Source organism: Kitasatospora sp. NPDC088391, assembly GCF_044753345.1.
Classification (GTDB): domain Bacteria; phylum Actinomycetota; class Actinomycetes; order Streptomycetales; family Streptomycetaceae; genus Kitasatospora.
Genome location: NZ_JBIVNB010000005.1, coordinates 337,474 through 393,999 on the forward strand (window position 1 = coordinate 337,474; position 56,526 = coordinate 393,999).

Genomic DNA, 56,526 nt, shown 5'->3' on the forward strand with positions numbered 1-56,526 from the left:
CGGTGCCGTGGGTGAGGTTGGCGAAGTAGCCGATCTTCACGGTGTCGGCGGAGAGCTTGGCGCCGGAGGCGGCGGGCGCGGCCGACGCCTTGTCGGTGCTCTTGGCGCCGTAGGAGCAGGCGGTCAGCAGGCCGGCGGTGGTGGCCACGGCGACGGCGGCCACGGCGGCGCGTCTGATCCGGCCGGCGTTCGGGCGGACGCGGGTATGGGTGTGCTGGGTGCTCGGTGCCATGAGAGGTGTCCCGTTCGAAGAGAAGTGAAGGTTCGTGCCTGACCGGGGCCGGGGCCGGCCGTCGTGCCCGCTGTGGGAAGGCGCGACGGGCCGGGCCCGGTGACAGGGGATCAGTGCCCCTGTCCGCCCCCACATCGCGTCAGGCCGCCCTGGCCGCTGCCGAGGACGCCGCTGCCGATGCGGCCGCCTTCCTTGTCCATGCCCGAGAACGCCTCGCTGGGCATCAGACCCAGTCCTCCTCTGGGGAAGCGTCGGTGGTGCTGACGGTGTCGAACGCCTCGCCCGCCATGCCGGCGGTGAGGGTGGTGCCGTCGGACGGGTCGATCAGGACGAACGAGCCCGTGCGGCGGTTGTCGGTGTAGGGGTCGAGGGCCAGCGGCTCGGCGGTGCGCAGCACCACGTGGCCGATGTCGTTGACGTTCAACCCCTCGGCGCCGGAACGCTGTTCGAGCGTGTCGATGTCGATCCGGTAGCTGATCTCCTTGACGAGCGCGCGCACCGTGCGGGTGGTGTGCTTGAGCAGCACCTTCGCCCCGACGTGCAGCGGACGCTCGTTCAGGTGGCAGACGGTGGCCTCGACGTCCTTGGTGGGGACGGGGGCCGGGGCGCCGGCGATCAGGTCGCCGCGGGAGATGTCGATGTCGTCCGCGAGGCGGACCGTCACCGACTGCGGGGCCCAGGCGAGGTCGGTCGCCGTGCCGAGCGCGTCGATCGCCGCGACGGTGGTGGTGTGGCCCGAGGGCAGCACCGTCACCGGGTCGCCGACCCGCAGCACGCCGGAGGCCAACTGGCCCGCGTAGCCGCGGTAGTCGTGGAACTCCTCGCTCTGCGGGCGGATCACGTACTGGACCGGGAACCGGGCCGGCTCGGCGCTCGGGTCGGTGCCGACCGGCACCGTCTCCAGGTGCTCCAGCAGGGTCGGGCCGCCGTACCAGTCCATGTGGGCCGAGGGCTCGACCACGTTGTCGCCGGCCAGCGCCGAGATCGGCACCGCCACGACGTCCTTGACCCCGAGCGAGGCCGCGTACGCGGTGAACTCGGCGGCGATCGCGGCGAACACCGGCTCCGCGTACTCGACCAGGTCCATCTTGTTGACCGCGAGGACGACGTGCGGGACGCGCAGCAGGGCGGCGACCGCGGCGTGCCGGCGGGTCTGCTCGACCACGCCGTTGCGGGCGTCGACGAGGACCACGGCCAGCTCGGCGGTGGACGCGCCGGTCACCATGTTGCGGGTGTACTGCACGTGCCCCGGGGTGTCGGCGAGGATGAACCGGCGCCGGGCGGTGGCGAAGTAGCGGTACGCCACGTCGATGGTGATGCCCTGCTCGCGCTCGGCCCGCAGGCCGTCGGTGAGCAGCGCCAGGTCGGGGGCCTCCTGGCCGCGCCGGCGGGAGGCGTGCTCGACGGCCTCCAACTGGTCGGCCAGCACCGACTTGGAGTCGTGCAGCAGCCGGCCCACCAGGGTGGACTTGCCGTCGTCGACGGAGCCCGCGGTGGCGAAGCGCAGCAGCGAGGTGGCGGTGCCGGTCTGAGTCGTACCGGCGTGGGTGGTGCTCATTGCTTAGAAGTACCCCTCGCGCTTGCGGTCTTCCATCGCGGCCTCGGACATCTTGTCGTCGGCGCGCGTCGCCCCTCGTTCGGTGAGGCGGGAGGCGGCGATCTCGGTGATCACGGCCTCGATGGTGTCGGCGTCGGAGTCGACCGCGCCGGTGCACGACATGTCGCCGACGGTGCGGTAGCGCACCAGCCGGGTCTCGACCGTCTCGGTGGCCTTCGGGCCGCCCCACTCGCCGGCGGTCAGCCACATGCCGTCGCGCTTGAACACCTCGCGGCGGTGGGCGTAGTAGATCTCGGGGAGCTCGATGCCCTCGCGCTCGATGTACTGCCAGACGTCCAGCTCGGTCCAGTTGGACAGCGGGAACACCCGGACGTGCTCGCCGACCGCGTGCCGGCCGTTGTACAGCGACCACAGCTCGGGGCGCTGGCGGCGCGGGTCCCAGGCGCCGAACTCGTCGCGGAGCGAGAAGACGCGCTCCTTGGCGCGGGCCTTCTCCTCGTCGCGGCGGCCGCCGCCGAACACGGCGTCGAACTTGTTGGACTCGATGCCGTCCAGCAGCGGGACGGTCTGCAGCGGGTTGCGCAGCCCGTCGGCGCGCTCGCGGAGCACGCCGCGGTCGATGAAGTCCTGCACGGAGGCGACGTGCAGCCGCAGGTTGTGCTTCGCGACCGCGCGGTCCCGGTACGCCAGCACCTCGGGGAAGTTGTGCCCGGTGTCGACGTGCAGCAGGGCGAACGGCACCGGCGCGGGCGCGAACGCCTTCAGCGCCAGGTGCAGCATCACGATGGAGTCCTTGCCGCCGGAGAACAGGATCACCGGCCGCTCGAACTCGCCCGCGACCTCGCGGAAGATGTGCACCGACTCCGCTTCGAGGGCGTCCAGGTGGGACAGCGCGAAAGGCGTGTCCTCGGCCCGGATCAGGCGCTGCGTGGTGACGGTCATGCGAGGCCCCTCTCGGTCAGGAAGGCGTGCAGTTCGGCGGCGGACTCGGCCACCGTGCGGCCCTGCGTCTGCAGGCGCAGCTCCGGCTTCTCGGGGGCCTCGTACGGATCGTCGACCCCGGTCAGGCCGGAGATCTCACCGGCCGCCTGCTTGGCGTACAGGCCCTTGACGTCCCGCTCGGAGCAGAGCTCGACCGGGGTGGCGACGTGGATCTCCAGGAACTCGGTGCCGTTGCCGGCGTGCCGCTCGCGGACCGCCGCGCGGGAGTCCGCGAACGGGGCGATCACCGGGGCGAGCACCTTGACGCCGTTGGCGGCGAGCTTCTCGGCGACGAAGCCGATCCGGGTGACGTTGGTGTGCCGGTCCTCGCGGGAGAAGCCGAGGCCCTTGGAGAGGAACTCGCGGATCTCGTCGCCGTCCAGCACCTCGACCCGGTGGCCCTCGGCGCGCAGCCGCTCGGCGAGCGCGAACGCGAGGGTGGTCTTGCCCGCGCTGGGCAGCCCGGTCAGCCACACGGTGGCGCCGCGCTCGCGGCCCGCGGCCAGAGTGTCGGCGGTGGTCACGGTGCTTTCTCCTGACGGTCGGTGACGGTGGTTCGGTGCGGGCGGCGGGTTCAGAGGTGGATGCCGCACTCGGTCTTGCCGGAGCCGGCCCAGCGGCCGGCCCGGCCCTGCTCGCCCTCGCCCGGCTTGGCGGTGCAGGACAGCGGCGAGCAGCCGATCGAGGTGTACCCCTCCCACAGCAGCGGGTTCAACAGCACCCCGTTGGCCTGCACGTAGGCGTCCACGTCGTCCTGGGTCCAGCGGGCGATCGGGGCGATCTTCACCTTGCGGCGCTTGGCGTCCCAGGCCACCACGGGGGTGTTGGCGCGGGACGGCGACTCGTCGCGGCGCAGGCCGGTCGCCCAGGCGTCGTAGCCGCCCAGGCCGCGGTTGAGCGGCTCGACCTTGCGCAGGGCGCAGCACTGGTCCGGGTCGCGGTCGTGCAGCTCCGGCCCGTACCGGGCGTCCTGCTCGGCCACGGTGAGCTTCGGGGTCAGCGTGATCACGTTGACCGGCATGGTCGCGGCGACCGCGTCCCGGGTGCCGATGGTCTCCGGGAAGTGGTAGCCGGTGTCCAGGAAGACCACGTCCACGCCGGGCAGCGCGGTGGAGGCCAGGTGGGCGACCACCGCGTCCTCCATCGAGGACGTCACGCAGAACCGCTTGCCGAAGGTGTCGGCGGCCCAGCGCAGCACTTCCTGCGCGGTGGCCTCCTCCAGCTCGCGGCCGGCGGCGACGGCTATCGCCTCGTAGTCAGTCGCGGTCGTCATGTCCGGTACCCCCGTCGGTCGTGGAGAGCAGTCCGAGGAACTTCAGCTGGAAGCCCCGGCGGCACGCCCGGCACTCCCACGCGCCGTGGCCGCTCTCGGACGGGCGCAGGTCCTCGTCCCCGCAGTACGGGCAGTAGAAGGGCGCGGCGCGCTCGGTCATGACAACTGCTCCTCGGTGGCGCGGACCGTCCACTGGGCGAAGCGCTCGCCGTCCTGGCGGTCGGCCTGGTAGCGGGTCAGCAGGCGCTCGACGTAGTCGGGCAGTTCGGCGCTGGTGACCTTGAGGCCGCGGATCTTGCGGCCGAAGCCGGCGTCCAGGCCGAGCGCGCCGCCCAGGTGGACCTGGAAGCCCTCGACCTGCTCGCCGTCCGCGTCGGTGACCAGCTGGCCCTTGAGGCCGATGTCGGCGGTCTGGATGCGGGCGCAGGCGTTCGGGCAGCCGTTGATGTTGATGCTCAGCGGCTCGTCGAACTCCGGCAGGCGGCGCTCCAGTTCGTCGATCAGGGACTGGCCGCGGCCCTTGGTCTCGACGATCGCCAGCTTGCAGTACTCGATGCCGGTGCAGGCCATCGTGCCGCGGCGGAAGGTGGACGGGGTGACCCGCAGGTCCAGCGCCTCCAGGCCGGCCACCAGCGACTCGACCCGCTCCTCGGCGACGTCGAGCACGATCATCTTCTGCTCGACGGTGGTGGCGAGGCGGCCGGAGCCGTGCTCGGCGGCCAGGTCGGCGATCTGCGAGAGCAGCTTGCCGTTGACCCGGCCGACCCGCGGCGCGAAGCCGACGTAGAAGTTGCCGTCGTTCTGCCGGTGCACGCCGACGTGGTCGCGCCAGCGGTTGCTGGGCTCCTGCGGGCCGGGGCCGTCGACCAGTTCGCGCTTCAGGTACTCGTCCTGCAGGACCTGGCGGAACTTCTCCGGGCCCCAGTCGGCGACCAGGAACTTCAACCGGGCGCGGTTGCGCAGGCGGCGGTAGCCGTAGTCGCGGAAGATGCCGATCACGCCGGCCCAGACGTCCGGGACCTCCTCCAGCGGCACCCAGGCGCCGAGCCGGACGCCCAGCTTCGGGTTGGTGGAGAGGCCGCCGCCGACCCACAGGTCGAAGCCCGGGCCGTGCTCGGGGTGGACCACGCCGACGAAGGCGACGTCGTTGATCTCGTGCACCACGTCGAGCAGCGGCGAGCCGGAGATCGCGGTCTTGAACTTGCGCGGCAGGTTGGAGAATTCCTTGCTGCCGATGTAGCGGCGGTTGATCTCGTCGATCGCCCAGGAGCCGTCGACGATCTCGTCCTCGGCGATGCCCGCGACGGGGGAGCCGATCACCACGCGCGGGCAGTCGCCGCACGCCTCGGTGGTGGACAGGCCGACGGCCTCCAGCTTCTGCCAGATCGCCGGGACGTCCTCGATCCGCACCCAGTGGTACTGGACGTTCTGCCGGTCCGTCAGGTCCGCGGTGCCGCGGGCGTACTGCTCGGAGACCTCGCCGATCGCCTTCAGCTGGGCCGTCGTCAGCTGACCGCCGTCGATGCGCACCCGCATCATGAAGTACTCGTCGTCCAGCTCGTGCGGCTCCAGGACGGCGGTCTTGCCGCCGTCGATGCCCTGCTTGCGCTGGGTGTAGAGGCCCCACCAGCGCATCCGGCCGCGCAGGTCGTTCGGGTCGATCGAGTCGAAGCCGCGGTGCGCGTAGATCGTCTCAATGCGTGTCCGCACGTTGAGACCGTCGTCGTCCTTCTTGAACTGCTCGTTGCCGTTCAGCGGGGTGAAGTGCCCCATGCCCCACTGGCCCTCGCCGCGGTGGCGGGTCACCTTGCGGGCGGCGGGGCGGGCCGCGGGGGCGGCGCCGGCCTGAGGCTCGACCGTTTCGGGAGTGCGGGCCATGGTGTTCAGTCCTTTGAGCGGCTTGGCAGGTGCGAGGGTGGCGGACCCCGGACGCGCTCCGCTCCCACCTGCGGATCTCGGCAGGCGGTGGGAGGGGGTGACGCTGGGCCGGGTGCGTCGTCCGGGCATCCGCGACGGCGGGGATGTGCGGACCGTTCGCCGGTGGTGGCGGCGCGGGGATGGGGCTCAGGTCACCGGACAGATGGCGCTGGACACGCGAAGGAGGTCGACGTGGAGTCGGCCAACTAGGGTGGTTCCGGCGCTAGACATGGCAAGAGATTCGCACGGCGAACGACTCGCGGTCCACTAACGTCCGCATGCTGGACCTCACTGTTCCGCATGATGGGACAGCAGGCGAAGCGGGGCCGGTCCTGGCGGTGCGGCCCTCCGGTTCCGGGCGGCTCCGCCCCGGTCCCGGAGCCCGGGCCGATACCGTAGAGGCGTGCAAGCAGCAGGCAGTGCCCCCCAGCCGCCCGACGGGCCCGGGCCGAACGGCGGCCGGGCCGCCCGCAGACGCGGCGGACGGCGCCGCGCCGCGAAGCGAAACACCTGGTACCACACGCTCTGGGGGCTGTTGAAGGACACCACCAACACCTGCGTCGAGTACCGGGTCACCGGCCTCGCCGCCGAGGCCGCCTTCTTCACCCTGCTGTCCATCCCGCCGCTGCTGCTCTGCCTCGCGGGCACCCTCGGCTACCTCGACGACATCCTCGGAGCGGGCACCATCGACAAGCTCAAGCAGGACATCGTCTCGGCATCCGGGACGGTGCTCTCACCGAGCTCGATCGAGCAGATCGTCCAACCCCTGCTGCACGACGTCTTCGACAACGCCCGGCCCGACCTGATCTCGATCGGCTTCCTGCTCTCGCTCTGGTCCGGATCGCGGGCGCTCTACATCTTCATCGACACCATCACCGTGATGTACGGCCTCGACGGCAAGCGCGGACTGGTCAAGACCCGGCTGATGTCGCTCGGCCTCTACCTGGGCGCCCTGGTGATCGGCTCGCTGGTGCTGCCGCTGCTGCTGGCCGGCCCCGGCCTGGTGATCGGCGCCTTCCAGGGCTCCGCCGGAGTGGTCGACGCGCTCTACTGGCCCGCCGCGATCCTGCTGCTGATCGTCTTCCTCACCACCCTCTACCACGTGGCCGTCCCGGTCTCCACGCCCTGGCGCGAGGACATCCCCGGCGCGCTGGTCGCCCTGCTGGTCCTGGTGGTGTGCAGCGTCGCGCTGCGGCTGTACCTGGTCAGCTCGGTCGAGGGCCACTCCGTCTACGGGCAGCTCGCCGCGCCGGTCGCCGTACTGCTGTGGATCTTCGTGGTGGCGCTGGCCGTGCTGATCGGCGCCGCGATGAACGCCGCGACGGACCGCCGCTGGCCCACCGTCGAGACCGCCGACGCCCGGGCCGAGAACGAGCGCCTCGCCGAGGACGAGGCCGTCCGGCGCGGCCGCGAGGCCGCCGCCCGGCGGGCCGTCGAACGCGCCGAACGGGCCCGCCGGTTCGGCCTCGCCGAGGGCCACGACGAGGACCTCTACGGCGAGTACGGCGAGTACGGCGAGGAGTCGGACGGGGACGACCTGCTGCCGCCCAGCGAATACCCAGAACGGTGGGCCGGCTTCCTGCCGCCCGAGGACGTCCGGCACCGCCTCGGCGGCGTCCGCCGCCGCCCCCCGGGACCGCCCGAGCCGCCCGGCCCCGCCGGGCCCTGACACCCGGACGGCCCGGGCCGTCGCCGTTCCCCGTCCTGCATCCCGTTCTGTGTCCCGGCCGTCCGGCCGGTCGCGGCGGGCCGCCGCCGACAGCAGGGCGTGCACCAGCGAACCGGCCAGCGCCGCCGGATCGGCGGCGGCCGGGAGGCCGACCGGGCGGAGCGTCAGCGCGCCGCCCCGGAACCGGACGCGCACCAGGCCGTCCGGGCCCGCCGCCGCCAGCACCGCGCAGCCCGGATGCCGCCGCCACGCCTCCTCGACCCCGTCCGGGCCGCCGCCGTGCAGCACGTCCGCCAGGTGCCGGACCCGGTCCGGCTCGTCCAGCCGCGCCGCCAGGTGCCGGTCGTACCGGGGCCGGCCGCCGGGCCCGCCCGGCAGCCGGACCGTCACCGTCACCGCCACGGCGCACCCCCGAACAGGGGGGCCGGGCACGGCAGCGGCGGCTCCGCGGCCGGGACGGCCGGCTCGCCCAGCCCCAGCACCCGGTACAGCAGCCGGCGCACCAGGGCCAGGTACCGGCCCGGCTCCGAGGAGATCCGGGCCCCGATCTCCGCGTACGCCTCCGGCCGGTACGCGGCGTCGGCGTACGCGAGCTGGCGGTCCAGCGGGTGCGCCGGGTCCAGCGCCGGGGCGGTCCGGGCCAGCTGCACGCCCGGCGAGCGCGGATTGACCTCCAGGTGCGGGAAGCGGGCCAGCAGGATGCGCGCCCCCGTGAGCGTCGCGTACAGCGTCACCGAGCCGTGGTCGCCGATCACGTGGTCCGCCGCCACCAGCAGCGGCCGCCAGTCCGTCTCCGGGGTCACCAGCGCGACCGACCCGCCGGACACCCCGTCCGCCCACCGGCGGACCTGCCAGCCGCCGTGCCCCGCCGAGACGTTCGGGTGCACCACCAGCGCGGTCCGGAACCGGTCCGCGGGCAGCTCCCGGACCAGCCGCGGCAGCAGCGCGTCCAGCCCGCCGAACACCGAGTCCGGCCCCCAGGTCGAGCAGAGCAGCACCAGCCGCTCCCGCTCGCCCAGGCCCAGCGCCGCCCGGTACTCGGCCCGCCGGGGCAGCGCCGCGACGATCCGGTCGTGGTCGCCGTCGCCCACCACCTCGGCCAGCGGCAGCGCCTCCGGGCAGGTCCGGGCCAGCTCCGCCAGGTCGGAGCGGTGCGCGAGCGCGTACGCCGCCGCGTTCGGGCGGCCGTCCCGGAGCAGGTGGTCGCGGTCGAGGCCGGCGATCCCGCGCTCGGGCCGCCCGCCGTTCGGGGCGGTGCCCAGGCTGCCGTCCGGGCCGCCGTTCGCCCGGGGTGCGTGGTGGCCGGTGATCGAGCCGGCCGGCGGCCGGGTCCGGGCCAGCTTCAGGTGGCCCGCCCCGTGCGACAGGCGCACCAGCGGGCCGCGGACCTGCTCGATCCCCTGCGAACCGGCCGCCAGCACCAGGTCGAACTCGGTGGCCACCGCCTGCTCCCAGGGCACCACCACGCCGCCCAGCCCCGCCAGGAACGCCGCCACCCCCTCGTTGAACGCGTGCGGCGCGACGGTGAACACCACCTGCACCCGCAGGTCCGAGGCCAGCAGCTCGCAGACCTCGCGCAGCCGCTGCCCGTACACCACCGTGTGCACGACCGCCAGCACCCGCTTGCGGCCGGGCAGAGTCGCCCAGGACATCACGCTTCCCCCCTCCTCCCGGCCTCCCACCGGGAACGGCGGGCACCGCGCGCCGCCGTCGTGGTCAGTGATGTCCGCGCGCGGTGGCGGGAGGGCTGGAGAACCCTTGCGCTCCTTGCGGAACCCTTGCGTCCCGATGGCCGCTCAACTCCGTTTTACTGAAGGCGAGTTGGGGTCTTCCTCGGGGCGGCGGAAAAACCGGTGGCGGTCGGGGCGGGCGGGTACTACCGTGGCGTCCGCCGATCGAGGGCGCCCCAGGGCGGGGTGTTCGAGGCGCGTCGCAGAAAAGGAGGTGAGGACCGTGCAGCTCGTCCTTGCCGGTGCAGTCACCAGCAATCGCAAGCCCGTCCAGTCCTGTGTCCACCGGTCTCCGGCCGACCTCCTCCCGGCGTCGCCGACGCGCTGACGCCACCCTCCTCCGGCCGGGGCCGTCCGTCCTTCGAAGGGCCCCCCTTGACCTCCACGCACACCCCTGCCCACCCGCTCTCCGGCCTCGGTTGGACGGACGACCGGGCAGCCGCCTTCACCCCGCTCGCCGAAGCGGGCCTGCTGCCCGGGCGGATCACCCGCATCGACCGCGGCAGCTGCGAAGTCCTGTACGCCGACCCGGAGACGGGCGAGGCCGCCGTGCTGCGCGCCGACACCCGTCCCGTGATGAGCGGCGACACCGTCCAGAACCCGTGCACCGGCGACTGGATCGCCCTGGACCCGCACGCCCGCCCCGTCCCCGCCGTCACGGCGGTGCTGCCCCGCACCACCGCCATCGTCCGCAAGAGCGCCCACAAGCGCTCCGAGGGCCAGGTGCTGGCCGCCAACGTCGACACCGTGCTGATCGCCGTCTCGCTCGCCGCGGATCCCGATCTCGGCCGGGTCGAGCGCTTCCTCGCGCTCGCCTGGGAGTCCGGGGCCGAACCGCTGATCGTCCTGACCAAGTCCGACCTGGTCCACGACGGCGCTTTCGTCCGGGCGGACGTCGAGGCGGTCGCGCCCGGTGTCACCGTCCTGACGGTCAGCGCCGAGACCGGCGAGGGCATCGACGTGCTGCGCGCCCTCGCCACCGGCTCCTGCGCCCTGATCGGCCAGTCCGGCGCCGGCAAGTCCACGCTCACCAACGCGCTGGCCGGCACCGACGCCATGACGGTCCAGCAGGTCCGCTCGGTCGACGAGAAGGGCCGCCACACCACCACCACCCGCGAACTGGTCCCGCTCCCCGGCGGCGGCGCCGTCATCGACACCCCCGGCCTCCGCGGCGTCGGCCTCTTCGGCGGCGAGGGCGTCGACCAGGCGTTCGCCGACATCGCCGCGGTCGCCGCCGACTGCCGGTTCGCCGACTGCTCGCACCGCAGCGAGCCCGGCTGCGCCGTCCGCACCGCCCTCGCCGACGGCACCCTGTCCGAGCGCCGCTGGGAGAGCTACCTGAAGCTCCAGAAGGAGAACGCCTTCATCGCCTCCCGCGCCGACGCCCGCCTGCGCGCCGAACGCTCCCGCCACTGGAAGACCGTCACCAAGTCCGCCCGCCTGGCCCGCTCCGCCCCCAAGCCCTGACACTCCGTCAGGCCCCCGGGAAGACGTACCAACGGCCCGCATCCGACGACCACCGGATGCGGGCCGTCCGGCTACCCCAGGGGGCGGAGGAGCCAGATCCAGATCCAGCCGCAGGTACCGGGCTGCTCGGGGCCGGACGGGCCGGTCGGGCGGTCCTGGCGGGCGGCGGGGTCGGTGCGGTGGGCGAGGGGGCCGGCGTGCATCTTGTCGGTCTTTCGGTTCGAAGGACTTTCTGTTGGGCTCACTGTAGTCCCAACCATGGTCAGCTTCCCCATCAGCAAGAAAAGGCACCAGCGACCCGGGCCGGGTCGCTGGTGCCTGCTGCCGGAATGGCGCGATGATTTCCCCGCCGGGGCGGAGAGGGCGATCCTTCCGTCGAAATCGAAAGCTTTTCCGCCGACGAGTGGCCTCGACCGGTCCGGAGTGGTCTCCGGCGTCCGGTCGACCGGCGGTTATCAGTCGAAGCGGACGGCGCGTGCTCCGGGTCCGCCGGCTGCGGGGAGACCGGAGCCGAGCGTTCCGCCTGCGCTGCTCATCTGCTCCGCGGTCCGGGCCAGGCCGCACCGCGCGGCGGCCTCGTCCTGGGGCGAACCGATGGATCTGGCCACGGCGAGCGCGCCGGCATAAGCCTCGCCGGCGGATTCCGGATCGCCCGAGCGGAGCAGCAGCATTCCTTTGAAGTTCATGGCCTCGGCCTGGCGCTGGAGGATTCCCAGCCGGTGGAAAACCTGCAGGCATTCCTCTGCCACGGCGAGCGCCGGTGCGATTTCCCCGGCGGCCGACATGATTTCCGCCAGGTTCAATCTGATGGCCGCCATGTCTGCGACCGGGACCACTCCCGAACCGTTCTGCAGGGCGAATTCGAGGGAATTCCTGGCCGCCGTGTGGTTTCCGGCCCGCAGGTGGATTCCGCCGATGTTCATGGTGGTGCGGACGGCGGCCGCCCGGTCGCCCCTGGCGCGGAAGTCGGCGAGTGCCTCGGTCAGGTGGTGCAGCGCGGTCTCGTCGTCGCCGAGCATGCCGTGCAGCAGGCCGATGTTGGCCGTGGCCGTGGCGGTCGCCGCGCCGAGTTCGTGGAGGACGGACAGGGCCTCCTCCTGCAGGGCGAGGGCGGCCGGGAGGTCGCCCTGGCGCCAGCGGGCCTGGGCGAGGTGGCCCAGGGATTCGGCGGTGCCCCGGGGGTCGGCGGTGGTGCGGGCGAGGTGGAGGGCGCGGCGGGCGGCGTGTTCGGCGTCGGGGTGGCGGCCGACCTTCGAGCGGACGGCGGAGAGGGCGAGCAGGGCGTGCAGTTCGGGTGCCTCGGCGCCCCGGGCGCGCCAGTGTTCGGCTGCCGCGCGGTGGATGCCGATCGCCTCCGGCCACAGCCCCTCGGCGTCGAGCCGGCCGGCCAGCAGGTGGGCCAGGACGGCGGCGGATTCGGGGTCGCCGTTCGTTCGCAGATCCTTTTCCAGGTCGAGCAGTGTTTCGGTTTCCGCGGCCAGCCAGCTGTGCGCCCGGACCGTGCGGAGGGCCTCCGGCGGGACGGGGGCGGGTTCTTCCGCGAGCTCCGGCGACAATGCCCGCAGGGGCAGCCGGAAACGGTCCGGATGGGCCGCCCGGTCGGTGTGATCAGCCATCCACAGAAGGAAGTTGACGCTGCGTCCGATCGTCCTGAGGTGTTCCCGGCGGGGTTCCTCGTGGGCTTCCCGGTCGGCGGCGTATTCGCGGACCAGTTCGTGGAAGCCGAATCGTTCGATCCCGTGCTCGGCCAGCAGGTTGACCGCCAGTAACTCCTCGATCAGGTGTTCCGCCCGGTCGGGCGGGCAGTCGACGAGCGCGGCGGCGGTCAGCAGGCCGAAGTCGGAGCCGGGGTGCAGGCTCAGCCGCCGGAGGGCGATCTGATGGTCCGCCGACAGGTCGTGGTACGACATCGACAGGGCCGCGTGCAGGCTGTCCGTGCCGTGTCTGAGTTCGCCGAGGCGGTCGTTGCGGGAGAGTCGGTCGGCGAGGTGGGCGAGATCCCACGAGGAGCGGGAGCGGAAGCGGCCGGCGGCGAGGTGGAGGGCCAGCGGGAGATGCGCGCAGCGGCGGGTGACGTCGGCGAGCGGGCCCGGGTCGGCGGCCCGGTCGGGCCCGGCGAGGCGGCTGAACATGGCGGCCGAGGCGGCCGGGGCCAGGGTGTCGAGCGGGACGGTGCTGAGGGCGGGGAGCTCGGCCATCCGGCGGCGGGCGGTGACGAGGACGAAGCTGGTGGGTTCGGCCGGGAGCAGCGGCCCGATCTGGCCGGGGCCCGCGGCGTCGTCCAGGACCACCAGGGCGCGCCGCTGGGAGAGCAGTTCGCGGCAGCGGGCCAGGAGTTCGTCCGGGTCGAGCGGGATCTCGGGGGCGGGGACGCCGAGCAGGCGCAGCAGCGCGGTGGCGGCGGCCTCCGGGCCGGGGTCGGGCCGGGCGGGGGTGTGGGTGGCGAGGCGGAGCAGGAAGGCCCCGTCGGGGAAGTCGGCGCGCAGCCGGTGGGCGGCGGTGAGGGCCAGCGCGGTCTTGCCGCAGCCGGGTTGGCCGCTCAGCGCGACCACCGGGAGGGCGGCCGAGCGGCCGGCGGTCGGCCACTCGCCCCGGCCGGCGGCGATCAGGAGGTCCAACTCGACGTCGCGGCCGACGAGTTCGGGTGGTGGGGGCAGGGTGGAGGGCCGCCGGGCGGGGCCGGGCGCCGGGGGCGGCGCGAGGACGGCGGGCGGGCCGGCGGGCCGGGCGACCAGGTCGGCGGCGCGGTCGCGGCGCAGGATGCCCTCCAGCAGCCGGTTGAGCGGCTCGCCCGGGGCGGTGGCGAGGTCGGCGTACATCCGGCGCTGGAGGCGGCGGTAGGCGTCGACCGCCTCGTCCACCCGGCCGCAGCCGTAGAGCGCGGTCATCAGCTGGGCGGCGACCTGTTCGTTCCACGGGTGCTCGTCGGCGAGTTCGGCGAGGTCGGGGACGAGGTCGGCGAAGCGGCCGAGCCGGAGTTCGATCTCGTGGCGGACCAGGGTGGTGGCGAAGCGGCGGTCCCGCAGCTGGCCGCGGACCTGCTGGGCCCAGAGGCCGGGCAGGCCGGCCAGGGGTTCGCCCCGCCAGGCGCGGGCGGCCCGGTCGAGGGCGGCGAGGGCGCGGCGGTCGTCGCCCGCCTCGGCCAGCGCGCGGGCGTCGACGGCGAGCCGGTGGTAGAGCCGCCAGTCGACCCGGTCGGGTTCGGCGTGCAGGGTGTAGGTGCCGGAGCGGGAGACGAGTTCGGCGGGCCGCCCGCCGGACCCCCCGTCCGTCTCCTGGGCCTCGCGCAGCGCGGTGCGCAGGCGGGAGAGGTGGCCCTGCAGGGTGCTGACGAAGCTCTGCGGGGGCTCGCCGTCCCAGAGCCGGTCGGCGAGGGCGGTGAGCGACAGCGGGCGTTCCAGGTCGAGGGCGAGACAGGCCAGCACGATCCTGGTTTTTCGCGAGCCGATGGGCAATGGCCTTCCATGGGCCGAGAGTTCGACAGTTCCCAGCAGATGGATGTACATCTCGGTGCCCCTCCTGTCGCCGGTTCCTCGGTCGCGCAGGAGGTGAGCATGGCACGGGCGCGGGCATGCTGCTATAGCACTCCGGAGTTTCCAAGCGCCAGTTTTCCGGCATTGTTCCGATGCGGATCGAGGATCTGTGGTAGAGCGTCGGCATCGACGCGGGGGCGGCCGGACCGGGCGCCGCCGGGCCCGCCGGGTGCCGCGAACTGGCCTTCCGGGCCGGAGGGCCGACGCACCGTCGGAACACCGGCCGGTCCGACCGCAGTCCGGCCTCAGTCCGGCCGCGGTCCGGGCACCGCGGCACCGCCGAACCGCCCGCACCGTCCGCGGAGCGGCGAAGAAGAGCCGTCACGGGCGCCGGTGAACGGGCGCACCCTTCGACGTAGGGGAGGAACGAGCAGGTGGAAGGCCATCGCAACGCCGTCACCGGCCAGGCCAGGATCGACGGAGTCGCCCTCCAGGCGGGCGACATCCGTGGGGGCGTGCACATCCACACGCACGCTCCGGCGCTGCTTCCGGTGCCGCAACAGCTTCCACCCGCTCCCGCGCGCCTGGTCGGGCGCGGGGCGGAGCTGTCCGCGCTGGACGCGGAGTTGGACGCGCCGCCCCCGCCGGGCGGCCGCTGCCTGGTGCTCACCGGCCCGCCGGGCATCGGGAAGAGCGCGCTCGCCGGGAGCTGGCTGCGCGGCCGGGCCGGGGACTTCCCCGACGGACTGTTCTACGCCGACCTGCGCGGCCACACCCCCGGCGGCCCCGCCGACCCGGGCGAGGTGCTGGGGGCGTTCCTGCGGGCGCTCGCCGTGCCGGGCGTGCCCGCCGCGCTGCACGAGGCCGCCGCGCTCTGGCGGTCCGTCACCGCGCACCGCCGGATCGCCGTGCTGCTGGACAGCGCCGCCACCGCCGCCCAGGTCCGGCCGCTGCTGCCCGGCGCCGCCGGATCGGTGACGGTGGTGACCGGCCGGACCCGGCTGACCGGGCTCGGCACCGACCTGGCCCGCTTCCTGGAGGTCGGCCTGATCGGCCCGGCCGCCGCCACCGAACTCCTGGAGCGGCAGGTCGGCGCGGACCGGGTCGCCGCCGAACCGCTCGCCGCCGACCAGGTGGTCGCCCGGTGCGGCGGCCTGCCGCTGGCGGTCTGCGTGGCCGGCGCCCGGATGGCGGCCCGCCCCCGGCAGCCGCTGGCCGCCACCGCGGAGGCGCTGCGCCGGGAGGCCGACCGCCTCGGCGAACTCCGGCTGGACGGCGAACGGGCGGTGCGCGCCGCGCTGGCCGCCTCGTACCGGGTGCTGGAGCCGCCGGTCGCCCGGATGTACCGGCTGCTCGGGCTGCTGCCCGTCCCGGAGTTCACCCCGGCCCTGGCGGGCGCGGCCGCCGGGCTCTCCCCGGCCGAGGCGGACGGGCTGCTGGACGCGTTGGGCGACGAGCACCTGCTGGAGCAGCCCGCGGACGGGCGCCACCGCTTCCACGACCTGGTCCGGCTGCACGCCCGCGAGCGCGGGACGGAGACCGAGCCGCCCGAGGCGCGCGCCGCCGCCGTCCGCCGGGTCGCCGAACACCTGCTGGCCGCCGCCACCGCCACCGAGCGGATCATCAGCCCCAGCCGCCGCCCGCTGCCCCGCGACTACGAGCAACCACCGTGGAACGTCCCGGAGTTCACCGACGAGGAGCAGGCGCTGGGCTGGCTCGCCGCCGAGCGCGGCCAGTTCGGGCCGGTGCTGCGGGCCGCCGCCGAACACGGCTGGCCCGCCCTGGTCTGGCAGCTGGCGGACGCCCTGTGGCCGCTCTTCCTGCGCCTGCGGGCGAGCGAACTCCAGCTCGAAGCACACGAGTTGGGGCTCGTCGCGGCCCGGTCCACCGGCTTCCGCCCGGCCGAGCAGCGGATGCTGACCTCCGGCGGGCACGGGCTGCGCAACGCCGGCCGGCCCGCCGAGGCCGCGCACCGGTACGGCGAGGCACTGGAACTCGCCCGGGCCATGGCGGACCCCCGGGCCGAGGCCAACGCCCAGTACGGGATCGGGCAGTCGCACCGGCTGGACGGTGAACTCGCCGGAGCCCGGCGGGCGTTCGAGGAGACCCTGCGGCTGCGCGAGCTGACCGGCCACCCGCGCGGCGCGGCGCTCGCCCGGATCGCGCTCGGCGAAGTCGCCCTGGACGCCGCCGACCCGGACGCCGCGATCGAGCAACTGGTGCGCGCAGAGTGCGAGTTGACCGAACTCGGCGACCACTACGAGGCGGCCAGGGCGCTCGCCCTGACCGGCCGGGCCCACCTGGCCGCCGACCGCCCGGCCGAGGCCCGGCCGGTGCTGGCGGCCGCGCTGGCCGCCTTCCGCACCGCCCGCTCCGCGCTCTGGGAGGCCCACACCCTCGTCCTGGCGGGGGAGTTGGCGCGGCGCGACGGCGATCCGGAGCTGGCCCGGCAGCACCTGGAACGGGCCGCCGAGCTGTACCGGAGCGTCGCCGCCCCCCGGGCGGAGCCGCCGCCCGGGTGACGGGGCGGCGGGCGGCGGCGGGGCGGGCGTCGGAACGGTCAGAACAGGCGGCCGCCGTCGCTCTCGTGGGCCAGCAGCCAGCGCTTGGCGTCGATGCCCGCGGCGAAGCCGGTGAGGCTGCCGTTGGCGCCCATCACCCGGTGGCAGGGGCGGACGATCAGCAGCGGGTTGGCCCCGACGGCGCCGCCGACGGCCCGCACCGCGAGCTTCGACTCCCCGGCGGCGTCGGCGAGTTGGCCGTACGTCAGGGTGCTGCCGAACGGGATGTCGTCCAGCGCCGCCCAGATCCGGCGGCGGAACGGCGTGCCGACCGGGGCCAGCGGCAGGTCGAAGGAGGTGCGCCCGCCCGCGAAGTACGCGGTGAGCTGCTCGACGGCCGGGGCGAGGGCGTCCGCGTCCGGCCGCCAGTCGTCCGGGGGCGTGTCGACGGCGCCCTTCTGCCCCGGCGCGGTGACGGCCGTCAGCGCGAAGCCGCCGTCCGGGTCGAGGGCGCCGCTGAGCAGCAGGGTGCCGAGCGGGCTCGCCATGGTGGTGAACACGGTGGTCATGACTGGTCCTCGGGGGTCTCTCGATCGGTGCGGGGCCGGGTGCCGCGGGCGGCCGCGTGCCGGTCGGCGGCGGCCGACCAGAGGTGGTGCAGGGCGTAGGAGCGCCACGGCGCCCAGGCGGCGGAGCGCCCGGCCGCGGCCCGCGGGTCGCCGTCCGCGCCGAGGGCGCGCAGCCCGTCCCGGACCCCGATGTCGGTGGGCAGGAACACGTCCGGGTCGGCCAGCGCCCGCATCCGCAGGTAGCCGACCGTCCACGGGCCGATCCCCGGCAGCGCCAGCAGCTCGCCCGCCGCCCGCTCCCGGTCGACGCCGGGGTCGAGCCGGACGGTGCCGTCGGCGAGCGCCGCGCACAGCCCCAGCAGGGCCCGCCGCCGGGCCTGCGGCATCGCCAGCTGCTCCGGGTCGGCCGCGGCCAGCGCCGCCGCCGACGGGAACAGCAGCCGCAGCCCGCCGTCCGGCGCGGGCAGCGCCGTCCCGTACCGCTCGGCCAGCCGCCCCGCCAGGGTGCGGGCCGCCGCGACCGTGACCTGCTGGCCCAGCACGGCGCGCACCGCCAGCTCGTGCGGATCGACGTGTCCCGGCGAACGCAGCCCCGGCCGGGCCGCGGCCAGCGGCGCCAGCAGCGGATCGGCGGCCAGCCGCCCGTCCACCGCGTCCGGGTCGGCGTCCAGGTCGAACAGGGCGCGCAACCGGTGCACGGCGGTGGTCAGGTCGCGCAGGTCGGTCAGCGTCAGTCGGCAGTCCAGCCAGCCCCGGTCCGCCGGGTCGTCCGGCCCCAGGCCGTCCACCTCGGCGATGCCGTGCCCGTACGGCAGCGCCAGCGTCCGCCGGTAGCTGCGGGTGCCCGGGCGCGGCCCGGGCACCACCTCCTCCACCCCCGGGACGGCCCGCAGCGCCAGGAAGTCCAGCAGGTGCCCGCTGTCGATCGCGCCCCGGTAGGCGAGCCGCAGCCCCAGCGAACCCGCCCCCGCCGGGCCCCGCCGGTGCCCGCCGCGCTCGGTGCGCAGCGCCGACGGCGTCCGGTCGTAGACCTCGCGGATGGTGTCGTTGAACTGCCGGACGGAGGCGAAGCCCGCCGCGAACACCACGTCCGTGACCGGGAGTTCGGTGGTCTGCAGGAGCAGCCGGGCGGTCTGCGCCCGCTGCGCCCGGGCCAGCGCGAGCGGCCCCGCGCCCAGCTCGGCGGTCAGCTGCCGCTGGAGCTGCCGGGAGCTGTAGCCGAGCCGGTCGGCCAGCCCCGCGACGCCCTCCCGGTCCACCACGCCGTCCCCGATCAGCCGCATCGCGCGGCCGACCAGGTCGGCCCGGTGGTTCCACTCCGGGGAGCCCGGCACCGAGTCCGGCCGGCAGCGCCGGCAGGCCCGGTAGCCGGCGCCCTGGGCGGCCGCCGCGGTCGGGTAGAAGGTGCAGTTGGTGCGCTTGGGGGTGGTGGCCGGGCAGCTCGGACGGCAGTAGATGCCGGTGGTCCGGACGGCCGTGAAGAACACCCCGTCGAACCGGGAGTCCCGGCTGTCCACGGCCCGGTACCTGGTCTCGTCGTCGATCACGCCCTCCAGTCTGCGTGATCGCCGGAACCCCGACTGGCGGGAATCGGACATCGCCGTGGGGCGGGTGCCGGGCCGGCTCCGGGGGCGTCAGCGGGTCGGGTCGGTGCCCGCGAGCGAGCGGGCCAGCAGGTCGAGGCCCGGGAGGGCGTGCATGACCGCCGCGCGGTCGTCCGGGGCGAGGCTCTCCAGCGCGGCGGCGAGGCGGCGCTCGTGCGCGCTCCGCCAGTCCCGCAACTGCTGGTGCCCGGCCTCGGTGAGGGCGATCCGCGCGGTGCGGCGGTCGCCCGGGTCCGGCTGGCGGTCGACCAGGCCGGACTCCAGCAGCTTCGAGATCAGGCCGCTGACGGTGTTCGGCGCCAGCCGCTGACGGGCCGCCAGCTCGCCCACCCGCATCGGCGCGACGGCCAGCGTCTGCAGCAGCTCGACCTGCGCCATCGGCAGCGCCTCCCACGGGAACTCGCTGCGGATCGAGCTGCGCAGCGCCCGCCGCAGCCGGGTGATCACGTCGGTGAGCTGCTGCGCCCCGGCGAGCGTTCCGGCGTCCGGTGCCGCGGGCTCGGACGGGCGCGAGGCGGGCTGGGGCTGCGAGGACATGGCGGACAGCGTAGCGCCCGGTCACGTCACGGCCCCCGGGAGTCCACCCGTTGACCAGCCAGGACGCCCGGTCGGCGGCAGGCGGCGCCGGGACGGAGGGGCCCCTTGAGGAGATATGTCGGTAGCAGATATATTCGGGGCATGGCCGAACAGATGTCCGCCTCGCGGCTGCTCGACACCCTGCAGCTGGTCGAACGCCCCCGCCCCCGCGCGGTGGCCCGCTGGCGGCACGCGCACTGGCTGGCCGTCGGGACGGTCTGCCTGGGCGCCTTCCTCGGCCAGCTGACCGCCAGCGTCACCTCGCTGGTGTTCCCCGCGCTGGAGCACCGGTTCACCGCGGGCTTCGCCGCCGTCGAATGGGTCTCGCTCGCCTACCTGCTGGTGCTGGTCGCCCTGCTCGCCCCGGCCGGGCGGCTGTCCGACCTGGCCGGGCGCAAGACCATGTACCTGTGCGGGTTCGCGGTGTTCGCCCTCGCCTCGCTCGGCGCCGGGTTCGCCGGCAGCCTCGGCACGCTGATCGCCTGCCGGGCCGTGCAGGCCGTCGGCGGCGCGCTGATGCAGGCCAACAGCGTCGCCCTGGTCGCCCGCGGCGTACCCGAGCGGGCGATGTGCACCGCGCTCGGCATCCAGGCCGCCGCCCAGGCCCTCGGACTGGCCCTCGGCCCCACCCTCGGCGGCCTGCTGGTCACGCACGCCTCCTGGCGCTGGGCGTTCTGGGTCAACGTGCCGATCGGCGTGCTCGGCCTGCTGGCCGGCTGGTTCCTGCTGCCCCGCACCTTCCCCGCGGGGCGGCCGGAGCGGCAGCGCGACGGCGTACCGGACGGGGCGCGAGGACGGGCGCGGGCCGGGGGAGAGGACGGGGCAGGGGTACGGGCCGGGGCGCCGGCCGACGTGGCGACCGAGGGCCGGGGCGCGGCGCGGGGCCGGGACGGGGAGGGGCGGTTCGACCTGGCCGGGCTGCTGCTGCTCGCGGCCTCCTCCACCGCGCTGCTGCTCGCGCTGTCGGCCGCGTCCGGTCTGCCGCTGCCCGGCTGGGCGGTGGCGGTGCTGCTGCTCGCGGCCGGGGCCGCCGGGCTCGGGCTGGTCCGGCAGGAGCGGCGGGCCGACCGGCCGATCATTCCGCCCGGGCTGGTGAACACGCCCGGCATCCGGGCCGGACTGGTGGTCGCGCTGATCGGCTACCTGCTGCTGTTCTGCCCGCTGGTGCTGGAGCCCGTCGCGCTCACCGCCCGCGGCGCCTCCGCCGCGGCCGCCGGACTGGCGATCACCGCGCTGCCCGCCGCGTTCGCGGTCGCCGCGACCGTCGGCGGCCGCGCGCTGCCCCGGCACTGGACGGACGCGGCCCGCTGCCGCTGCGGCGCGGTCCTGGCCGCCGCCGGACTGCTCGTCCTCGCCGCCCTGCCCGACCCCGGCCCGGGGACGACCGCGCTGCCGCTGCTGCTGGCCGGCTACGGTCTCGGCCTGCTGCTGCCCGCCAACAACGCCCTGGTGATGCGGGCGATACCCGCGCAGAGCTCCGCCGTCGGCGGCGGCCTGGTCAACATGGTGCGCAGCCTCGGCACCGCGCTGGGCACCGCGCTGCCGGTGCTGGCCGTCCACCTGGCGGGCCCCGCCGTCGGCGCCCGGGCGGTGCCGGTGGTGCTGGCCGCGGTCGCGCTGCTGGCGGCCCGGCTGTCCGCCACCCGCTGACGGGGCGCCGGGGGAAGCCGGGGGACGTCGGCGGGGCGTCGGGGACGGAACGCCGCGAGGGCGCCGCACCGGGGGGTTCCCGGGGCGGCGCCCTCGCGCACGGGCGTCCGGCAGGCCGTCAGGACGTCGGGCCGTCAGGAGCCGGCGGGCGCGGGCTGCGCGCCGCGCTCGGTCAGCATGTCCGTCATCAGCAGGATCTCCGAGCGCTGCGCGTCGACCATGCCCTTGGCGAGGCGCTTCTCGGCGTCGTTCTTCGCCGCGTCCACGTAGGCCTGCGCCATGTCGGCGCCGCCCTTGTGGTGGTTGATCATCAGCTGCAGGTAGAACACCTCGGCGTCCCGCCCGCTGAGCGAACGGAGCTTCTCCAGCTCGGTGTTGGTCGCCATGCCGGGCATCAGCGCGCCGTCGTGCGGCGCGTAGGTGTGCCCCATCCAGGCCATCGGCTTGGCGCTGCTCGCCTGGGTCAGGCCCCACTGGTCGAGGAAGCCCATCAGCATGCCGCGCTGGTTGGCCTGGGTGTTGATGATGTCGAACGCGAGGGTGCGCACCGCCTGGTCCTGGGTGCGGTCCCGGACGATGAACGACATGTCGATGGCCTGCTGGTGGTGGGTGGCCATGTCGCGGGCGAACCCGGCCTCCGGCGAGTCGGTGCCGGGCGTGGCCGGGGCGGCGGCCGACGGGCTGCCGACCGCGGGCGTGCCGCCGCCGACCAGCGCGGGCACGCCCAGTCCGAGCGCGACCACGGCCGCCAGCGCGGCGGGCCACCAGAACGCCCGCCGGGTCCGGCGCGCGGGCGCGCCGTCCCCGATCGCGGCGTCCTCGCCCACCGCCTCCTCGACCGCGTCCGCCGCCTGCTCCGGCTCCTCGCCGGCCGGTCGGCGGGCGGTCACATCGTCCCCGAGCTGCAGCTGGCGCCCGGCTCGGGCGTCTGCTTGCCCTGCACGTACTTGGTGAAGAACTGCTCGACCCGCGGGTCGCTCGCCGAGTCCACCACCAGCTGGGTGCCCCATGCGCTCAGCGTGATGGTGCCCGGCTCGTCCGGGTACGGGCTCATCAGGCTGTAGGGGGTGGCCTTGACCTTCTCGCTCAGGGCCTTGACGTCGTCGGCGGACGCCTTGCCGTTGTAGGTGACCCAGACCGCGCCGTGCTCCAGCGAGTGGACGGCGTTCTCGTTCTTCACCGGCGCGTCGTACACGTTGCCCATGCAGGTCGCCCAGACCGGGTTGTGGTCGCCGCCGACCGGCGGGACCTGCGGGTACGTCACGGCGGTGGTGACGTGGTTGCGGCCGAGGTTGTCGAAGGTCTTCACCCCGGAGATGTCCACCTTCTCGGCGGCCTCCTGGGCCTTCTTCTGCGCCTCGACCTGGGCCGCGGCGGCGGCCTTCTTGGCGTCGCTCTTGTGCTTGGCGTCCAGCGTCAGCCAGGTGCCACCGCCGATCATGCCGAGCACCAGGACCGAGGAGATGCCGATGGTGAGCAGCTTGTTGCGGCGCTCACGGCGCTCCTCGACCGCGCGCAGCTCGGCGATCCGGGCCCGGCGGTCGGCCTGGTTGGCGGCCTTGCTGCCCGGGCGGGGCTGCTTGCCGGTGGAGTTGGACTGCTTGGATGCGGAACCCATGGATGTCTTCCTTGTCCCCGCCGTGGTCGCCACGGCGGTCTGCGGTGTGTGAGGGGCAGCGGAGCCGCCGACCTCCCCGCGGACGGGGCGTCGGTCGGCGGTGGGTTCCGCTCAGGACCGGTGAACCTGGAGCACGTGCAGGTCGGGTGCGTGGTGCGACCCCGCCCCGGCGGGGCGGGGCGCGACGGCCGGTGCCCCGGACGGGGCGATCGACCGCGGCAGGACGACCGGGCCGGGCTGCGGGGGCGCGTTCGGCAGGTGCGCGTCCGGTCCGCAGAACGAGTGGCCGGAGCAGCCGTGCCCCGGCCGCTGTCCCTGGCCCTCCACGGCGCACCAGACGTACGGCAGCCCCGGGGCGTCGGCCGCCACCGGGGCGGCGTGGTGCGCAGCCCGTCCGGTCTTCGCCGGGCCGGGACGGTCGGCGGTCGGTGCGGTCGGGACGGCCACCAGGGCCGGTGCAGCGGCGGACGGGCCCTGGACGGCCGTCCGGGCGCCCGGCGCGGCCTGGCCGGACGGCGCGGCCTCCGGCGTCGCGGCCCGGGCGCTCGCCGTGCACGGCAGCAGCGCCAGCAGGGCGGCCAGTAGCAGGGACCACAGCAGCGCCACCGGGCGGAGTACCGCGAACGCGGTCCCTTCCCGGAGTCGATTGCGAGATCCCGACGCGGCCATGCGCACATATTAATCAGCCGATCGGGTGAAGCGGTGCCCCCTTCGGGCTCCGAATTTCCGGCCGGAGGCCCGATCGGCCGGGGCCGGAAGGCCCTGTTCGGGCCCGCTCGGTCCGTTCTCCGCCCGTTCCCCGCCCGCATGGCCGCCGCGGTGGCCGGAACGTCTCCCCGACCGTCCGCGCGATGTTCCGAATCCCGGACACCGTCGTCGTCCTTCGGCAGAATGACGTGACGTCCGGCACCCACACGGATCAGGAGCGGTCAGTTGAACCAGCAGGGCGCACCCGGCCAGCCCCGCCCCGACGACGCCTGGTGGCACACCGTCTACGCGGGGCCCGCAGGCACCCTCCCCGACACCCCCGCCGCCACCGCCGACTCCTCCACCGTGGACGACTGGTTCAGCACCGCGGCCGACCTGATCGGCCAGCAGCGCACCACGCCGCCCCCGCCGCCGCCCCCGCCGCCGACCGCGGAGCCGAGTACGGGCGACGAGGGCGGCGACGGCGCGACCGGGACCGTTCCCGGGCCGCGTCCGCGCAGCTGGGCCGAGGCCGCCTGGCCCGACCTGGACAGTCCGCCCGCCGAGGCCGCCGAGGCCGCCGAGGCCGCAGCGCCGACCGCGCCGGCCGGGCCCACGCCGACCCTGGCCGACCTGCCGGTGGCGCCGCCCGAACCCCCGTCCGTGCCGCCGAGGCCCGCCGCGCCGCCCGCGGTGGAACCCGTGCGCTCCGAGGTCGTCCTGGCGAAGCCCGCGGCCCCCCGTCCGGAACCGCAACAGCCGGAGCCGCAGTCGGAGCCGGAGCCCGGGCGCGCCGAGCCCGTCGCGGCGGAGACGCCCGCGCCGGTCGTGCCGCCGGAGCGGGGCGCGCCCTGGACGGGCCGGGCCGAGCCGCCCGCCGTCCCGCACGTCGGCGAGCGGCCCCCCACGTACGAGGCCGAGCCGACCGCGCTGGCCCCCGCCGACCCGGCGGGGCTGGCCGACGTGGTGCCCGACACCGCGATCGACGGCGCCCGGTTCGCGGCCACCACCCTGCGCGCGGTGTCCATCCGCGGCGACTCCGCCCGCTACCGGGGCGAGCCCCGGCGCGACGCGCTGCTCACCGTCCGGTTCGGCGAGGGCGAGGACGCGCTGGTCCTCGCCGTGCTGGCCGCGCCCGCCCGCCGGGCCAACGCCCAGTGGGGGTCCGCCGCGGCGGTCGAGGCCGCCCGGCAGCTCGCCACCGCGATCGGCCGCAGCCGGGCCGAACTCGCCGCCGACCTGCGGGCCGGGGCCCGGGACCGGCTCCGCTACGGGCTCCAGCGGATCGCCCTGCAGTCCGCGGTGCGGCTGCGCAGCGCCGCCGAGAGCGAGGACCCGGAGAGCGGGCCGCCGCCCGAGGAGACGGCCGCGCTGCACTGCCTGCTGATGTCCACCGACCCGGCGGCCACCCACCGCGCCGCGTTCGGCACCGGTCCGGGCGGGCTCTACCTGCTGCGCTCCGGGCACTGGATCGACGCGTACGCCGCGCGGCTGCTGCACCACCCCGACGGCCAGCCGCCGCTGCCGCCCGCCGCGATGCCCGCGCCCCGGCCGTTCCGCTTCCGGCTGGTCCCGGCGACCTCCGGCGACATCCTGCTGCTCTGCACCCCGGGCCTGGCCGCCCCCATCGCCGAGGAGCCCGCCGTCGCCCACTTCCTCTCCAGCCACTGGGCCCACCCGCACCCCCCGGGCACCGTCGACTTCCTCCGCCAGATCCAGGTCCGCGCCAAGGGCTACGCGGACGACCGCACCGCGGCGGCGGTCTGGACGGACTGAGGGCCGCCGGTCCGGGGCGGGGTCAGCGCTCCGCGCCCAGCAGGGCCTGCGCGGCGGAGGCGGCGTGGGTGAGGGCGTCGGCGCGGGTGGCGCCGGGGAGGCCGATGGCGAGGGGGACGGCGAGGCCGTCGAGGAGGGCGCGGAGCTGGACGGCGCGGGTGGCGGCGGGGGCGGTGAAGGCGAGGGCGCCGGTGGCGCGGCCCTCGTCGAGGAGGGCGGTGAGGTCGTCCTGCCAGGGGGTCTCGATGTCGAGCTGGCCCCGGCGGAGGTCGGGGCTCTCGGGTGAGCGGCTCCACACCTCGATCCACAGGCTCCACCGCGGGTCGCCGGGGCCCTCCGGGAGGTAGAGCTCCAGGTAGCGCTCCAGCCGTGCGGCGACGGGGAGTTCGCGGCGGGCCAGCTCCCGGCCGCGGATCTCGCCGAGCTGGGCCTCGCTCCAGCGGAGGGTCTCCAGCAGGAGCTGGTCCTTGCTGCCGAAGTAGTAGAGGAGGTGCCCGGCGCTCATGCCCAGCTCCCGGCCGAGGCCGGCCATGGTGAGCCGGGCGAGGCCGTGTTCGGCGACGGCGGCGCGGGCGGCGGCGTAGACCTCTTCGCGGGGGCGGGCCGGCCGGCGGGTGCGTGGCTGGTCCATCCGCGCTCCTCGGTGGGTGGGGCTCTTTCGGGACCAGTGTCTCCCACGGCGGGCCGGGCGGTGCCGCGGAGGGACGGGGCGCGCCCCTCCGCGGCCCGGGGTCAGCCGAGGGTGGCGGCGTACGAGGTCTCCGCGCCGAAGCCCCAGGCCGGGGTGGCGTCCCACGGGTTGTCGAGGACGTCGTCGGTGGCGTACGCGTACCCGGCGCCGCGGGTGAACGCGGTGGAGAGGGCGGCGCGCATCGCGGTGGCGTCGGGGACGGCGTGCACCAGGTGCCAGTAGGCGGTGCCGGAGGGGTCGAAGGAGGAGCCGGAGTAGTAGCCGGCGGTGAGGTTGAAGACGTTGCCGCCGAGCCAGGCGCCGGTGTAGGCGGCGTAGGTGCCCTCGAAGGTGACGAAGGTGTCGGCGGTGCGCTTGCCGGGTTCGAGGAAGCAGTCGGCGACGGCGGTGCCGGGGTTGTCGACGACCAGTTCCTGCGCGGCCGGGTCGATCGAGTGGACCAGTGCCTGCACCTGCTGCCGCAGGTCGAGGTAGTAGTCGCGCTGGGCGTTGCCGGGGCCGCAGTCGCGGCTGGTGGTGTCGAAGAAGATGCCGTCGACGTGCAGCTTCCCGTCCGCGGTGACCAGGTAGTTGCGGACCGAGGCGAGGACGGCGTCCCGGTCCCGGGTGCCGCGCTCGGTGTGCACGTAGCCGAGCACCCGGGTGTGCTCGCCGGTGGCGGTGGTGCGGGCCCGCAGGGCGTCCGCGCGGGCCTGCCAGCTCGCGTCGAACGGGTTGTCGCCGTTGTTCGGGTTGAGGATGACGATCGACGCGGCGGGCTGGGCGGCCTGGACGTCCAGCAGCATCTGCTGGTTCGGGTAGACGTAGGCCGGGACGCCGACCTCCAGGCCGCGCACCGGGGTGGTGGTGGCGGCCCTGGTGGCGGGTGCGGCGGTGGCGGCGGGTGCGGCGGTGGCGAGCAGGGCGCCGAGGAGCAGGGCGGTGAGCCCCTTCGCACGGGTACGCATGCGGTGGTTCCCCCAAGAGGTTCGGGCGGGCGTCCCCCTGACGGCCCGTCGGCGCATGCTAACCCGCCGGGGGAAACTCCGTTCGAACCCGACGCACCGTCAGTCCGCCGTCGGCCGCTCGCCGTACTCGGCGGTCCAGCGTTCGCCGGGCAGCACCAGGTCGGCGGTCTCGACGGGGCGGCCGGTGGCCCGGTCGTAGTGGGTGCGCCGGATCGCCAGGGCGGGCGCGCCGGGGAGCAGGGCGAGGGCCTGGGCCTCGGCGCGGGTGAGGACCCGGGCGGTGAGCCGTTCCACGGGGTCGCCGGTGGTGATGCCGAGCAGGGCCATCCGGGCGACGACGCCGATCCCGGCGTGCGGGCCGGCCTCGGGCAGCACGACCAGGTCCTGGCCGGTGATCGCCATCGGCTCCCAGGACTCGACCAGGTAGGCGGGTTCCTCGTCGACCAGGTGGACGTAGGAGGTGTGCATCACCGGGTCGCCGGGCTCGATCCCGAGGCGCTCGGCGATCGGGGGCGCGGCGGCCTCCGTGGTGGACTGGCTGCGCCGGCCGACCTCGACGCCCTGCGCGGCGAGCCCGGCGGCGGTGTCGGTGCCGCGGCGGACCAGGACGCGGCGCGGCTCCTGGGCGCGGACGAAGTAGCCGCGGCCCTGCTTGGCCCGGACCACGCCCTCCTGCTCCAGCAGCCGGTACGCGGACTGGCCGACCCCGTGCGAGTAGCCGTACTGGGCCTGCAGCTCGGCCAGCGACGGGAGTTGACTGCCCGGCGGGTACTCGCCCGCGGCGATCCGCCCGCGGATCTGCTCGGCCACCTGCAGGTAAGCGGAGGGCCCGCTGGCGGTCATGGACGTCCTCCGAAAGGTCTGCGGTCCGGCCGATCGGTGACACAGTATCCCGCATGGCACTACTCTACGTGTAGAGCTTGGCCCTATGTGTACCTTGGGGGAGTGGTGCAGATCAGCATGCGCGCGTCCGGCCTGCGGGCCGCGATCGAACGGGCCACCGGGGCCCTGGCCGAGGTCCGGCTCTCCGTCGGCAGCACCCGGATCAGCGTCCCCTGCCCGCCGGACGACGCCCCGAGCTGGAGCGAACTGCTGCGGGCGCTGCGCACCGCCGACCGCTGGGGCTCCGTCACCGCGGACGGGCAGACCGTCATCTGGGCCCAGATCGAGGAGGACTCGTGACCACCGACCAGCCGCCGGGCCCGCCCCCGCCCGGCCCCGAGCACCGCTACCGGCCCTGCGGGTGCTGCGCGCGCTGCACCGCGGGCACCGACCGGACGCCCACCCGGGAACAGGACTGCTGGGACGCGTTCCTGACCGGCACCGTCGCCGCGATGGTCGAACGGCGCCGCTGGGAGCGCCGCCGCGAGGAGGAGCAGCGCTGGTACTGACCGCGGGCCGGGAATCCCCCGAACGGCCCGCCCCCGCTGGACCGGCCGGGTGAAAGGTGTCCGGACCGGCTCGCGCCGCACCGGGCCGGACCGCACCGGTCGGATGAACTGCGCGCATGCGTACTCCCCATCGGACCGGACGGATCGCGGCCGCCCTGGCGGTGCTGGCCGCGTCGTTGTTCGGCAGCGGCGCCCTCGCCCCACCCGCGCAGGCCGCCGTCTCCTTCACCAAGACCGCCGACAAGTCCACCGTGGCCCCCGGGGAGAACGTCACCTACACCCTGCAGTACTCCTGCTCGGTGAAGGAGTGCGTCAACGGGGCGATCACCGACGCGCTGCCCGCCGGGATGGAGTTCGTCTCCTGGGTGCCCGACCCGAGCACCGTGGACGTGCCGAACTCGACCGTCCCCGCGCCCGGCACGGCCGGCGGCAACCTGGACATCAAGCTGCAGACCCTCAGCCCCGGCACCACCGCCTCCGTCCGGGTCACCCTGAAGTTCCCGAACTGGACGACCGCCAACGGCAGTTCGGCCCTCAACTCGGCCCGCCTGACGGTCGACGGCGAGGACCCGCAGACCGGCAGCGCCACCGTCACCGCCCAGGTCGAGCCCACGTACCAGGTCACCAAGGGCGTCCAGACCTCCAGCGCGGACGGACGGACCGTCACCTACCAGTTCAGCGCCTGCTCCACCGACGGCACCAACGTCGACCTCGACACCAGCCGGCTGCTGGACACCCTGCCGCCCGGCGCGGTGGTCGACACCGGCCGCTCGCCCGGCTGGAGCCAGGTGCCGCCCGGACCGAACACCTGGGGCTACGACAACGGCGAGTTCCGGGCCGGGAACGGCCACGCCGGCTGCCGCATCCCCGGCGTGCTGGTGGTCAACTACCCGGAGGCGCAGTTCCCGACCGGCAGCACCTCCACCAACCGGGTCGAGCTGTTCGGCGACCCGCTCGGCCCCGACCCGGAGCGGAGCCTGTCCACCGCCGAGGCCACCACCGGGCAGTTCCAGCAGCCGAACACCGACGTGCAGGTCGCGGCCAGCAAGACCTGGGCGGAGACCTCGGTCTCCGGCGACCTGAACAGCTTCAGCCTGTTCGCCACCAACACCTCGGCGCCCGCCACCTCCCTCACCATGACCGACCCGGGCACCGGCACCACCGACGGGCTCTACAACTGGCTGTACCCGCAGTCGCTGCAGTTCTCGCCGTGGAACCCGACCGGCATCACGATGACCTTCGAGTACCGGCTGAACGGCGACCCGGCCTGGCGCACCTTCACCCCCGGCACCCCCTTCGACGGCTCCGGCAACCGCCGGGTCACCTTCGCCGAGGGCGCCGGCGACCCCGCCGGCGACGTGCTCGGCATCCCCGCCGGCCGCTGGCTGGACGGCCTGCGGTTCACCTGGAACGGCCCGCTGCCCACCGGCTGGTCCCCGGGCGGCGGCGTCCAACTGGTCACCCAGGTCCTCGCCACCGGCCACGACGGCCGCCGCGCCCCCGCGCCGCTCACCAACTGCGTCACCAACACCGCCACCGACGGCAGCTCCACCGCCACCGCCACCGGCTGCGCGCGGACCACCGTCACCGACGGCACCAACCTGGGCGCCGCCAAGACCACCACCGAGGGCGCCGTCACCTCGCCCGGCGGCCGCGCCACCTTCGAGGTGATCCCCTACAACCGCAGCGGGCGCGCCCTCGACCGGCCGCTGGTGCTGTACGACGTGCTCCCGGCCGGCCTGGTCTACGTCGACGGCTCGCTGCGCACCACCGACGGCTACCCCGACGCGAAGCTCCCGCAGTCCGTCGAGGTCACGCCCGGCCCCGACGGGCGGCAGATCGTCAAGATGACCTGGCCCGCCGGCGCGCCCGACATGACGTACCTGCACGACCAGCTCGCCCACCGGGTCAAGTTCGACGTCCAGGTGGCCGGCAGCGTCCGCTCCGGCACCCTGGTCAACGAGGTGTTCGTCACCGCCGACGCCCCGACCGTCCCGGTCACCTGCTCCTACAACGGCACCGACAGCGGCGTCCCGGACGCGCTCGACCTGAACGGGAACGGCGACCGGACCGAGAAGATGTGCCCCGCCTCCTCCCGGGTCGAGGTGCAGGTGCCGAGCGTGCTGCGCTCCTACAAGGAGGTCAAGGGCGACCTCGACGCCGACTACGGCAGCATGGGCGCCACCACCCCCGGCGGCTCCCTCACCTACCGGATGACCGTCCGCAACGACTCGCCCGACCCGGTCACCGAGTTCCTCGCCTACGACCGGCTGGCCGCCCCCGGCGACGGCTACGTGCTGAACCCGGACGCGCCCCGCGGCAGCGCCTGGGCACCCGCCCTGCGCGAGCCGCTGACCAGCAGCGACCCCACCGTGGTGATCGAGTACACCACCGCGAAGCAGCCCTGCGTGGACGCCCTGGTGCCGCGCGCCCAGGACCCCGGCTGCGACCCGGCCGCGACCTGGGGCACCGCCTTCCCCGGCCCCGGCAACGCCACCTGGTTCCGGATCTCCCGCCCCGGCACCCTGGCCTCCGGCGCCTCCTTCACCCTGGGCTGGCCGATGGTCGCCCCGTACGACGCGCCCGCCGCCGCGTACGCCTGGAACTCCTTCGCCTACACCGCCACCGACGCCACCGGCAAGCAGCTGCTGCCCGCCGAGCCCGCCAAGGTCGGCGTCGCGGTCCAGCAGCTCAAGCCCTCGGACAACGCGCTCGGCGACTTCGTCTGGCAGGACGTCGACCGCGACGGCGTCCAGCAGCCCGGCGAGCCCGGCGTCGGCGGCGTCGGTGTGGCCCTGCTCGACGGGAACGGCGACCCGGTCCGCGACCTGAACGGCAAGCCGCTGACCACCGTCACCGACGGCTCCGGCCACTACCTGTTCGACCACCTGCCGGACGGCCGCTACCAGGTCCGCTTCGACCTGGCGACGCTGCCGAAGGACGCCACCGTCACCGCCCAGCACGCCGGCTCCGACCCGGCGCTGGACTCCGACGGCGACCCGCGGACCGGCCTGACCCAGGTGGTCGGCCTGGCCGGCGGGCAGCGCGACCTCGACCTGGACCTCGGCATCCTGCTGCCCGAGCCGCCGCCGTCCCCGTCGCCCTCCCCGTCGCCGTCCGACTCGCCGTCCCCGTCGCCGTCCGGCTCGTCCTCCCCGGCCCCGTCGCCGTCCGGCTCCCCGGCGCCCTCGGGTTCGCCCGCGCCGTCCGGTTCGCCGTCCGGCCCGGTGACCCCGGAGCCCTCCGGCAGCACCGGGGGCGGCCTGCCGCAGACCGGTGCCGACCTGCCGAGCGGGACGCTCGGGGCCCTCGCCGGGCTGCTCACGGTCGTCGGCCTGCTGTGCTGCGTGCTGGCCCACCGCCGCCGCGGACGCCGCCACTGACGGACCGGCCGGACCACGGCCGCGGGCCGGAACCCCTGGGCGACCAGGAGGTTCCGGCCCGCGGCCGTTCGGCGTCCCGACGGTGCGTCAGGCCCGCGGCTGCTGCTGGGTGATGCAGTGGATGCCGCCGCCGTTGGCGAAGATCCCGCGGGCGTCGACCAGCTCCACGGTGCGGCCCGGGTAGGCCTTCTCCAGGATCGCCTTCGCCTCCGCGTCGCGCGGGTCGTCGAAGGCGCACAGCACCACCACGCCGTTGGCCACGTAGTGGTTGATGTAGGAGTAGTCGACCGGCTCGCCGTCCTCGTCGAACAGCACGGTGGGGGCCGGGAGTTCGATCACCTCCAGGGTGCGGCCGCGGGCGTCGGTGGCGGCCCGGAGGAGCTCCGCGAGCTCCCGGCAGACCTCGTGGTCGGGGTGCGCCGGGTCCGGCTGGGCGTGCACGACCACGGTGCCGGGGCGGACGAAGGAGGCGACGATGTCGATGTGGCCGCGGGTGCCGAACTCGTCGTAGTCGCGGGTCAGTCCGCGCGGCAGCCAGACCGCCTTGCTGGTGCCGAGGAAGGCGTGCAGCTCGGCCTCGACCTGCTCGCGGGTCCAGTCGGCGTTGCGGCCCTCGCCGAGCTGCACCGTGTCGGTGACCAGCACGGTGCCCTCGCCGTCCACGTGGATGCCGCCGCCCTCGTTGATCAGCCGGGAGGCGAAGCGCCGCACCCCGGCCAGCTCGGCGACGTGCTCGGCGACGTCCTGGTCCTTGTCCCAGCGGGCCCAGGACTGGGCGCCCCAGCCGTTGAACACCCAGTCGGCGGCGGCGACCTCGCCGTCCTCGCCGATCAGGAAGGACGGGCCGATGTCGCGCATCCAGGCGTCGTCCAGCGGCCGTTCGACGATCTCCACCGCGGCGGAGACGTAGCGGCGGGCCTGCTCGCCCTCGCCGGTGTTGACCACCAGCGTCACCGGCTCGTACCGGACGATCGTGTCGGCGACCGCGGCCCAGGCGCGGCGGGCCGCGTCCAGCTGCTCGGCGCCGTCGAAGGTCGGGTTGGCGGTGGGGAAGGCCATCCAGGTGCGTGCGTGCGGGTGCCACTCGGCGGGCATCCGGAAGCCGAGCGAGGCGGGGGTGGGGGAGCTGCTCATGGGGTGGAGTCCTATGCGGGGGAGGGGTGTTCAGAGGAAGTAGAGGCGGCTGAGGGAGACCGTGTCGGCGGGCTCGGAGCGCAGCGGCTCGCCGTCCAGCGACACCAGTCCGGTCGGCGAGACGTCGACCCGGCCGGTCCGGCCGTTGCGCAGCATCGACCGCGGCCCGATCCCGCGCGTCCCGCGCACGCCGACCCGCCGCCGGCGGGTGGGCAGTCGGTCGCCCGCCACGTCCAGGTAGGCGGTGTCGGCGGCCGCCTGGGCGACGAACGCCACCGAGAGGTCGGCGGCGGTGGCCCCGTGCGCGCCGAACTGCGGCCCCAGCACCAGGGGTTCGCACCGGTCGGTGGAGGCGTTGGGGTCGCCGACCACGCCGTAGGCGGGGAAGCCGGCCTTGAGTACCAGTTGCGGTTTGGCGCCGAAGTGGTCGGGGCGCCAGAGCACCAGGTCGGCGAGCTTGCCGACCTCGATGGAGCCGACCTCGTGCGAGAGCCCGTGCGCGATGGCCGGGTTGACGGTGAGCTTGGCGATGTAGCGCAGCACCCGCTCGTTGTCGTCGCCGCCCTCGGCCGTCCCGTACGAGCCGGTGCCGTCCAGCGGGCCGAGTTCGGCCTTCATCTTGCCCGCCAGCGCGAAGGTGCGGCGCACCGTCTCGCCGGCCCGGCCCATGCCCTGGGCGTCGGAGGAGGTGATGCCGATGACGCCGAGGTCGTGCAGCACGTCCTCCGCGCCCATCGTCCCGGCCCGGATCCGGTCCCGGGCCATCGCCGCGTCGCCCGGCAGGTCGGGCTTGAGGTCGTGCGCGGAGACGATCATGTCGTAGTGCTCGCCCAGCGCGTCCCGGCCGAACGGGAGCGTCGGGTTGGTGGAGGAGCCGATGACGTTCGGCACGCCCGCCATCTTCAGCACGTTCGGGACGTGGCCGCCGCCGCAGCCCTCGATGTGGAAGGCGTGGATGGTGCGGCCGTCGAGCACGGAGAGGGTGTCCTCCACGGACAGGCACTCGTTCAACCCGTCGGTGTGCAGGGCGACCTGGACGTCGTACTGCTCGGCGACCCGGAGTGCGGTGTCCAGCGCCCGGGTGTGCGCGCCCATGTCCTCGTGCACCTTGAAGCCGGACGCGCCGCCCTCGGCCAGCGCCTCCACCAGCGGCGCCGGGTCGGAGGACGAACCCCGGCCCAGGAACCCGATGTTGACCGGCCAGGCGTCGAAGGCGTTGAACGCGTGCCGCAGCGCCCAGGGGGAGTTCACGCCGACGCCCCAGACCGGGCCGAACTCCTGGCCGATGATCGTGGTGACGCCGGAGGCCAGCGACGCCTCCATGATCCGCGGCGAGAGCAGGTGGACGTGGGTGTCGATCGCGCCCGCGGTGACGATCAGGCCCTCGCCCGAGACGATGGTGGTGCCGGTGCCGACCACCACCTCCACCCCGTCCAGGGTGTCGGGGTTCCCGGCCCGGCCGATCGCCGCGATCCGGCCCTCCCGGATGCCGATCGAGGTCTTCCGGATGCCCTGCACCGCGTCGATGACGAGCACGTTGGAGACCACCACGTCGCAGGTGTCCCGGACGGCGGCGGGCTTCAGGTGCAGGCCGTCCCGCGCGGTCTTGCCGAACCCGGCCAGGAACTCGTCGCCCGGCGCCTGCGAGTCCGACTCGACCCGGACGATCAGCCCGGAGTCGCCGAGCCTGACCCGGTCGCCCGCGCGCGGGCCGTGCACGGAGATGTAGTCGTGCGGGGTGATGGCGGTCATGCGAGGTCCTTCCCGGTCGGGCGGGCGGCGGTCACTGCGCGGGCTCCGTGTCGTCGAACTCGGTCAGGTAGCCGGTGGCCCGGGCCCGGACGAGCGCCTGCTCCTTCGCGCCGGGGGCGTCCAGCGGGCCGTCCACCAGGCCGGCGAAGCCGATCGCCACCCGGGCCCCGCCGATCGGCACCAGGCCGACCTCGACGGTCGCGCCCGGGTCGAAGCGCACCGAGGAACCGGCCGGCACCGCCAGGTGGGTGCCGTAGGCGGCGGCCCGGTCGAAGGCGAGGCGCGGGTTGGCCTCGAAGAAGTGGAAGTGCGAGGTCACCGAGATCGGCACGGTCGCGGTGTTGTGCACGGGCAGCACCAGTGCCTCCTCGACCGGGTCGTAGCCGGCCCCCGGCCCGACCAGCGCCGCGCCCGGCGCCCCGTCGCCCAGCGAACCCGCGCCGCGGAACGGGTCGGTGACCACGGCGAGCCGCGTCCCGTCCTCGAACACCGCCTCGACCTGCACCACCGTCACCACGTCCGGGACGCCCGGCAGCACCTCCTCGGCGGAGAGCACCCGGCGGCCCGCCTCGATCGCCTCGGCCAGCCGGCGGCCGTCCCGGGCGGCCTCGCAGACGGTGTCGGCGATCAGCGCGGTCGCCTCGGGGACGTTCAGGCGCAGGCCGCGGGCCCGGCGGGCGCGGGCCAGCTCCGCCGCCGTGAAGATCAGCAGGCGGTCCCGTTCGGTGGGTGTCAGTCGCACAGTTCCTCGCTGGAGGGAGAGCGGAGGGTGGTCGGCACAGAGTTTAGAACGGCGTTCAAACGTGGGCCCCATTGAAGCCCGCGCCCGGCCGCCGTGTCCAGCCTCGGGGCGCGCGGCCCCCGCGGCACGCCGACGCGCAGGACGCCCGGGCCCGGACCCGGCGGCCGACCGGCGCACGCCCGCGCACCCGTTCACCCCGGTGCGCGCCGAGGAGCACTGTTCCAAATGCCGCCGAGTGGGCATGACGATGACAAGAAGGGGCCGTGAGGCCCGGCGGGGGGCCGGGGGCGGCCGTACGGAGCACGAGTCGGGGGCGTACGGGATTGATGGACGGTCAGGCGAGGTTTCCGCGGCAGCGATCGGTCGCGCACGGGGAGGAGGCCGACCTGCGGACACCCGCACCGGCCCACCGGCCCGACTGCGCCCTGCACCACCGGCTGCACGCGTCGCTGGCGGCCGCCGACCTGCTCGCGGTCGGCGCCGTCCGCCGCCGCCTGCGCGACGCCCTCGACCACTGGGGCGTCCCCGAGCTCGCCGACACCGCCGAACTGCTGACCTCCGAACTCGTCACCAACGCGCTCGTCCACACCGGCAAGGACGCCGTCCTGGACGCGGTGCTCACCGGCGAGCAGCGCCTGCGGGTCGAGGTCCGGGACCGCACCAGCAGCCTCCCCGGCCGCCGCAACCCCGGCGAGGACGCCACCAACGGGCGCGGACTGCTCCTGGTGGAGGCGCTCGCCGACGACTGGGGCGTGCAACTGCGCGGCGACGGAAAAGTCACCTGGTTCGAGCTGTCCGCCGCGGCCTGAACCGGCCGCCCCACCCGCCGCCCCACCGGCCGCCTCGGAAAAACGAATATGCCCGACGTGATCGTGTGCGATCGGTCCCGTCCGGCCCCTCGGGATTGCCGCCTTGCCGAACATACGACAGGGTAGTGAGAATGTGTGCCAGGAGGCACACCCCCATCCATCGCGGTCCGGCCGGCCCCGCAGGGCACCGAGCCACCAGCGGCCGCCAGGCAAGGCACCGGCAGGAGAAGCATGGCCACCGAGCCCGAGGCGCCTGGGCCCGCCCGCCGCACCCCGCCCGCCCAGGCCACCAGGAACGAGACCCCCGCGAACGCGCTGCGGGCCGCCACCGGCCGCGCCGTGCCGCCGAGCACCCCCCGCGGCCTGCCCACCCGCACCGGCGACTCCACCCCGGAGTGGCTGGAGCCCGCGATGGCCGCCAACGGCATCGGCTCCTTCGACTGGGACATCCGCCGCGACGTCCTGGTCGGCGACCAGCGCGCCTGCGCCATCCTCGGCCTCACCGGCCAGCCCTTCGACCGCACCTCCGGCTCCTTCCTCGCCCTGCTCCACCCGCAGGACGCCCCCGTGGTCCGCCGCCGGGTCGAACGCGCCGTCTCCGAACTCGGCCAGTGCGGCGCCTACTACCGCACCGTCTTCCCCGACGGCGAGATGCACGCCGTCCGCTTCCGCGGCCGCGTCCTCGCCGACGCCTTCGGCCGCCCCTCCCGGATGGTCGGCTTCGTCTGGGACGCCACCGTCGAACTCCACAAGCGCGAACGCGCCGACGAACAGGCCGTGCTCCGCGAGGAGCGCTCCCGCTTCATCAAGGAAGCCGCCCGCGCCCTCTCCGAGGCCGTCACCGTCCGCGACGTCGCCCGGGTCTTCACCGAACTCCCGCTGCCCGGCCTCGGCCCCGACGGCCTCGCCCTCGCCTCGCTCGAAGGCGGCCGGATCGCCCTGCTCGGCTCCAGCGGCTACGACCGCGAACTCAGCAACCGGTTCGACCGCATCCCGCTCTCCCCGGCCCACCCCGCCGCCGAGGCCGTCCGGCAGCGCGTCCCGGTCTTCGTCTCCAGCCGCGAGGAGTACCGGGAGCGCTACCCCGACGCCTGGGACTGGGCCGAGGCCAGCGGACGCTCCTCCTGGGCCTTCCTCCCGCTGGTCGCCTCCGGCCGCCCCACCGGCGTCTGCGTGGTCTCCTTCGACGACACCCGGGAACTCGACGCCGACGAGCGCACCCTGCTCTCCACCCTCGGCGGCCTGGTCGCCCAGTCCCTCGCCCGGGCCCGCCTGCACGACGCCGAACACGAACTCGCCGCCGGCCTCCAGCGCGTCATGCTGCCCCGCACCGTCCCCGCCGTCCCCGGCGTCAGCACCGCCGTCCGCTACCTCGCCGCCGGCTCCGGCCTGCAGATCGGCGGCGACTGGTACGACGTCGTCCCGCTCCCCGGCGGCCACGTCGGCCTGGTCATCGGCGACGTCCAGGGCCACGACGTGCACGCCGCCGGCATCATGGGCCAGCTCCGGATCGCCCTGCGCGCCTACGCCGCCGAGGGCCACCCGCCCGCCGCCGTGATGGCCCGCGCCTCCCGCTTCCTCGCCGACCTCGACACCGACCACTTCGCCACCTGCACCTACGCCGAGGTCAACGTCGACTACGGCGTGGTCTACGCCGTCCGGGCCGGCCACCTCGACCCCGTGGTCCGCCGCGCCGACGGCAGCGCCCACGCCGTCCCCGTGGCCGGCGGCCTCCCGCTCGGCGTCGCCCCCGACGAGGAGTACCGGGTCACCCGGTTCAGCCTCGACCCCGGCGAGACGGTCGTGCTCTGCACCGACGGACTCGTCGAGGCCCGCGACATGGACCTCGACACCGGCTTCGCCCGGCTCTGCGCCGTCGTCGCCCGCGAACTCCCCGCCGTCGGCGAATCACCCCGCGAACCGCTGGAGGAACTCGCCGACCGGATCGCCTCCCAGGCCGCCGACAGCAGCGAGCGCGAGGACGACATCGCGCTCCTGCTGCTCCGCTGGGACGGCCCCGCCGGCGGACGCGCCGCCCAGCAGCTGCGCCGCCGGATCGGGCAGGCCGACCTGGCCCGGATCTCCGAACTCCGCGGCGAACTCCGGGACGCGCTGCGGCGCTGGGGCGTGCCCGAACTCATCGACACCGCCGAACTGCTGGCCTCCGAGCTGGTCACCAACGCGATCCGGCACACCGACCGCGACGCGATGTTCACCGCCCGGCTCTACCAGGACGCCGGACGGGCCCGCCTGCGGGTCGAGGTCGAGGACGAGTCCGACCTCTGGCCCACCCGCCGCACCCCCGGCGAACAGGCCTCCTCCGGCCGCGGCCTGATGCTCGTCGAAGCCCTCGCCGACGCCTGGGGCGTCGAACCCCGGGGGACCGGCAAGCGGATGTGGTTCGAACTGAGCACCTGACGGCCGCGTCGGAGGGCCCGACCGCTCAGCCGAACTGCTGCTCCAGGTCCTTGAGCTTCTGCTCGAGGGACTCCAGGCGGGGGAGGGCCACGGTGTCCTCCTCCGGGGTGAGGTCGATGCTGCGGCGCGGCGGGGTGGCCGGGAGGCCGGTGGGGGCGGGTATGGCGGGCTCCGCGGGGGTGGGGGTCGCGGCGGCGGGGGCGGCGGGTTCGAGCTGGCGGGGGTTGCGGTGGCGCCAGCTGCCGGGCTGGCGGCCGATGGCCCGGATCTCGGCGCGCTCCCGGCGGGAGGCCATCCGGCGGCGCTCCCGGGTCTCGGCGGCGTTGCGCCGGTCGTCCCGGACCTCCTCGACCGCCTCGTCCAGGGTGCGGACGCCCTCCAGCAGCATCAGCGACCAGGCCGCGTAGGTCTCGCGCGGGGCGCGCAGCCAGCGGACCACCCGGATCTGCGGCAGCGGCCGGGGCACCAGGCCCTGCTCGCGGAGCGCGGCGACCCGGGTCTGCTTCAGTGCGCGGTCGAACAGTACGGCCGCCGAGAGCGACATGCCCGCGAAGAATTGCGGGGCGCCGTCGTGGCCGAAGCCGCGCGGGGCGTGCACCCAGTTGAACCAGGCGGAGGCGGCGGCGAACAGCCAGACCAGCATGCGGGAGCCGAGCGCCGCGTCGCCGTGGCTGGCCTCGCGGACGGCGAGGACGGAGCAGAACATCGCCGCGCCGTCCAGGCCGAACGGGACCAGGTACTCCCAGCCCCCGGTGAGGCCCAGGTTCTGCTGGCCGAAGCCGACCAGTCCGTGGAAGGACAGGGCGGCGGCGACGGCCGCGCAGCAGAAGAGCAGCAGGTAGGAGGCGCCCCCGTAGAGGGACTCGGTGCGGCGGCGGCGTTCCTCGGCGCGCTCCCAGGAGTCCGTGCCGCCGGTGTTCTCGGCGGTGGCGGAGCCGGCCCGGCTACGGGCGAAGGCCAGCAGGGCGACGGTGGCCACCAGGGCGGTCGCGCCGGCGACGGCCCAACCCAGCGGTATGTCCGACAGTCTCATGACTCGATCCAGCCTCGCTTTCCGCGTCGTGGTGGCGGGGACCATCATGGCGGAGAAATGCGGGGATCATGACCGGATCGGGGCCAATACACCGATAGGGGGGAATTCCTGATCGGAATTCAAAAGACAGTCATATCTATTGCGCGCGCGGGCAGCTGAAACAGGGTTCGGCCGGGCGGACGGTGTAGAACAGGCAGCAGCTGACCCGGGTCCTGGTCCGGGCGCCGTCCTCCTCGCGGAAGCCGGGCGTCCCGACGAACGGGGCCGCCCCGGCGTCGCCCGGCAGCAGCGCCGCCAGCCGCTCGACCGCCCGGGGCTCGTCCGCGAGCAGGGTGGCGAGGTACCAGAGGCCGTCCACCACGTCGTCGGTGGCGAGGGCCCAGAGCGTGCGCGGGCCGCGGCGCACGCGCGGGCGGAAGGCGGCCAGGACGGGCGCGAGGTGCTCGGCGAGCGCGGTGCGCAGCGCGGCGTCCAGCGCGGGGAGGTCGGGGACGACCAGGGCGTCCGGGCGGTCGGCGGCCGGGTCGTCGGGCAGGCAGTGGAAGGCGGTCGGGCGGGCGGTCAGCTCGCCGGTGGCCCGGTTGATCGAGACCCGTTCGGTCGGCAGCACCGGGACCCGGTGCTCCAGGAACCAGGGCAGGGTGAAGGCCAGGGCGGCCGGCCAGGCGTAGCGGTGCAGGCTGAAACCGGCGGTGACGTCCGGGCGGGTCGGCGCGCCGTACAGGTCGAGGCCGAGCCGCTCGTCGAAGGCGATCATGTCGTCGAGCGCGGCCGGGTCGGTGGCGAGCGCGGCGGCCGTCGTCCAGCCGGGGCCGGTGCGCGGGTTGCCGGAGTGGATCCGCAGGCCGGCCGAGACCTCGTCGAGGCGTCGCCAACCGGTCGTGCAGGGAGCGGAGTTCACGAGCGTCACGGGGGAGGGGCACTGCTCGACCTGGTGCGCGGGCACGCGGGCTCCCTGGTGTACCCCGGGGGCGGGGCCCGGGCGCGGCACGGTGGACCCGCCCGGGGCGTCGAGCGCCCCGGGCAGGTAAGGCTCACCTTAGCTGATGCCGTGCCGCAGGTCGCGCCGCGTGCCGCCGTCCGGGGGACCGGGCTGCGGCGGGACCTGCGCCAGCCGCCTCGCCAGCCACACCGGCACCCCGCCGAGCGCCTGCACCAGCCGGGCCGCCTCGGCCCGCAGCCGCTCCGCCTCGGCCGGCTCCGACACCTCCGCCAGCGCGGCCAGCGCCGGCGCCACCCCCACCGTGTACCCCAGCTCCTCGCGCAGCCGCAGCGAGGCGGCGAACCCCTCGCGGGCCCGTTCGACGTCCCCCTCGGCCCGCGCCAGGCCCGCCAGGTGGCGCCAGGTCGAGGACCGCAGCAGGTCGTCCCCGCGCTCCCGGGCCCCCTCGTGCGCCCGGGCGTAGGCGCTGTGCGCCGCCGCCGTGTCGTGCAGCAGGTTCTCCGCGACCAGCCCGCGCCGGAAGTCCAGCAGCGGACGCCCCGGGGCCTTCGGCGGCAGCAGCGCCGAAGTCCGCCCGAGCGCGGCCTGCGCCTCGTCCAGCCGGTCCCGGCGGCCCAGCACACTCGCCACGTAGGCCAGGAACCCGCGGGCGCAGGACGCCGAGGCGCGCAGCTCGATCCCGGCCACCGCGGCCTCCGCCTGACGCAGCGCGTCCTCCGCGCGGTCCCAGTGGTCCGCGGTGAACAGGCACTGCTCGATCAGCAGTTCGGCCCGCTGCAGGGCCGCCGTCGGGTCCCGGCCCGCCTGCGGGCGGAGCAGGTCCGCCGCCTCCTGCCAGCAGCCGCGTGACCGCAGCCGCCAGACGACGTCCGCCATGCCCCCGGGGGCAGTTCCGTGCACCGACAACGCCACCTCCTTGTGCGCGCCATGCAGCGAACCGCCGACCCTCCCCACGGGCCCGCGTCGTGGCGGCAATTCAACACGCGCGGGAGCTTGTGCACCAGATCACGAGCGCGAGGAAATCCGGAACGGCGTGATCCGGACGGTGGTCGCGGCGGGGTGCCGGAAGGGCCGTCGACCGGGGCGGCGGCCCGGGAGGTGACGGTCCGTCAGGACGTCCAGCCGGTCTCCATCAGGGCCTCCGCGGCCCCGTTCGAGGGCTGCGGGATGCCCGCCGCGTCCAGCGTGAACAGGGCGACCAACAGTTGCTCGCCGCGGACCACGGCCTGCCGGGAGTAGCCCGAGACGGTGAACATCGCGGCCGCGATCTGCTCGCTGTGCAGCGTCTCCAGCCACAGGCACTCCACCGCCTTGACGTCGGCGGGCTCGGTCCAGGTGTCCACCCGGGCCACCGTCCGGGCGCCCAGCAGGGTGGTGGAGTCCCGTTCCTGACCGGGCGTCGGCTCCAGATCGTCGAATCCCAGCCACCGCAGGTAGCGGACCGCCGTCAGCACCGCGTCCTGCGGGGTGCGCACCGGCTGCGGGCGGAACGGCGGGCGCAGCGCCCGGGCCGAGCCGGAGCCGGCCGCCAGCGGGTCCGGCGCGGCCGCCGGGGGGACCGCCGTGGTGTACGGGCGGGCCGCCTCCACCGGGCGGACCGAGCGCGGGTGGGCGTTCTGCAGCCGGGGCGCCCGGTCCACCGGCAGCCGGACGGTCGCCCCGCACTCGCAGGTGAACTCCGGCTGCGGCCACTGGTCGCTGCGCCCGCAGTGCGGGCAGCGCATGTTCAGCCAGGAGTCCTCCCAGGACCGGAACCGGACCTGCACCGGCACCCCGCCGCGCAGCAGCGGCACCCGGAGCTGGGCCCCGCACGGGCAGGGCAGGCTCGGCGGTTCGTACCGGTGCTCGCGCCGGCAGGCCGGGCAGCGCAGGTCGCTCGCCCCCGACGGCGAGCCGGGGGAGAAGCCGGTCGGGTCCGCGGCGTCCTCGGGCAACGGCATGACGGGCACCGTCCGTTCCGGTCGGGAGAGGCGGGAAGACGCCTCCCATCCTGGCCGATCGCCGTCCGGACCGGTGCGGAATGAGGGAATCCTCCGACGGGGTTCAGGCGGTCGAAAGGTGCGCGAACGGTCGTGCGCCGGGGGCGTGCGCGCCTCCCGGTGGCGCGGGGTGCGGACGGGGCCCGTGGGGCCGGCGGTCCGTCAGGGGATGCCCCACCGGGCCAGGTCGGCCGGGGTGTCGAGGTCGGCCGGGTCGCCCGCGCCGGTGCAGTCGACCAGGGCGACCGGGTGGGCGGCGAGCAGGGCGCGGGCGCCGGCGTCGCCGGTCGCGGTGGCCCGCAGCTCCGGGAAGTGCGCGGCGCCGATCAGCACCGGGTGGGCCCGGCGGCCCGCCCAGGCGCAGGCGGCCAGGTCGGTGCGCGCGGTGTGCGCGGCCAGCAGTCGGCGGACCGCCTCCGCCGTCACCCCCGGGGTGTCGACCAGCAGCACCAGTACGGCCGTCGCGTCCGGTGGCAGCGCGGCCAGGCCCGCGCGCAGCGAGGAGCCCAGGCCGGTCCGCCAGTCGGGATTGTCGACGAGTCGACAGTCCCCGGTCGCCACCCGGGCCCGGACCCGGTCGGCCGCCGCGCCCAGCACCGCGACCGTCCCGGTGCAGCCGCCCGCCCGGGCCGTCGCCAGGGCGTGCGCCAGCAGCGGCCGCCCCCGGTAGGGCAGCAGCGCCTTCGGCCGCCCGCCCAGCCGCGACCCGCCGCCCGCCGCCAGCACCAGGGCCGGCACCCGCACCTCCGCCATGCGGCCAGTCTGCCCCCGCGCCCCGGCCGGCGGCCTTGGACGATCCGCCAGTGCCCGGCGCCCGCCCGCCGCCCGCTCCCGGCCGTTCCGTCCCTGGACCGGCCGCGCGCCGCCCCCGTTCACTGGACCGCATGGCATCGCGCCCCCGTCCCGCCCCCGCCCCGCTCGCCGACCGGTTCGGCCGGGTCCACACCGACCTGCGGATCTCGCTCACCGACCGGTGCAACCTGCGCTGCACCTACTGCATGCCCGCGCAGGGCCCGGGCTGGCTGCCGAAGCCCGAACTGCTGACCGACGGCGAACTGCTGCGGCTGGCCGGGATCGCCGTCCACCGCCTCGGCATCCGCACCCTGCGGCTGACCGGCGGCGAACCCCTGCTGCGGCGCGGCCTGCCCGGCCTGGTCGAGCGGCTGGCCGCCCTCGGCGCGGAACTCTCGCTCACCACCAACGGCGTCGGACTCGCCCGGCTGGCACCGGAGTTGGCGCGGGCCGGGCTGCACCGGGCGAACGTCAGCCTGGACACCCTGCGGCCCGGACGGTACGCCGCGCTGACCCGCCGGGACCGGCTCGCCGACGTCCTGGCCGGGCTGGCCGCCGCCCGGGACGCCGGACTGAGGCCCGTCAAGGTCAACACGGTGCCGGTGCGCGGCGTCAACGACGACGAACTCGTCGACCTGGTCGAGTTCGCGGTGCGCGGCGGCTACCGGGCGCGGTTCATCGAGTCGATGCCGCTGGACGCGCAGGGCGCCTGGGACCGGGCCGCGATGGTCACCGCCGAGGAGATCCTCGCCGTGCTCGGCGGACGCTGGCGGCTGACCCCGGTCGGGCGGCGCGGCAACGCCCCCGCCGAGGAGTGGCGGCTGGACGGCACCGAGCACGTGGTCGGCGTCATCGCCGCCGTCACCCGCCCGTTCTGCGGCGGCTGCGACCGGGTCCGGCTCACCGCCGACGGGCAGCTGCGCAACTGCCTGTTCGCCACCGCCGAGTCCGACCTGCGGGCGCTGCTGCGCTCCGGCGCGGACGACGACGCCGTCGAGGCCGCCTGGCGGGCCTGCGTCGCCGGCAAGGGCCCCGGGCACCGGATCGGCGCGGCGGACTTCGAGCGCCCGGCCCGGCCGATGTCGGCGATCGGCGGCTGACCCGGCCGACGGCGCGGGTTCCTGTCCGGAATCGTGTCCGGGTTCGCGCGCGGGTTTTCGGTCCGGGGCGACGGATGCCCGGATTGTGAGGTCTGTCATGGTGCGGTGCGCCCGGCTTGACCCGGAGTGGGCCGACTGGTCTCCTGTTGGGTCGTCAGGCCCGTCCTACCGCAGAGGAATGCCGTGCGCTCCCGCCGAACCGCCGTTGTCGCCGTCCTGTTGCTCGGCCCGCTCGCGCTCGCCGGGTGCACCAGCAAGAACGGGACCAAGCCGTCGGGGGGGTCGGGCACGTCCGGGTCCGCCGCCCAGGGGACCAACCCGCTGCAGAACCCCGACGGCACCAAGCCCGGGCTGGCACCCGTCACCGGCGACGCCGACAAGAAGGCCGGGCTGGAGCTGATCGCCAAGGTGAAGACCGCCGACCCCGGCCCGAAGACCGGCTACGACCGGGACCAGTTCGGCCCGGCCTGGACCGACAACGTGGACGGCGTCCCGTACGGGCACAACAACTGCGGGACCCGGGACGACGTGCTGGCCCGCGACGGGCAGAAGATCGAGCACAAGGACAGCGCCCAGTGCGTGGTCACCGCCATGACCATCTGGGACCCGTACACCGGCAAGACGGTGGAGTGGACCAAGCAGCAGGCGTCGAAGATCCAGATCGACCACGTGATGCCGCTGTCCTACGACTGGCAGCAGGGCGCCGCGCAGTGGGACAAGCTCAAGCGGGTGCAGATCGCCAACGACCCGCTGAACCTGATCCCGGCCGACGGCTCGCAGAACGGCTCCAAGGGCGACTCCGGCCCGGCCACCTGGCTGCCCGCGAACACCCAGATCCACTGCTCGTACGCGATCCGCTGGGCGCAGGTCTCGCTGAAGTACCAGCTGCCGGTGACGCCCGCGGACAAGAAGACCATGCTCTCGCTCTGCGGCGGCTGACCGGCCGCCGGCAGGAACGTCGAGGCCCGGGGCCGTCCGGACTCCCCCTGGGGGTGGGGAGTCGGACGGCCCCGGGTGTTCTCGGGACCCGCGGTCAGCCCGCCGACTTCGGCGCGGCCGTCAGGTCGTACAGGGTGGTGCTGCCGACCGTCTTCGCGGTGTAGGTGGACGCCACCCAGGAGGCGATCTCGGAGGAGTAGCTGGAGCCGCCCATCCCGCCGCCCATGCCGCCGCCGCCGATGAACCAGTGCACCTTGCCCTGCCGCACCAGCTCCTTGAAGCCGTCCAGGCTCAGCGACGGGTCGCTGCCGTTGAAGCCGCCCAGCGCCATCACCGGCTCGCCGGAGGCGAGTTGGTAGCTGGCCTGGTTCTGCGAGCCGACCGCCGCGGCCACCCAGGTGTACTTCCCGGCGTCCTGCTTCAGCAGCGCGGCCACCTCGGCGGAGACCTTGGCGCCCTCCAGCAGGCCGCCCATGCCGCCCCCGCCCGTGCCGCCGCCGAAGCCGCCGCGGCCGTCCTCGCGCAGGCCGCCGGTGCCGTTGCGGGTGCCGGTGCCGCCGGGGAAGTTCGGCATGCCGTTCTGGCCGCCGTTCGCCGTGCCGCCCGGGAAGGCGGGCATCGCGCCGCCGTTCTGGCCGCCGCCGTTCTGAGTGCCGCCGCCCGGGAAGTTCGGCATGCCGTTCTGGCCGCCCTGGCCGCCCTGAGCGTTCTGCCCGCCCTGGCCACCGCCGGGGAAGCCGCCGCGGAAGTTGCCGCCGCGGCCGCCGCCGCCCGGGCCGAAGCCGCCGCCGCGGACGGCCGGACCGGCGGTCACGATCGAGCCGCTGTGGCCGGTGGCGACGGTGTCGAGGGCGTACGCGGTCGGGCCGGCCAGGCCGGCGGCGAGCGCGGTGAGACCCGCCAGGGTGGCGATCCGGCGGCCGGCGTGGCCCTCGATCCGGCCGGCGAAGAGCAGGCCGAGCGCGGCCAGCACCCCGGCGACCAGCACGACGTTGCCCAGCCACGGCAGGAACGTGCTGCTGCGGCCCAGGAGTTGGCGCGCCCACCAGGCGGTGCCCGCGACCGTCACGGCCAGCACGGCCGCGTACGGCAGCCGGTGCCGGGCCCGCCACAGGCCCTCGGCGCCCATGCCGACCAGGGCGGCGACCGCCGGGACCAGCGCCACCGTGTAGTACTGGTGGAAGATGCCGGACATGAAGCTGAAGGTCAGCGCGGTGGCGAGCAGCCAGCTGCCCCAGACCAGGAAGCCGATCCGCGCCGAGTCGGTGCGCGGGTGACGGCGGGTGGCCCAGAGGCCGAACACCAGCAGGACCAGCGCGGCGGGCATCAGCCAGGCGATCTGGCCGCCGATGTCGCCGTCGAACAGGCGGGTGAGGCCGGTGCTGCCCCACATGCCGCCGCCCCCGCCGCCCATCCGGTTGCCGCCCCCGCCGCCGCCGACCGAGCCGGTCTCGTCACCGGTGATCCGGCCGAAGCCGTTGTAGCCGAAGGTCAGCGAGAGGAAGGAGTTGTCCTGCGAGCCGCCGACGTACGGGCGGGCCGAGGCGGGCAGCAGCTCGACGACCGCCACCCACCAGCCGCCCGCCACCACCATCGCCACGGTGCCGTACAGCAGTTGGCGCAGCCGGCGGCCGAGGCCGGTCGGCGCGCAGACCAGGTACACCAGGGCGAAGCCGGGCAGCACCAGGAACGCCTGCAGGGTCTTGGTGAGGAAGCCGAGGCCGAACATCACGCCGACGAACACCAGCCAGCGGGTGGACGCCGTCTCGGTGGCCCGGACGGTGCCGTACGCGGCCAGCGTGAGCAGCAGCACCAGCAGCGCGTCCGGGTTGTTGAAGCGGAACATCAGCGCCGCCACCGGGGTGAGCGCCAGCGCGGCGCCCGCGACCAGGCCGGCCAGCGGGGTGAAGCGGCGGCGCACCGTCGCGTACACGGTGGCGACGGTGCCGACGCCCATCAGGACCTGCGGGGCCAGCACGCTGAACGAGCCGAGGCCGAGCAGCCGGGCCGAGAGCGCCATCGGCCACAGCGACAGCGGCGGCTTGTCGACGGTGATGAAGTTCGCCGCGTCCGAGGACCCGAAGAACATCGCCTTCCAGCTGACCGAGCCGGCCTGCACGGCCGCCGAGTAGAAGGCGTTCGCCCACCCGGAGGCGGTCAGGTTCCAGAAGTAGAGGACGGCGGTGGCCAGCAGCAGGCCGAGGAAGGCGGGCCGGACCCAGCGGGCGTCCTGCTCCCGTCCGCGCCAGGTGCGGGCGGGCAGGGTGCGCAGCCGGGCCGCCCAGGTGGACGGACCCTTCGGGCCGGTCGGCGGCAGCGCCACCGGCGGGAACAGCGTCTCAGCGGGCCGCTCGCGCCCGGCCCCGGCGGGCGGCGGCGCGGCGGGCCACTCGGTCGGGCCGGACGCGGCACCGGCCGCGGGCGGCGGGTAGCTCGCGGCGTCGGGCCACGGCTCGCTGGTCGGAGGAACGGAACTGGACGTGGTCATGGCCCATACGCTCGGCGGCCGTGCTGAGAGCTTCATGAGACCGGGCTATGAGCACCCTGTGATCTCCGCGCCGAACGGGTGACGCTCCGTCAGGCGACCGGTCCGACGGGGCGTCAGGCCGCCGGGGCGGGCTTGCCGAGGCGCTGGCCGAGCCAGGTGAGGGCGGGCGGGATCTCCCGGGTCCAGGTGTGGAAGTTGTGGCCGCCGGAGTCGAGGGTGATGGTGGAGACCCGGGTGGGGGCCTTGAAGGCGGCGACCATCTCCTGGGTGGCGGGGTAGTTCTCCTCGTTGTGGCTGGTGGCGAGGAGCAGCGAGACCGGCGGGGCGGGGTGGTTGCGCAGCCGCCAGAGCAGGTCGTTGTCCTGCTTGACCTGGTCGCTGCCGCCGAACAGGTCGCCGGTGGTGGGGTCGTTGTGGACCTCGTAGTAGCCGGAGAGCGAGATCGCCGAGCGGTACGAGTCCGGCTTGCGGACGGCGAACTTGACGGCGCAGTAGCCGCCGGTGGAGTCGCCGATCACGGCCCGGGACTCCGGCCGGTCGTCGATCCGGTAGGAGCCGGCCATCGCCTTCGGCAGGTCCTCGGTGAAGAAGGTCTCCACCTGCGGCCCGCCGGGCACGTCCATGCACTCGGTGTCGCGGTTGCCGACCAGGGTGGGGCGCATCATCACCAGGACGGTCGGCGGCATCTCCTGGGCCTCGATCGCCTTCAGGGTCGACGCCGGGTACTGCAGCAGCGAGATCAGCTTCTCCGGCGTCCCCGGGTAGCCGGACAGCGCCAGCAGCATCGGGAAGCGGGTCTCCGCGTAGGCGGGCTGGAAGTACTGCGGCGGCAGGTAGACGTACGCGGGGGTGCCGGTCAGGCCGGTGCCCGCGCCGCGGATCTCGACCTTCTGGATCAGGCCGGAACGCTCCTGGACCGAGCCCTGCGAGGAGTACATCTTCTGCTCGCCGACGACCTTGACGGCCTTGGCGCCGGGCTGGTGGTCGACCACGGTGCCGGGGCTGCCGTCCAGGCCGAGCAGGTCGCTCCAGGTCGAGTAGAAGCCGAAGTACGAGTTCGCCACCAGGCCCATCGCGACCAGCACGGCGACCTGGGTGGCGAGGAACGCGCCGATCCGGCCGAGCCAGGCCCGCCAGCCCCGCCCGCCCAGCCGGGGCCACAGCCACATGGTGGCGGCGAAGACGAGGACCGCCAGGACGATGGCGATCAGCTGCAGCGGAAGTCCGGTCAGGCTTGGCACCAGATGATCGTAAGGTACGCATTCATGAACCTCCCAGCTGCCTCCCAGCACCCTCCCGGAATGGCCAAGGGCGGTTCAAGGGCGGTCCAAGGCGGCGGCCCGCCGCGCCGACGGAGGGGCGCGGCGGGCCGCCGGGGCGGGGCCCGGGGTCAGTTCAGGCTGTTGTAGAGGGTGGTGAGCAGGGTGGTGGAGTTGTCGTCGTTCTCCAGGGCGAAGGCGAACATGCCGGCCAGGCCCTTCGACTTGGCGTAGGCGGCGCGCGCCTGGATGGCCTTCGGGTCGTCGCCGGTCCAGAAGTTGGTGCCGTCGTAGACCCAGGTGGACTCGGTCACCGGGTCCCAGTGGGTGTTCTGGGCGGTGAGGGTGAGCTCGCGCCAGCTGGCCAGGCCGGCCTCCTGGCTGCCGGGCTTGGCCGGGGTGGCGCCGGTCGCGGTCTGGTAGAGGCCGTAGTTGTTCCCGGCCTGGACGCCCGTCCAGCCGCGGAAGTAGAACGGCACGCCCAGGACGATCTTGTTGGCCGGGAAGCCGCCCGGGATGCCGTACTCGGGCAGGCCGGTGGTGTACGCGGCGAGCGTGGTGTCCACGTTGTACTTGGCGGTGCCGGGCTTGATCGGGGTGGTCGGGTCGGCCGGGCTGTCGTGCAGCGGGTCCTGGAGGTTGGTCGGGCCGGTGGCGTCCCAGGAGCCGTGCATGTCGTACGTCATGATGTCGGCGTAGTCGAGGTACGCGCCGATCTTGTCCGTCTCGATCGCCGCGATCTTGTCCTGGCCGGACGGCAGGGCCGCGGTCAGCAGGAACTTCTTGCCGACGGAGGCGCCGTAGGAGTCCAGCTGGCTGCGGAACTCGGCGAGCAGCGCGGTGAAGTTCTGCTTGTCGGCCGCCGACCAGTGGTTGCCGGTGTGGCCGCCGGCCGAGCCCGGGTACTCCCAGTCGATGTCGATGCCGTCGAAGATGCCCGCCGCGGTGGCCGCGCCGCCGGAGGCGTCACCGGCGACGCCGGTCGGCAGGTTGCCCTTCAGGAACATGTCGAGGCAGGAGGAGACCAGCTTCTTGCGCGAGGCGTCGGTGGCCGCCGCGTCCGAGAAGTACTTCGAGTAGGTCCAGCCGCCCAGCGACAGGGTGACCCGCAGGTTCGGGTTCTTCGCCTTGAGCTGGCGCAGCTGGTTGAAGTTGCCCTTCAGCGGCTGCTGCCAGTCGTCGGCGGAGCCGTCCACCGAGATCGCGTTCGAGTAGTCCATCTGGTAGTCGGCGTACGCGTCGGCCGCGCCGTCGCCCGCGTTCGGGTTGTCCTCGTGCGAGGCGTCGGACGCCTTGACCGCCTCGAAGCAGTTGAGGTTGGTCGGGTGGATGTTCTCGAACGCGTAGGAGATCACGTCGAGCTTGCCGGCCGCGCCGGAGGTGTCGACGTTCTTCGGGTAGTAGGCGGCGTCGTAGACCGACCACTGGTCGAAGTAGGCGGACTTCAGCGGCTTGGCGGCGGGCGCGGCGGCGGTGGAGACGGTGACCGCGGTCGACTGCTGGGAGGCGTGCCCGGCCTTGTCGTACGCCTGGACGCTGAAGGTGTACGAGGTGTTCGGCAGCAGCGAGGAGACCGCGACGCTCGTCCCCATCGAGGTGCCGACCAGCCGGCCCTGCGACCAGACCTTGTAGCCGACGTAGTTGTCGGTGGAGTCGGTCGAGGCGTTCCACTTCAGCACCACCGCGTTGGCGGTGGTCCGGGTGACCGCCACCCCGCCCGGCACGGTGATCTTGCCGTCGCCGGTCGGGCCGTTGCCGGTGCCGGAGGTGGAACTGGCCGACGGCGAGGGGCTGCTGGAGGTGGACGGCGAGGCGCTGGTGGAGGGGCTCGCCGAGGTCGAGGGCGAGGCGCTGGCCGAGGCGGAGGCCGAGGTGCTGGCGGACGGGCTCGCGGTGCCGCCGCCCGGTCCGGTCAGGGTCAGGTCGTCGGCCTGGTACGCGCCGGTGCCGTACCAGCCGTGGGTGAAGACCGTCACCGAGGTGGTGGACGCGCCGGTGGTGAAGCTGGTGCTGAGCTGGGTCCAGTTCGAGGCGCCCGGCGTCCAGGTGGAGGCGTTCACCCCGGTGCCGGTGGCGCCCAGGTAGACGTAGCTGCCCTTGAGCCAGCCCGCCAGCGTGTACTTGGTGTTGGGCTGCACGGTGACGGTCTGCTGGCACTGGCCGGTGTCCCCGGCGGTGGCGTTGCCGTTCAGGGCGTACGAGCCGCCGTGCACGGGGGTGGTCACCACCGAGCCGCTGGTGCAGGTCCAGGCGCCGAGCGAGCCGGACTCGAGGTCGCCGTTGTTCAGCAGGTTGACGGCGGCCGCGGAGGCGGTGCCGAGCGAGACCGCGAGGGCGGTGGAGCCGACCGTCATGGCGGCGGCCAGGGCGAGGGCGCCGGTGCGCCGCCGGACGGCGGGGCGGCGGGCGGACTCGGGGGCGGGCGTGGCCCGTTCAAGCATGGGAGGAACCTCCGGAGACGTGGGGTTGTCCGGTAGGTGCGTCGGCCGTGGGACCAGGTGGGAGCCTGCGCGCTTGGGGTGAGCGCGTCACCTAGATTGGACTGGACCAATCGCCCGGGTCAAGGATTTGGCCTCACGAACCGTCAGGAAGCTTTCCGATCGGTCGCCTTGAGTCCGCCGTTGTGCGCCCCCGGCTCCTAGTTGCAAAGAACTTGCAATTACAATCCGACAAGCGGAAGGATGGGCCGGCTCACCACCGCGTCCAGGAGGAACACCCATGGCAGCGCCCAACCGGCTGCGCGACCGGCTCACCCGCGAGGAGTGGCTCCGGCTCGCCGGGATGGCCGGGTTCGTCCTGGCCCTGCACGTGGTCGGGTGGGTCACCCTGCTCGCGGTCATCGCGCCCCGGCACTACGACGTCGGCGGCCAGGTGTTCGGTGCCGGCATGGGCCTCACCGCCTACACCCTCGGCATGCGGCACGCCTTCGACGCCGACCACATCGCGGCCATCGACAACACCACCCGCAAGCTGATGGGCCAGGGCAAGCGCCCGCTGTCGGTCGGCTTCTGGTTCTCGCTCGGCCACTCCTCGATCGTCTTCGGCCTGTGCGCGCTGCTGGCGTTCGGCATCCGCTCGCTGGCGGGCCAGGTCGAGGCGGACGACTCGACGCTGCACGAGGCCACCGGCCTGATCGGGGTCAGCGTCTCCGGCACCTTCCTGCTGCTGATCGGCCTGATCAACCTCGGCGCGTTCAACGGCATCCTCAAGGTGTTCCGCCGGATGCGCCAGGGCGACTTCGACGAGGCCGAGCTGGAGCGCCAGCTGGACCGGCGCGGCTTCCTGAACCGCATCCTCGGCCGGGTCACCCGGGCCGTCACCAAGCCCTGGCACATGTACCCGGTGGGCCTGCTGTTCGGCCTCGGCTTCGACACCGCCACCGAGGTCTCGCTGCTGGTGCTGGCGGGCGGCGCGGCCGCCTTCTCGCTGCCCTGGTACGCGCTGCTGGTGCTGCCGATCCTGTTCGCGGCCGGGATGAGCCTGCTGGACACCATCGACGGCTCCTTCATGAACTTCGCCTACGAGTGGGCGTTCTCCAAGCCGGTCCGGAAGATCTACTACAACCTCACCGTGACCGGCCTGTCGGTGGTGGTGGCGCTGGTGATCGGCGTGATCGAACTGGTCGGCCTGCTCTCCGAGAAGCTGGACGTCACCTGGGGCCCGATCGGCTGGATCGCCGGGCTGGACCTCAACCTGGTCGGCTACGTGATCGTCGGCCTGTTCGTGCTGACCTGGGCGGGCGCGCTGGCGTTCTGGAAGTTCGGCCGGGTCGAGCAGAAGTGGGGCGCGGGCCTGCGCGAGCAGGCGTAGGCGGGCCCGGACGGGCGGGTGCGAACGGGCCCGCCCGCCCCGGAGCGAGGTGAAGAGTTCACGTCGAGGCCCTTGTCGGGTCAACTTCTACGCGCGTATCTTCTGGTCTGGATCTACGCGAGTAGCCAGCCAGGGGAGGGCGGGGGAGTCCCGGACCGGCCCTGGCCGCACGCCTTCTGACGAACCCTCACCGACACCCGCCCGGGCCCCGCAGCGGTGCCCGGGCCGTGGTCCTGCCCGAAGGAGCCCCGCAACGGTGCCCAGCCCCACCTCCGCCCGCCGCTCCCGCCGCACCCTGCTGCGTGCCGCCGCAACCGCCGCGGTCGCCACGTCCCTGCTGACCGTCCCGCTGCCGGGCGCGTCCGCCGCGCCGTCCACCGGCGCGGTGATCTCCGAGGTGTACGGCGGCGGCGGCAACTCCGGCGCGACGCTGAAGAACGACTTCATCGAGCTGGGCAACCCGTCCGGCGCGGCCTTCGGCCTGGCCGGCTACAGCGTGCAGTACCTGCCCGGCAGCCCGAGCGCGAACAGCCAGTGGGGCGTCACCCCGCTGACCGGCTCGGTCGCCCCCGGCGGCCGCTACCTGGTCGCCGAGGGCCCCGGCGCGGGCGGCACCGTCGACCTGCCGACCGCCGACGCCGCCGGCACCCTCGCGCTGTCCGGCACCTCCGGCACCGTCGCGCTGGTCAACGGCACCGCCGCGCTGACCTGCAAGACCGCCGCGGACTGCGCCGCCGACCCGCGGATCGTCGACCTGGTGGGCTTCGGCACCGCCGTGGTCCGGGAGACCGCCCCCGCCACCGGCGCCTCCAACACCGCCTCGGTGGCCCGCGCGGCCTCGCTCGCCGACACCGACGACAACTCCAAGGACTTCACGGCCGGCGACCCGACGCCGACCAACTCCAAGGGCGAGACCGCCGGCGGCGGCAGCACCACCCCGCCGACCACCCCGCCCACCCCCGGCGCGCTGCGCGTCCACGACATCCAGGGCACCACCCGGGTGTCGCCGAAGAACGGCCAGAGCGTCACCAACGTCCCCGGCGTGGTCACCGGCGTGCGCGGCTACGGCACCAAGGGCTTCTGGATCCAGGACCCGAACCCCGACAACGACCCCGCCACCAGCGAGGGCGTCTTCGTCTACACCGGCTCCGCCGCCCCGACCGTCAAGGTCGGCGACTCGGTGCTGGTCAGCGGCAAGGTCAGCGAGTACTACCCGAACAGCGCGGGCGGCTCGCAGTCGATCACCGAGCTGACCGGCCCGACCACCACCGTGCTGTCCTCCGGCAACCCGGTGCCCGCGCCGGTCGTGCTGAACGCCTCGAACATCCCGGCCGCCTACGCCCCCGACGCGGCCGGCGGCTCGGTCGAGGGCCTGACCCTGGCCCCGTCCACCTACGCCCTCGACCTCTACGAGTCGCTGGAGGGCATGAACGTCCAGGTCGCCGACGTGCCGGTGGTGCAGGCCACCGACAAGTACAACGAGCTCTGGGTGGACGCCAGTTCGGCCGACCCGCGGACCGCCCGCGGCGGCGTGGTCTACCTCGGCTACGACAAGCCGAACAGCGGCCGGATCATGATCCAGTCGCTGCCGCCGCTGACCCAGCAGCCGTTCCCGGTCGCCAACGTCGGCGACCGGCTGACCGGCGCCACCACCGGCCCGCTCGACTACAACCAGTTCGGCGGCTACACCATCGCCGCGAACACCCTCGGCACCGTCAAGGACAACGGGCTCAAGCCCGAGGTCGCCGAGAAGGCGAAGAAGAAGGAACTCTCCATCGCCACCTACAACGTGGAGAACCTCGACCCGAGCGACGGCCCGGACAAGTTCGCCCAGCTCGCCAAGGGCGTCGTCACCAACCTGGCCTCGCCCGACATCGTCGCCCTGGAGGAGATCCAGGACAACAACGGCGCCGTCAACGACGGCACGGTCGACGCCTCCACCACGGTCAAGACCTTCGTCGACGCCATCAAGGCGGCCGGCGGCCCGGCCTACGACTGGCGCTCGATCGACCCGGTCGACGGCCAGGACGGCGGCGAGCCCGGCGGCAACATCCGCCAGGTGTTCCTGTTCAACCCGGCCCGGGTGTCCTTCACCGACATCCCCGGCGGCACCTCCACCACCGCCGTGGACGTGGCCGGCAAGAACAACAAGACCCACCTGACCGCCTCGCCCGGCCGGATCGACCCCGGCAACGAGGCCTGGGCCTCCAGCCGCAAGCCGCTGGTCGGCCAGTTCGAGTTCCGCGGCAAGCCGGTCTTCGTGATCGCCAACCACTTCAACAGCAAGGGCGGCGACCAGGGCATCGACAGCCGCTTCCAGGCCCCCACCCGGTCCTCCGAGGTGCAGCGCCAGAAGCAGGCCGCCGTCGAGCAGGCCTTCGTCGCCAAGCTGCTCAAGGCCGACCCCAAGGCCCGGATCGTCTCGCTCGGCGACTTCAACGACTACCAGTTCTCGCCCGCGCTGCAGACCCTCACCAAGGACGGCGGCCTGCGCGACCTGGTCAACGAGCTGCCCGCCGCCGAGCGCTACTCGTACGTCTACCAGGGCAACTCGCAGGTGCTCGACCACATCCTGGTCAGCCCCGCGCTGAAGCCGAAGAAGACCCACTACGACGTGGTGCACATCAACAGCGAGTTCGCCGCCCAGGCCTCCGACCACGACCCGCAGGTCGTCCGGATCAAGCCCTGACGCTCCGCCGACGGAGCCCCGTCCGGTCACCACCGGGCGGGGCTCCCGCGCGTTCGCGGGGAAGACCGGGGGAGGCCGGGGGAGGCCGGGGAAGTTACCGGTGGGTTGACCGCGGGGCGGGAAGGCCGGAGGATCATGGGACTCCGGAGCCAGGTTTGGAAGGACGCCCGCATGGCCTACGACGCCGACGTCATCGTGATCGGAGCGGGCCTCGCGGGCCTCGCCGCGACCGCCGAGCTGGCCGAGGCCGGGCGGAAGGTGCTGCTGCTGGACCAGGAGCCGGCCGGGTCGCTCGGCGGGCAGGCGCACTGGTCCTTCGGCGGGCTGTTCCTGGTGGACTCGCCCGAGCAGCGCCGGATGCGGATCAAGGACTCGCGCGAACTCGCCTGGCAGGACTGGCTCGGCACGGCCGGCTTCGACCGGGACGAGGACCTCTGGGCGCGCCGCTGGGCCGAGGCGTACGTCGACTTCGCGGCCGGCGAGAAGCGCGCCTGGCTGCACGCCCAGGGCCTGCGGCTGTTCCCGGTGGTCGGCTGGGCCGAGCGCGGCGGAATGCTCGCCACCGGCCCCGGCAACTCCGTGCCGCGCTTCCACATCACCTGGGGCACCGGCCCCGGCATCGTCGAGCCGTTCGCCCGCCGGGTCCGCGAGGCGGTGAAGGCCGGACGGGTGCAGCTGCGGTCCCGGCACCGGGTCACCGGCCTGGCGGCGAGCGGCGGCACCCTCGACACCGTCACCGGCGAACTGCTCGCCCCGTCCGCCGTGCCGCGCGGCGAGGCCAGCTCGCGCGAGGTCGCCGGGCACTTCGCACTGCGCGCCCAGGCCGTGGTGGTGGCCTCCGGCGGCATCGGCGGCAACCACGACAAGGTCCGGGCCGCCTGGCCCGAGCGGCTCGGCACCCCGCCCGCCAAGCTGCTCTCCGGCGTCCCCGCGCACGTCGACGGCC

The 56,526-nt window shown here is 74.7% G+C and carries 46 protein-coding genes (2 of these 46 cut by a window edge); 15 read left to right on the forward strand and 31 right to left on the reverse strand.

The window, feature by feature from the left end; genetic code table 11:
* From ACIQBJ_RS18090 to ACIQBJ_RS18125, 8 genes are all read right to left on the reverse strand, one after another.
* On the reverse strand, positions 1 to 232 hold the beginning of the coding sequence (locus ACIQBJ_RS18090; RefSeq protein ID WP_400710662.1) for an aliphatic sulfonate ABC transporter substrate-binding protein. It extends 911 nt beyond the left edge of the window; only the first 232 of its 1,143 coding nucleotides appear in the window; the start codon lies at positions 230 to 232; its stop codon lies off the left edge, out of view.
* A 223-nt stretch (positions 233 to 455) separates the two neighbouring features.
* The gene (locus ACIQBJ_RS18095; RefSeq protein ID WP_400710665.1) at positions 456 to 1,790 is read right to left on the reverse strand and encodes a sulfate adenylyltransferase subunit 1; all 1,335 of its coding nucleotides are present in this window, start codon (positions 1,788 to 1,790) and stop codon (positions 456 to 458) included.
* 3 nt (positions 1,791 to 1,793) lie between these two features.
* Positions 1,794 to 2,732, reverse strand: a complete 939-nt coding sequence (gene cysD / locus ACIQBJ_RS18100) for a sulfate adenylyltransferase subunit CysD (protein ID WP_400710668.1) — start codon at positions 2,730 to 2,732, stop codon at positions 1,794 to 1,796.
* Entirely contained in the window at positions 2,729 to 3,295 is a 567-nt protein-coding gene (gene cysC, locus ACIQBJ_RS18105) for an adenylyl-sulfate kinase (RefSeq protein WP_400710671.1), read from the reverse strand. The genes cysD and cysC overlap by 4 nt, the downstream gene beginning before the upstream one ends.
* A gap of 50 nt (positions 3,296 to 3,345) precedes the next feature.
* Positions 3,346 to 4,044 (reverse strand): phosphoadenylyl-sulfate reductase, encoded by a 699-nt coding sequence (locus ACIQBJ_RS18110; protein ID WP_400710674.1) that lies wholly within the window; start codon positions 4,042 to 4,044, stop codon positions 3,346 to 3,348.
* On the reverse strand, positions 4,028 to 4,204 hold the full coding sequence (locus ACIQBJ_RS18115; protein WP_400710677.1) for a hypothetical protein: 177 nt from the start codon (positions 4,202 to 4,204) through the stop codon (positions 4,028 to 4,030). Before ACIQBJ_RS18115 ends, ACIQBJ_RS18110 begins: the two co-directional genes overlap by 17 nt.
* On the reverse strand, positions 4,201 to 5,922 hold the full coding sequence (locus ACIQBJ_RS18120) for a nitrite/sulfite reductase (protein WP_400710680.1): 1,722 nt from the start codon (positions 5,920 to 5,922) through the stop codon (positions 4,201 to 4,203). The genes ACIQBJ_RS18115 and ACIQBJ_RS18120 overlap by 4 nt, the downstream gene beginning before the upstream one ends.
* A gap of 186 nt (positions 5,923 to 6,108) precedes the next feature.
* Positions 6,109 to 6,192 carry a putative leader peptide gene (locus ACIQBJ_RS18125; RefSeq protein WP_318264789.1) on the reverse strand — a complete coding sequence of 28 codons (84 nt, stop codon included), beginning with the start codon at positions 6,190 to 6,192 and terminating at the stop codon, positions 6,109 to 6,111.
* Positions 6,193 to 6,496: 304 nt separating this feature from the next.
* Here ACIQBJ_RS18125 and ACIQBJ_RS18130 point away from each other — a divergent pair, with 304 nt between their 5' ends.
* Positions 6,497 to 7,630, forward strand: a complete 1,134-nt coding sequence (locus ACIQBJ_RS18130) for a YihY/virulence factor BrkB family protein (RefSeq protein WP_400710683.1) — start codon at positions 6,497 to 6,499, stop codon at positions 7,628 to 7,630.
* Positions 7,631 to 8,022: 392 nt separating this feature from the next.
* On the opposite strand, the gene ACIQBJ_RS18135 is transcribed toward ACIQBJ_RS18130, so the two are convergent.
* A complete protein-coding gene (locus ACIQBJ_RS18135) occupies positions 8,023 to 9,282 on the reverse strand; it encodes a hypothetical protein (protein WP_400710686.1) in 1,260 nt (419 codons plus the stop codon).
* 453 nt (positions 9,283 to 9,735) lie between these two features.
* On the opposite strand from ACIQBJ_RS18135, the gene rsgA reads away from it, so the two are divergent.
* The gene (rsgA, locus tag ACIQBJ_RS18140) at positions 9,736 to 10,827 is read left to right on the forward strand and encodes a ribosome small subunit-dependent GTPase A (RefSeq protein WP_400710689.1); all 1,092 of its coding nucleotides are present in this window, start codon (positions 9,736 to 9,738) and stop codon (positions 10,825 to 10,827) included.
* A 71-nt stretch (positions 10,828 to 10,898) separates the two neighbouring features.
* Here the strand turns inward: rsgA and ACIQBJ_RS18145 are convergent, their stop codons facing one another.
* Together ACIQBJ_RS18145 and ACIQBJ_RS18150 are read right to left on the reverse strand one after the other, a co-directional pair.
* Positions 10,899 to 11,030, reverse strand: coding sequence for a hypothetical protein (locus ACIQBJ_RS18145; RefSeq protein ID WP_400710692.1), 132 nt, complete (start codon positions 11,028 to 11,030; stop codon positions 10,899 to 10,901).
* Between the two features lie 252 nt (positions 11,031 to 11,282).
* The gene (locus ACIQBJ_RS18150; RefSeq protein WP_400710695.1) at positions 11,283 to 14,282 is read right to left on the reverse strand and encodes an AfsR/SARP family transcriptional regulator; all 3,000 of its coding nucleotides are present in this window, start codon (positions 14,280 to 14,282) and stop codon (positions 11,283 to 11,285) included.
* A 452-nt stretch (positions 14,283 to 14,734) separates the two neighbouring features.
* Here ACIQBJ_RS18150 and ACIQBJ_RS18155 point away from each other — a divergent pair, with 452 nt between their 5' ends.
* Complete coding sequence (locus tag ACIQBJ_RS18155) at positions 14,735 to 16,822, forward strand: ATP-binding protein (RefSeq protein WP_400710698.1); 2,088 nt, start codon at positions 14,735 to 14,737, stop codon at positions 16,820 to 16,822.
* Between the two features lie 38 nt (positions 16,823 to 16,860).
* On the opposite strand, the gene ACIQBJ_RS18160 is transcribed toward ACIQBJ_RS18155, so the two are convergent.
* The 3 genes from ACIQBJ_RS18160 to ACIQBJ_RS18170 are packed head-to-tail and all read right to left on the reverse strand — an operon-like array spanning position 16,861 to position 19,511.
* Positions 16,861 to 17,370, reverse strand: a complete 510-nt coding sequence (locus ACIQBJ_RS18160; protein WP_400710701.1) for a methylated-DNA--[protein]-cysteine S-methyltransferase — start codon at positions 17,368 to 17,370, stop codon at positions 16,861 to 16,863.
* Entirely contained in the window at positions 17,367 to 18,968 is a 1,602-nt protein-coding gene (locus tag ACIQBJ_RS18165) for a DNA-3-methyladenine glycosylase 2 family protein (protein ID WP_400710704.1), read from the reverse strand. Before ACIQBJ_RS18165 ends, ACIQBJ_RS18160 begins: the two co-directional genes overlap by 4 nt.
* Positions 18,969 to 19,004: 36 nt before the next feature.
* Positions 19,005 to 19,511, reverse strand: a complete 507-nt coding sequence (locus tag ACIQBJ_RS18170; RefSeq protein WP_400710707.1) for a MarR family winged helix-turn-helix transcriptional regulator — start codon at positions 19,509 to 19,511, stop codon at positions 19,005 to 19,007.
* Positions 19,512 to 19,652: 141 nt separating this feature from the next.
* Between ACIQBJ_RS18170 and ACIQBJ_RS18175 the strand changes: the two genes are divergently transcribed.
* A complete protein-coding gene (locus tag ACIQBJ_RS18175; RefSeq protein WP_400710710.1) occupies positions 19,653 to 21,200 on the forward strand; it encodes an MFS transporter in 1,548 nt (515 codons plus the stop codon).
* A gap of 134 nt (positions 21,201 to 21,334) precedes the next feature.
* Here the strand turns inward: ACIQBJ_RS18175 and ACIQBJ_RS18180 are convergent, their stop codons facing one another.
* From ACIQBJ_RS18180 to ACIQBJ_RS18190, 3 genes are all read right to left on the reverse strand, one after another.
* Entirely contained in the window at positions 21,335 to 22,009 is a 675-nt protein-coding gene (locus tag ACIQBJ_RS18180; protein WP_400711368.1) for a DUF305 domain-containing protein, read from the reverse strand.
* A 77-nt stretch (positions 22,010 to 22,086) separates the two neighbouring features.
* Positions 22,087 to 22,818: a DUF3105 domain-containing protein gene (locus ACIQBJ_RS18185; RefSeq protein ID WP_400710713.1), complete on the reverse strand. Its 732-nt coding sequence runs from the start codon at positions 22,816 to 22,818 to the stop codon at positions 22,087 to 22,089.
* Between the two features lie 111 nt (positions 22,819 to 22,929).
* Positions 22,930 to 23,424, reverse strand: coding sequence for a hypothetical protein (locus ACIQBJ_RS18190; protein WP_400710716.1), 495 nt, complete (start codon positions 23,422 to 23,424; stop codon positions 22,930 to 22,932).
* 327 nt (positions 23,425 to 23,751) lie between these two features.
* Here ACIQBJ_RS18190 and ACIQBJ_RS18195 point away from each other — a divergent pair, with 327 nt between their 5' ends.
* Positions 23,752 to 25,281, forward strand: a complete 1,530-nt coding sequence (locus ACIQBJ_RS18195) for a protein phosphatase 2C domain-containing protein (protein WP_400710719.1) — start codon at positions 23,752 to 23,754, stop codon at positions 25,279 to 25,281.
* Positions 25,282 to 25,303: 22 nt separating this feature from the next.
* Here ACIQBJ_RS18195 and ACIQBJ_RS18200 read toward each other — a convergent pair whose 3' ends face one another.
* The 3 genes from ACIQBJ_RS18200 to ACIQBJ_RS18210 all read right to left on the reverse strand — a co-directional run bounded on the left by ACIQBJ_RS18200 (position 25,304) and on the right by ACIQBJ_RS18210 (position 27,762).
* On the reverse strand, positions 25,304 to 25,912 hold the full coding sequence (locus ACIQBJ_RS18200) for a TetR/AcrR family transcriptional regulator (protein ID WP_400710722.1): 609 nt from the start codon (positions 25,910 to 25,912) through the stop codon (positions 25,304 to 25,306).
* Positions 25,913 to 26,013: 101 nt separating this feature from the next.
* A complete protein-coding gene (locus ACIQBJ_RS18205; RefSeq protein WP_400710725.1) occupies positions 26,014 to 26,919 on the reverse strand; it encodes a spherulation-specific family 4 protein in 906 nt (301 codons plus the stop codon).
* Positions 26,920 to 27,018: 99 nt separating this feature from the next.
* Positions 27,019 to 27,762, reverse strand: a complete 744-nt coding sequence (locus ACIQBJ_RS18210) for a GntR family transcriptional regulator (RefSeq protein WP_400710728.1) — start codon at positions 27,760 to 27,762, stop codon at positions 27,019 to 27,021.
* 102 nt (positions 27,763 to 27,864) lie between these two features.
* Between ACIQBJ_RS18210 and ACIQBJ_RS18215 the strand changes: the two genes are divergently transcribed.
* From ACIQBJ_RS18215 to ACIQBJ_RS18225, 3 genes are all read left to right on the forward strand, one after another.
* Positions 27,865 to 28,101, forward strand: a complete 237-nt coding sequence (locus tag ACIQBJ_RS18215; RefSeq protein ID WP_400710731.1) for a hypothetical protein — start codon at positions 27,865 to 27,867, stop codon at positions 28,099 to 28,101.
* A complete protein-coding gene (locus ACIQBJ_RS18220) occupies positions 28,098 to 28,310 on the forward strand; it encodes a hypothetical protein (RefSeq protein WP_400710734.1) in 213 nt (70 codons plus the stop codon). The genes ACIQBJ_RS18215 and ACIQBJ_RS18220 overlap by 4 nt, the downstream gene beginning before the upstream one ends.
* 116 nt (positions 28,311 to 28,426) lie before the next feature.
* Entirely contained in the window at positions 28,427 to 31,693 is a 3,267-nt protein-coding gene (locus ACIQBJ_RS18225) for an SdrD B-like domain-containing protein (protein ID WP_400710737.1), read from the forward strand.
* A gap of 87 nt (positions 31,694 to 31,780) precedes the next feature.
* Here the strand turns inward: ACIQBJ_RS18225 and ACIQBJ_RS18230 are convergent, their stop codons facing one another.
* The 3 genes from ACIQBJ_RS18230 to ureA are packed head-to-tail and all read right to left on the reverse strand — an operon-like array spanning position 31,781 to position 35,321.
* Entirely contained in the window at positions 31,781 to 32,827 is a 1,047-nt protein-coding gene (locus ACIQBJ_RS18230) for an agmatine/peptidylarginine deiminase (protein WP_400710740.1), read from the reverse strand.
* Positions 32,828 to 32,857: 30 nt separating this feature from the next.
* A complete protein-coding gene (locus ACIQBJ_RS18235) occupies positions 32,858 to 34,579 on the reverse strand; it encodes an urease subunit alpha (protein ID WP_400710743.1) in 1,722 nt (573 codons plus the stop codon).
* A 31-nt stretch (positions 34,580 to 34,610) separates the two neighbouring features.
* Positions 34,611 to 35,321: an urease subunit gamma gene (ureA, locus tag ACIQBJ_RS18240; RefSeq protein WP_400710746.1), complete on the reverse strand. Its 711-nt coding sequence runs from the start codon at positions 35,319 to 35,321 to the stop codon at positions 34,611 to 34,613.
* 326 nt (positions 35,322 to 35,647) lie between these two features.
* Here ureA and ACIQBJ_RS18245 point away from each other — a divergent pair, with 326 nt between their 5' ends.
* Together ACIQBJ_RS18245 and ACIQBJ_RS18250 are read left to right on the forward strand one after the other, a co-directional pair.
* A complete protein-coding gene (locus ACIQBJ_RS18245; RefSeq protein WP_400710749.1) occupies positions 35,648 to 36,130 on the forward strand; it encodes an ATP-binding protein in 483 nt (160 codons plus the stop codon).
* A gap of 231 nt (positions 36,131 to 36,361) precedes the next feature.
* The gene (locus tag ACIQBJ_RS18250) at positions 36,362 to 38,548 is read left to right on the forward strand and encodes a SpoIIE family protein phosphatase (RefSeq protein WP_400710752.1); all 2,187 of its coding nucleotides are present in this window, start codon (positions 36,362 to 36,364) and stop codon (positions 38,546 to 38,548) included.
* A gap of 25 nt (positions 38,549 to 38,573) precedes the next feature.
* Here ACIQBJ_RS18250 and ACIQBJ_RS18255 read toward each other — a convergent pair whose 3' ends face one another.
* From ACIQBJ_RS18255 to ACIQBJ_RS18275, 5 genes are all read right to left on the reverse strand, one after another.
* Positions 38,574 to 39,581 (reverse strand): DUF2637 domain-containing protein, encoded by a 1,008-nt coding sequence (locus ACIQBJ_RS18255; RefSeq protein WP_400710755.1) that lies wholly within the window; start codon positions 39,579 to 39,581, stop codon positions 38,574 to 38,576.
* Between the two features lie 136 nt (positions 39,582 to 39,717).
* Positions 39,718 to 40,527, reverse strand: coding sequence for an iron-sulfur protein (locus tag ACIQBJ_RS18260; protein WP_400710758.1), 810 nt, complete (start codon positions 40,525 to 40,527; stop codon positions 39,718 to 39,720).
* A gap of 93 nt (positions 40,528 to 40,620) precedes the next feature.
* Positions 40,621 to 41,400: a hypothetical protein gene (locus ACIQBJ_RS18265; protein WP_400711371.1), complete on the reverse strand. Its 780-nt coding sequence runs from the start codon at positions 41,398 to 41,400 to the stop codon at positions 40,621 to 40,623.
* A 233-nt stretch (positions 41,401 to 41,633) separates the two neighbouring features.
* Complete coding sequence (locus ACIQBJ_RS18270) at positions 41,634 to 42,464, reverse strand: hypothetical protein (protein WP_400710761.1); 831 nt, start codon at positions 42,462 to 42,464, stop codon at positions 41,634 to 41,636.
* 201 nt (positions 42,465 to 42,665) lie between these two features.
* Positions 42,666 to 43,256 carry an NTP transferase domain-containing protein gene (locus tag ACIQBJ_RS18275; RefSeq protein ID WP_400710764.1) on the reverse strand — a complete coding sequence of 197 codons (591 nt, stop codon included), beginning with the start codon at positions 43,254 to 43,256 and terminating at the stop codon, positions 42,666 to 42,668.
* 131 nt (positions 43,257 to 43,387) lie between these two features.
* Between ACIQBJ_RS18275 and moaA the strand changes: the two genes are divergently transcribed.
* Together moaA and ACIQBJ_RS18285 are read left to right on the forward strand one after the other, a co-directional pair.
* Positions 43,388 to 44,395 (forward strand): GTP 3',8-cyclase MoaA, encoded by a 1,008-nt coding sequence (gene moaA / locus ACIQBJ_RS18280; RefSeq protein ID WP_400710767.1) that lies wholly within the window; start codon positions 43,388 to 43,390, stop codon positions 44,393 to 44,395.
* Between the two features lie 183 nt (positions 44,396 to 44,578).
* Positions 44,579 to 45,334 (forward strand): HNH endonuclease family protein, encoded by a 756-nt coding sequence (locus ACIQBJ_RS18285; RefSeq protein WP_400710770.1) that lies wholly within the window; start codon positions 44,579 to 44,581, stop codon positions 45,332 to 45,334.
* Positions 45,335 to 45,428: 94 nt separating this feature from the next.
* Here ACIQBJ_RS18285 and ACIQBJ_RS18290 read toward each other — a convergent pair whose 3' ends face one another.
* From ACIQBJ_RS18290 to ACIQBJ_RS18300, 3 genes are all read right to left on the reverse strand, one after another.
* Positions 45,429 to 47,822 carry a glycosyltransferase family 39 protein gene (locus ACIQBJ_RS18290; protein ID WP_400710773.1) on the reverse strand — a complete coding sequence of 798 codons (2,394 nt, stop codon included), beginning with the start codon at positions 47,820 to 47,822 and terminating at the stop codon, positions 45,429 to 45,431.
* A 113-nt stretch (positions 47,823 to 47,935) separates the two neighbouring features.
* The gene (locus ACIQBJ_RS18295; protein ID WP_400710776.1) at positions 47,936 to 49,063 is read right to left on the reverse strand and encodes an alpha/beta hydrolase; all 1,128 of its coding nucleotides are present in this window, start codon (positions 49,061 to 49,063) and stop codon (positions 47,936 to 47,938) included.
* Positions 49,064 to 49,212: 149 nt separating this feature from the next.
* Positions 49,213 to 51,522: a glycosyl hydrolase family 18 protein gene (locus tag ACIQBJ_RS18300; RefSeq protein WP_400710779.1), complete on the reverse strand. Its 2,310-nt coding sequence runs from the start codon at positions 51,520 to 51,522 to the stop codon at positions 49,213 to 49,215.
* A 277-nt stretch (positions 51,523 to 51,799) separates the two neighbouring features.
* Between ACIQBJ_RS18300 and ACIQBJ_RS18305 the strand changes: the two genes are divergently transcribed.
* From ACIQBJ_RS18305 to ACIQBJ_RS18315, 3 genes are all read left to right on the forward strand, one after another.
* Positions 51,800 to 52,891: a HoxN/HupN/NixA family nickel/cobalt transporter gene (locus tag ACIQBJ_RS18305; protein ID WP_400710782.1), complete on the forward strand. Its 1,092-nt coding sequence runs from the start codon at positions 51,800 to 51,802 to the stop codon at positions 52,889 to 52,891.
* Between the two features lie 256 nt (positions 52,892 to 53,147).
* Entirely contained in the window at positions 53,148 to 55,580 is a 2,433-nt protein-coding gene (locus ACIQBJ_RS18310) for an endonuclease/exonuclease/phosphatase family protein (RefSeq protein WP_400710785.1), read from the forward strand.
* Between the two features lie 171 nt (positions 55,581 to 55,751).
* Positions 55,752 to 56,526 carry the 5' end (the start) of an FAD-binding dehydrogenase gene (locus ACIQBJ_RS18315; RefSeq protein ID WP_400710788.1) on the forward strand. Its footprint extends 884 nt past the window's final position, so the window shows 775 of its 1,659 coding nt (coding positions 1-775); the start codon lies at positions 55,752 to 55,754; its stop codon lies beyond the right edge, outside the window.

Excerpts from the sequence above, each read along its gene's own strand:
- ACIQBJ_RS18245 (WP_400710749.1), top strand. The coding sequence starts at position 35,648 with ATGGACGGTCAGGCGAGGTTTCCGCGGCAGCGATCGGTCGCGCACGGG.
- ACIQBJ_RS18210 (WP_400710728.1), bottom strand. The coding sequence starts at position 27,762 with ATGACCGCCAGCGGGCCCTCCGCTTACCTGCAGGTGGCCGAGCAGATC.
- moaA (WP_400710767.1), top strand. The coding sequence starts at position 43,388 with ATGGCATCGCGCCCCCGTCCCGCCCCCGCCCCGCTCGCCGACCGGTTC.
- ACIQBJ_RS18175 (WP_400710710.1), top strand. The coding sequence starts at position 19,653 with ATGGCCGAACAGATGTCCGCCTCGCGGCTGCTCGACACCCTGCAGCTG.
- ACIQBJ_RS18185 (WP_400710713.1), bottom strand. The coding sequence starts at position 22,818 with ATGGGTTCCGCATCCAAGCAGTCCAACTCCACCGGCAAGCAGCCCCGC.
- ACIQBJ_RS18265 (WP_400711371.1), bottom strand. The coding sequence starts at position 41,400 with ATGGCGGACGTCGTCTGGCGGCTGCGGTCACGCGGCTGCTGGCAGGAG.
- ACIQBJ_RS18120 (WP_400710680.1), bottom strand. The coding sequence starts at position 5,922 with ATGGCCCGCACTCCCGAAACGGTCGAGCCTCAGGCCGGCGCCGCCCCC.
- ACIQBJ_RS18135 (WP_400710686.1), bottom strand. The coding sequence starts at position 9,282 with ATGTCCTGGGCGACTCTGCCCGGCCGCAAGCGGGTGCTGGCGGTCGTG.
- ACIQBJ_RS18165 (WP_400710704.1), bottom strand. The coding sequence starts at position 18,968 with ATGTCCGATTCCCGCCAGTCGGGGTTCCGGCGATCACGCAGACTGGAG.
- ACIQBJ_RS18115 (WP_400710677.1), bottom strand. The coding sequence starts at position 4,204 with ATGACCGAGCGCGCCGCGCCCTTCTACTGCCCGTACTGCGGGGACGAG.
- ACIQBJ_RS18230 (WP_400710740.1), bottom strand. The coding sequence starts at position 32,827 with ATGAGCAGCTCCCCCACCCCCGCCTCGCTCGGCTTCCGGATGCCCGCC.
- ACIQBJ_RS18250 (WP_400710752.1), top strand. The coding sequence starts at position 36,362 with ATGGCCACCGAGCCCGAGGCGCCTGGGCCCGCCCGCCGCACCCCGCCC.
- ACIQBJ_RS18110 (WP_400710674.1), bottom strand. The coding sequence starts at position 4,044 with ATGACGACCGCGACTGACTACGAGGCGATAGCCGTCGCCGCCGGCCGC.
- ACIQBJ_RS18170 (WP_400710707.1), bottom strand. The coding sequence starts at position 19,511 with ATGTCCTCGCAGCCCCAGCCCGCCTCGCGCCCGTCCGAGCCCGCGGCA.
- ACIQBJ_RS18225 (WP_400710737.1), top strand. The coding sequence starts at position 28,427 with ATGCGTACTCCCCATCGGACCGGACGGATCGCGGCCGCCCTGGCGGTG.
- ACIQBJ_RS18300 (WP_400710779.1), bottom strand. The coding sequence starts at position 51,522 with ATGCTTGAACGGGCCACGCCCGCCCCCGAGTCCGCCCGCCGCCCCGCC.
- ACIQBJ_RS18200 (WP_400710722.1), bottom strand. The coding sequence starts at position 25,912 with ATGGACCAGCCACGCACCCGCCGGCCGGCCCGCCCCCGCGAAGAGGTC.
- ACIQBJ_RS18235 (WP_400710743.1), bottom strand. The coding sequence starts at position 34,579 with ATGACCGCCATCACCCCGCACGACTACATCTCCGTGCACGGCCCGCGC.
- ACIQBJ_RS18145 (WP_400710692.1), bottom strand. The coding sequence starts at position 11,030 with ATGCACGCCGGCCCCCTCGCCCACCGCACCGACCCCGCCGCCCGCCAG.
- ACIQBJ_RS18290 (WP_400710773.1), bottom strand. The coding sequence starts at position 47,822 with ATGACCACGTCCAGTTCCGTTCCTCCGACCAGCGAGCCGTGGCCCGAC.
- ACIQBJ_RS18270 (WP_400710761.1), bottom strand. The coding sequence starts at position 42,464 with ATGCCGTTGCCCGAGGACGCCGCGGACCCGACCGGCTTCTCCCCCGGC.
- ACIQBJ_RS18205 (WP_400710725.1), bottom strand. The coding sequence starts at position 26,919 with ATGCGTACCCGTGCGAAGGGGCTCACCGCCCTGCTCCTCGGCGCCCTG.
- ACIQBJ_RS18275 (WP_400710764.1), bottom strand. The coding sequence starts at position 43,256 with ATGGCGGAGGTGCGGGTGCCGGCCCTGGTGCTGGCGGCGGGCGGCGGG.
- ACIQBJ_RS18095 (WP_400710665.1), bottom strand. The coding sequence starts at position 1,790 with ATGAGCACCACCCACGCCGGTACGACTCAGACCGGCACCGCCACCTCG.
- ACIQBJ_RS18305 (WP_400710782.1), top strand. The coding sequence starts at position 51,800 with ATGGCAGCGCCCAACCGGCTGCGCGACCGGCTCACCCGCGAGGAGTGG.
- ACIQBJ_RS18255 (WP_400710755.1), bottom strand. The coding sequence starts at position 39,581 with ATGAGACTGTCGGACATACCGCTGGGTTGGGCCGTCGCCGGCGCGACC.
- ACIQBJ_RS18125 (WP_318264789.1), bottom strand. The coding sequence starts at position 6,192 with ATGTCTAGCGCCGGAACCACCCTAGTTGGCCGACTCCACGTCGACCTC.
- cysD (WP_400710668.1), bottom strand. The coding sequence starts at position 2,732 with ATGACCGTCACCACGCAGCGCCTGATCCGGGCCGAGGACACGCCTTTC.
- ACIQBJ_RS18160 (WP_400710701.1), bottom strand. The coding sequence starts at position 17,370 with ATGACCACCGTGTTCACCACCATGGCGAGCCCGCTCGGCACCCTGCTG.